General features: G+C 45.7%; 46 protein-coding genes (1 of these 46 running past the window's edge). 27 read left to right on the top strand and 19 right to left on the bottom strand.

Translation table 11 applies throughout. The annotated features are described in order from the left end of the window. Positions 1-627, bottom strand: partial view of a serine--tRNA ligase gene (gene serS, locus ABEW32_RS02275; protein WP_430184318.1) — the start only. Its footprint begins 663 nt before the window's first position; only the first 627 of its 1,290 coding nucleotides appear in the window; its start codon is at positions 625-627; its stop codon lies beyond the left edge, outside the window. Positions 628-1,225: 598 nt separating this feature from the next. Between serS and ABEW32_RS02270 the strand changes: the two genes are divergently transcribed. The 4 genes from ABEW32_RS02270 to ABEW32_RS02255 all read left to right on the top strand — a co-directional run bounded on the left by ABEW32_RS02270 (position 1,226) and on the right by ABEW32_RS02255 (position 8,660). After that, positions 1,226-3,778 carry a DUF2339 domain-containing protein gene (locus ABEW32_RS02270; RefSeq protein WP_430184316.1) on the top strand — a complete coding sequence of 851 codons (2,553 nt, stop codon included), beginning with the start codon at positions 1,226-1,228 and terminating at the stop codon, positions 3,776-3,778. A gap of 162 nt (positions 3,779-3,940) precedes the next feature. Further along, positions 3,941-5,290, top strand: coding sequence for a sodium-dependent transporter (locus tag ABEW32_RS02265; protein WP_430184314.1), 1,350 nt, complete (start codon positions 3,941-3,943; stop codon positions 5,288-5,290). Positions 5,291-5,561: 271 nt separating this feature from the next. After that, entirely contained in the window at positions 5,562-7,511 is a 1,950-nt protein-coding gene (locus ABEW32_RS02260; RefSeq protein WP_430184312.1) for an acyltransferase family protein, read from the top strand. Between the two features lie 201 nt (positions 7,512-7,712). Then, a complete protein-coding gene (locus ABEW32_RS02255; protein ID WP_430184310.1) occupies positions 7,713-8,660 on the top strand; it encodes a polysaccharide deacetylase family protein in 948 nt (315 codons plus the stop codon). Between the two features lie 73 nt (positions 8,661-8,733). Here the strand turns inward: ABEW32_RS02255 and ABEW32_RS02250 are convergent, their stop codons facing one another. From ABEW32_RS02250 to ABEW32_RS02240, 3 genes are all read right to left on the bottom strand, one after another. After that, the gene (locus ABEW32_RS02250; RefSeq protein ID WP_430184308.1) at positions 8,734-9,861 is read right to left on the bottom strand and encodes a glycoside hydrolase family 88/105 protein; all 1,128 of its coding nucleotides are present in this window, start codon (positions 9,859-9,861) and stop codon (positions 8,734-8,736) included. A gap of 49 nt (positions 9,862-9,910) precedes the next feature. Next, positions 9,911-11,443 (bottom strand): MFS transporter, encoded by a 1,533-nt coding sequence (locus ABEW32_RS02245; protein ID WP_430184306.1) that lies wholly within the window; start codon positions 11,441-11,443, stop codon positions 9,911-9,913. A 110-nt stretch (positions 11,444-11,553) separates the two neighbouring features. Further along, positions 11,554-12,903, bottom strand: coding sequence for a right-handed parallel beta-helix repeat-containing protein (locus tag ABEW32_RS02240; RefSeq protein ID WP_430184304.1), 1,350 nt, complete (start codon positions 12,901-12,903; stop codon positions 11,554-11,556). Positions 12,904-13,235: 332 nt separating this feature from the next. Between ABEW32_RS02240 and lepB the strand changes: the two genes are divergently transcribed. Beyond that, entirely contained in the window at positions 13,236-13,856 is a 621-nt protein-coding gene (lepB, locus tag ABEW32_RS02235; RefSeq protein ID WP_430184302.1) for a signal peptidase I, read from the top strand. Between the two features lie 57 nt (positions 13,857-13,913). Here lepB and ABEW32_RS02230 read toward each other — a convergent pair whose 3' ends face one another. The 3 genes from ABEW32_RS02230 to ABEW32_RS02220 all read right to left on the bottom strand — a co-directional run bounded on the left by ABEW32_RS02230 (position 13,914) and on the right by ABEW32_RS02220 (position 17,180). Then, positions 13,914-15,116: a GTP-binding protein gene (locus tag ABEW32_RS02230; protein ID WP_430184300.1), complete on the bottom strand. Its 1,203-nt coding sequence runs from the start codon at positions 15,114-15,116 to the stop codon at positions 13,914-13,916. 337 nt (positions 15,117-15,453) lie between these two features. After that, a complete protein-coding gene (locus ABEW32_RS02225) occupies positions 15,454-16,284 on the bottom strand; it encodes a carbohydrate ABC transporter permease (protein WP_013373701.1) in 831 nt (276 codons plus the stop codon). Then, positions 16,284-17,180 (bottom strand): carbohydrate ABC transporter permease, encoded by an 897-nt coding sequence (locus ABEW32_RS02220; protein ID WP_149034743.1) that lies wholly within the window; start codon positions 17,178-17,180, stop codon positions 16,284-16,286. Before ABEW32_RS02220 ends, ABEW32_RS02225 begins: the two co-directional genes overlap by 1 nt. A gap of 122 nt (positions 17,181-17,302) precedes the next feature. Here ABEW32_RS02220 and ABEW32_RS02215 point away from each other — a divergent pair, with 122 nt between their 5' ends. From ABEW32_RS02215 to ABEW32_RS02180, 8 genes are all read left to right on the top strand, one after another. Continuing rightward, positions 17,303-19,162, top strand: coding sequence for a cache domain-containing sensor histidine kinase (locus tag ABEW32_RS02215; RefSeq protein WP_430184298.1), 1,860 nt, complete (start codon positions 17,303-17,305; stop codon positions 19,160-19,162). Beyond that, the gene (locus ABEW32_RS02210; RefSeq protein ID WP_430184296.1) at positions 19,155-20,801 is read left to right on the top strand and encodes a response regulator transcription factor; all 1,647 of its coding nucleotides are present in this window, start codon (positions 19,155-19,157) and stop codon (positions 20,799-20,801) included. The genes ABEW32_RS02215 and ABEW32_RS02210 overlap by 8 nt, the downstream gene beginning before the upstream one ends. Before the next feature lie 106 nt (positions 20,802-20,907). After that, positions 20,908-22,215 carry an extracellular solute-binding protein gene (locus ABEW32_RS02205; RefSeq protein ID WP_430184294.1) on the top strand — a complete coding sequence of 436 codons (1,308 nt, stop codon included), beginning with the start codon at positions 20,908-20,910 and terminating at the stop codon, positions 22,213-22,215. A 321-nt stretch (positions 22,216-22,536) separates the two neighbouring features. Continuing rightward, entirely contained in the window at positions 22,537-23,565 is a 1,029-nt protein-coding gene (locus ABEW32_RS02200) for an NADH:flavin oxidoreductase/NADH oxidase (protein ID WP_430184292.1), read from the top strand. Positions 23,566-23,755: 190 nt separating this feature from the next. Beyond that, positions 23,756-24,682, top strand: coding sequence for an ABC transporter ATP-binding protein (locus ABEW32_RS02195; RefSeq protein ID WP_430184290.1), 927 nt, complete (start codon positions 23,756-23,758; stop codon positions 24,680-24,682). Continuing rightward, the gene (locus ABEW32_RS02190) at positions 24,675-25,385 is read left to right on the top strand and encodes an ABC transporter permease (RefSeq protein ID WP_430184288.1); all 711 of its coding nucleotides are present in this window, start codon (positions 24,675-24,677) and stop codon (positions 25,383-25,385) included. Before ABEW32_RS02195 ends, ABEW32_RS02190 begins: the two co-directional genes overlap by 8 nt. Positions 25,386-25,415: 30 nt before the next feature. Beyond that, complete coding sequence (locus ABEW32_RS02185) at positions 25,416-26,153, top strand: ABC transporter permease (RefSeq protein ID WP_430184286.1); 738 nt, start codon at positions 25,416-25,418, stop codon at positions 26,151-26,153. A gap of 162 nt (positions 26,154-26,315) precedes the next feature. Continuing rightward, the gene (locus ABEW32_RS02180) at positions 26,316-26,429 is read left to right on the top strand and encodes a putative holin-like toxin (RefSeq protein ID WP_016822651.1); all 114 of its coding nucleotides are present in this window, start codon (positions 26,316-26,318) and stop codon (positions 26,427-26,429) included. A 179-nt stretch (positions 26,430-26,608) separates the two neighbouring features. Here the strand turns inward: ABEW32_RS02180 and ABEW32_RS02175 are convergent, their stop codons facing one another. The 3 genes from ABEW32_RS02175 to ABEW32_RS02165 all read right to left on the bottom strand — a co-directional run bounded on the left by ABEW32_RS02175 (position 26,609) and on the right by ABEW32_RS02165 (position 34,975). Beyond that, on the bottom strand, positions 26,609-30,199 hold the full coding sequence (locus ABEW32_RS02175; RefSeq protein ID WP_430184284.1) for a family 14 glycosylhydrolase: 3,591 nt from the start codon (positions 30,197-30,199) through the stop codon (positions 26,609-26,611). 278 nt (positions 30,200-30,477) lie between these two features. Continuing rightward, positions 30,478-32,736: an alpha-glucuronidase family glycosyl hydrolase gene (locus ABEW32_RS02170; RefSeq protein WP_430184282.1), complete on the bottom strand. Its 2,259-nt coding sequence runs from the start codon at positions 32,734-32,736 to the stop codon at positions 30,478-30,480. 40 nt (positions 32,737-32,776) lie between these two features. Beyond that, positions 32,777-34,975 carry a glycoside hydrolase family 52 protein gene (locus ABEW32_RS02165; protein ID WP_430184280.1) on the bottom strand — a complete coding sequence of 733 codons (2,199 nt, stop codon included), beginning with the start codon at positions 34,973-34,975 and terminating at the stop codon, positions 32,777-32,779. Between the two features lie 166 nt (positions 34,976-35,141). Here ABEW32_RS02165 and ABEW32_RS02160 point away from each other — a divergent pair, with 166 nt between their 5' ends. From ABEW32_RS02160 to ABEW32_RS02130, 7 genes are all read left to right on the top strand, one after another. Then, positions 35,142-36,086, top strand: coding sequence for an AraC family transcriptional regulator (locus tag ABEW32_RS02160; protein WP_430184278.1), 945 nt, complete (start codon positions 35,142-35,144; stop codon positions 36,084-36,086). A gap of 59 nt (positions 36,087-36,145) precedes the next feature. Beyond that, a complete protein-coding gene (locus ABEW32_RS02155) occupies positions 36,146-36,853 on the top strand; it encodes an SDR family oxidoreductase (RefSeq protein WP_430184276.1) in 708 nt (235 codons plus the stop codon). Positions 36,854-37,004: 151 nt separating this feature from the next. After that, positions 37,005-37,418: an Lrp/AsnC family transcriptional regulator gene (locus ABEW32_RS02150; RefSeq protein ID WP_430184668.1), complete on the top strand. Its 414-nt coding sequence runs from the start codon at positions 37,005-37,007 to the stop codon at positions 37,416-37,418. Between the two features lie 1,007 nt (positions 37,419-38,425). Beyond that, positions 38,426-39,256, top strand: a complete 831-nt coding sequence (locus ABEW32_RS02145) for a hypothetical protein (RefSeq protein WP_430184274.1) — start codon at positions 38,426-38,428, stop codon at positions 39,254-39,256. A gap of 99 nt (positions 39,257-39,355) precedes the next feature. Beyond that, entirely contained in the window at positions 39,356-39,862 is a 507-nt protein-coding gene (locus tag ABEW32_RS02140) for a hypothetical protein (protein ID WP_430184272.1), read from the top strand. 564 nt (positions 39,863-40,426) lie between these two features. After that, a complete protein-coding gene (locus ABEW32_RS02135) occupies positions 40,427-40,984 on the top strand; it encodes a copper amine oxidase N-terminal domain-containing protein (RefSeq protein ID WP_430184270.1) in 558 nt (185 codons plus the stop codon). Continuing rightward, positions 40,981-41,484 carry a hypothetical protein gene (locus tag ABEW32_RS02130; protein WP_430184268.1) on the top strand — a complete coding sequence of 168 codons (504 nt, stop codon included), beginning with the start codon at positions 40,981-40,983 and terminating at the stop codon, positions 41,482-41,484. Before ABEW32_RS02135 ends, ABEW32_RS02130 begins: the two co-directional genes overlap by 4 nt. A 330-nt stretch (positions 41,485-41,814) precedes the next feature. On the opposite strand, the gene ABEW32_RS02125 is transcribed toward ABEW32_RS02130, so the two are convergent. From ABEW32_RS02125 to ABEW32_RS02105, 5 genes are all read right to left on the bottom strand, one after another. Continuing rightward, entirely contained in the window at positions 41,815-42,717 is a 903-nt protein-coding gene (locus tag ABEW32_RS02125; RefSeq protein WP_430184266.1) for a helix-turn-helix domain-containing protein, read from the bottom strand. Between the two features lie 87 nt (positions 42,718-42,804). Next, positions 42,805-43,101, bottom strand: a complete 297-nt coding sequence (locus ABEW32_RS02120; protein WP_430184264.1) for a hypothetical protein — start codon at positions 43,099-43,101, stop codon at positions 42,805-42,807. A 281-nt stretch (positions 43,102-43,382) separates the two neighbouring features. Continuing rightward, entirely contained in the window at positions 43,383-43,730 is a 348-nt protein-coding gene (locus tag ABEW32_RS02115; protein WP_430184262.1) for a KGG domain-containing protein, read from the bottom strand. Between the two features lie 134 nt (positions 43,731-43,864). Beyond that, positions 43,865-44,626 (bottom strand): ABC transporter permease, encoded by a 762-nt coding sequence (locus ABEW32_RS02110; protein WP_430184260.1) that lies wholly within the window; start codon positions 44,624-44,626, stop codon positions 43,865-43,867. Next, positions 44,623-45,363, bottom strand: coding sequence for an ABC transporter ATP-binding protein (locus tag ABEW32_RS02105; protein ID WP_430184258.1), 741 nt, complete (start codon positions 45,361-45,363; stop codon positions 44,623-44,625). The genes ABEW32_RS02110 and ABEW32_RS02105 overlap by 4 nt, the downstream gene beginning before the upstream one ends. A 242-nt stretch (positions 45,364-45,605) precedes the next feature. Between ABEW32_RS02105 and ABEW32_RS02100 the strand changes: the two genes are divergently transcribed. The 4 genes from ABEW32_RS02100 (at position 45,606) to ABEW32_RS02085 (ending at position 49,730) form a co-directional block, all read left to right on the top strand. Next, positions 45,606-46,220, top strand: a complete 615-nt coding sequence (locus ABEW32_RS02100) for a TetR/AcrR family transcriptional regulator (RefSeq protein WP_430184256.1) — start codon at positions 45,606-45,608, stop codon at positions 46,218-46,220. An 89-nt stretch (positions 46,221-46,309) separates the two neighbouring features. Further along, positions 46,310-46,948 (top strand): SDR family oxidoreductase, encoded by a 639-nt coding sequence (locus tag ABEW32_RS02095; RefSeq protein WP_430184254.1) that lies wholly within the window; start codon positions 46,310-46,312, stop codon positions 46,946-46,948. 189 nt (positions 46,949-47,137) lie between these two features. After that, positions 47,138-47,851, top strand: a complete 714-nt coding sequence (locus ABEW32_RS02090; RefSeq protein WP_430184252.1) for an MBL fold metallo-hydrolase — start codon at positions 47,138-47,140, stop codon at positions 47,849-47,851. A 268-nt stretch (positions 47,852-48,119) separates the two neighbouring features. Next, positions 48,120-49,730: a glycosyltransferase 87 family protein gene (locus tag ABEW32_RS02085; RefSeq protein WP_430184666.1), complete on the top strand. Its 1,611-nt coding sequence runs from the start codon at positions 48,120-48,122 to the stop codon at positions 49,728-49,730. Between the two features lie 98 nt (positions 49,731-49,828). Here ABEW32_RS02085 and ABEW32_RS02080 read toward each other — a convergent pair whose 3' ends face one another. Genes ABEW32_RS02080 through ABEW32_RS02065 form a run of 4 tightly spaced genes read right to left on the bottom strand, consistent with a single transcriptional unit; the run spans position 49,829 to position 53,232 of the window. After that, the gene (locus tag ABEW32_RS02080; RefSeq protein ID WP_430184664.1) at positions 49,829-50,533 is read right to left on the bottom strand and encodes a Crp/Fnr family transcriptional regulator; all 705 of its coding nucleotides are present in this window, start codon (positions 50,531-50,533) and stop codon (positions 49,829-49,831) included. 60 nt (positions 50,534-50,593) lie between these two features. Beyond that, positions 50,594-50,764 (bottom strand): rubredoxin, encoded by a 171-nt coding sequence (gene rd / locus ABEW32_RS02075; RefSeq protein ID WP_430184250.1) that lies wholly within the window; start codon positions 50,762-50,764, stop codon positions 50,594-50,596. A 2-nt stretch (positions 50,765-50,766) separates the two neighbouring features. Beyond that, entirely contained in the window at positions 50,767-51,960 is a 1,194-nt protein-coding gene (locus ABEW32_RS02070; RefSeq protein ID WP_430184248.1) for an NAD(P)/FAD-dependent oxidoreductase, read from the bottom strand. A gap of 36 nt (positions 51,961-51,996) precedes the next feature. Next, a complete protein-coding gene (locus ABEW32_RS02065) occupies positions 51,997-53,232 on the bottom strand; it encodes an FprA family A-type flavoprotein (RefSeq protein WP_430184246.1) in 1,236 nt (411 codons plus the stop codon). A gap of 213 nt (positions 53,233-53,445) precedes the next feature. Between ABEW32_RS02065 and ABEW32_RS02060 the strand changes: the two genes are divergently transcribed. The 3 genes from ABEW32_RS02060 (at position 53,446) to ABEW32_RS02050 (ending at position 57,552) form a co-directional block, all read left to right on the top strand. Next, positions 53,446-53,787 carry a cupin domain-containing protein gene (locus ABEW32_RS02060; protein ID WP_430184244.1) on the top strand — a complete coding sequence of 114 codons (342 nt, stop codon included), beginning with the start codon at positions 53,446-53,448 and terminating at the stop codon, positions 53,785-53,787. 358 nt (positions 53,788-54,145) lie between these two features. After that, on the top strand, positions 54,146-55,777 hold the full coding sequence (locus ABEW32_RS02055) for a response regulator transcription factor (RefSeq protein WP_430184242.1): 1,632 nt from the start codon (positions 54,146-54,148) through the stop codon (positions 55,775-55,777). Next, entirely contained in the window at positions 55,774-57,552 is a 1,779-nt protein-coding gene (locus ABEW32_RS02050; protein WP_430184240.1) for a sensor histidine kinase, read from the top strand. The genes ABEW32_RS02055 and ABEW32_RS02050 overlap by 4 nt, the downstream gene beginning before the upstream one ends. Positions 57,553-57,671 lie beyond the last annotated feature (119 nt).

Raw genomic sequence — 57,671 nt, 5'->3', positions numbered from 1 at the left:
GCCAGTGCTGCGCATTGCCTCCGAGCGTACCATTAATGGAACATCTAACAGCTGAAAGCCTCGTTCGCTTAGCACATCAACAGCAAGCTGCTGCACAGCTCGGTGCAACGCGACCCCTGCTCCCGTCAGATAATAATTACGGGTACCAGCTGTTTTGACACCGCGAGGCACGTCGATCAGGTTGTGAAGCTGGCCGAGCGTCATATGATCCTTGGGTTCAAACCCAAAGTCGGGTATCGTTCCGACCCGTTCCAGTTCTATATTATCTTGATCCGATTGGCCTTGCGGCGTATCTGGCGATACGATATTAGGCATTAGAAGCAAGAGCTGTTGAAACTGTTGCTCTACTTCCTGTTGCGGGGCTTCCAGAAGATCTAGCCGTCCGTTAATTTCCTTGACCTGCTGCTTAGCCTTATCCGCTTGTTCATTTTTTCCGGCCTGAATTAGCGCCCCAATATCCTGACTACACTGATTGCGTGTCTGACGAAGCTGCTCCACTTCCTGAAGCAGCTGCTTTCTCCGATCATCCAGGGTCAACAGCTCCGCGACCGATACCTGTATTCTTTTATTGTCTGCTGCTCTCTGAACCTGCTCCTGATGCTCTCTAATCCACTTGATATCTAGCATGACACCGCACTCCTTTTTCGGATAAAAATACAAAAAGCGCCCTTATCCACATGGGACGAGGAGCGCTTTGATCTCGCGGTGCCACCCAAATTGACCGGACAGCATAACAAATGTCATGACTCTCCAATCCACTTTGCTCCGCTTTAACGGGCGGGTCCGGTCTACTTAGGAACATATCGCTATATCGTACATTAACGTATAATCCTTGGCGTAAACGCCTCCGAGTTGGATGCTCTTCACAGGCACAATGTCGTTTGCTTTTTTGTTAGTATACGGATTTTTGGCAAGTTAATCAAGGGCATGAGTCAGTACACTGGATTACTTCCTTTTTTCAACATGATCTTTCCAATAAAAATAAATACACAATACAATTAAGATAAGTGGAAACAAGTAAAAAGTGGGTTTCATATTTGCGAAGGGAAAAGGTAGGCTTTATTTCTTATGTATATCCATTCTACTTCATCTGCAATGATGAAACTGGAAGAATATTTAAGTAATAGCTTCAATTCAGCGTTCAAAATGGGCTATAGTCTCTATAATGCTATTTTAATTTCATGTAAAATGTAATGATTACCAAACGACAGCGATGGAGGGGAACATGGAGGATTTTAAAGATCGTTTACATACGATTCGCCAAGAACAGAACAAGCTGCTCAAGGAGTATCAAACATTAATCGCAGATTACGAAGCTTCAGATATCATTCTGGAGAATGAGGTTCTGCGAAAAAAGTTCGAGGATTATCAGGCTCGCTGCGTTCATTTGGAAGAGCGGGTACGACATATTGAGCAGGAAAATGGAAAGCTGCGTACTGCGCTGACGGAGCAAATGCTGAGCGAAAAGGCGAATATGATTCGCATTTCGCGGGAAAAGCTGGAGACCTATTTTGCTTCCAGAACCGCAGAAGGGGAAAACCGGCTCACCTCCATTGAATATGGAGCTAAAAGCCGGGTGGACCAGCTTATTCAGCAAACCACTCATGAGCTTAAAGAGGATCAGGACGAGATTGTCACTAGACTGAGAATGTTCTCGGAGGAAATTCGTGACCGGATCATGGAGCAACGCAGGCGGTTTCAGGAAGCAGAGCGCAAGTTGCTTCATCAGGCGGCCAACGAGCTCCATCAGCTCGAAGAAGAAGAGATCAGCGAAGAAACGATGCAAAAGCGCATGAAGCAGAATCAGTTTGAAATGATGCTCGGCTTGAACTGGATCAACAAGCTGGGGATTTTGCTCATTATCTTGGGTGTAGGAGCTGCTTTTAAATACTCATACTCAAACTGGTTTACCGGAAATATGAAGGGCGTAGCCTTCTTTTTGCTAGGAGCACTGATGCTGGGCGGCGGCGAGTGGTTGTATCGCAAGCAGAAGCAGACCTTTGCGCTCGGTATTTTGGGTGGCGGTATTTCTGTATTGTACGGGTCCATTTTTTATAGCTACTTTTTGCTAGAAATCATAGGAATGTATACAGGCATAGGCTTGTCCGTTCTAGTTACGATGACGGCTGTGCTATTGTCATTAAGATATGAATCTCGAACGATATGTTCCTTTGGTTTAGTAGGGGGCTATCTCCCGTTATTCTCCTATATGGCAGCAAACGGTCTGGAAGGAAATGCTGTGTATATTGCGATGGGTTATCTATTCCTGCTGAACCTGCTGATTCTGCTTGTATCCTTCCGCAAACGGTGGGTCATCGTGCAATATATTAGCTTTCTGCTCAATACCCCATTAATGGTTGTACTCGCATGGTTATCAGAAAGCGCCGTAGCCAGCATGCTGTATGCAATCATTACATTTGCGATGTATCTCGGGATGACACTGTGGATGCCGTTCCGATTCAAAACAAAACTATCATGGCTGGATTTCTCCTTGTTGGCTTTGAATACAGTGGTGAGCTGTTCCGTTCTGTATTCTCTGTTCGGCGATGCAGGCCTGGATGATTACAAAGGATTACTGGCACTTGTGTTTTGCTTGGTGTATGGGGGCTTGGGCCAATGGGTTCGTCGATATATTTCAGAGGAGAAACAAACTAAAATATTATTTTATGCGACCTCATTGACCTTTGCCATTCTCATGATTCCGTTCCAGTTTGGAGTCAAGTGGTTGTCCATGGGTTGGTTAATCGAGGCAGTGCTCCTTACATTATGTGGACATCGTTATCGCTTGAAAGAATTAGAGCGTGCAGGCTGGGGCATTCTAGGACTGTGTCTGGGCGCATTCTTTTTCATTGATTTCCCTATATATCTGTTGTCAGGCTTTGAGACAGATTATTTTGGGCTCAAATATACGCTCATTACACTGGGAATGTTGATCGTTACTGTCTTCTATGCGATCGAATTTAGCCGTCCGGATGCTTTCAAAAACAATCGTTTATACGAAATGCATATCATGCAAGGATTTAAATATGTAGCTTTGGTGAACGTATACTTCTATCTTTTGTATGAAGCTGGACATTGGTATAACATCCTCGTATCCGATGAGTTTGCACATTACACCTTGTACAGGGTATTGCTGTTTACCTGCGTATCCCTGGTGTTGGCTTACTTCCTGCCTAAGGTGAAGCTGCTGTACGATCGGGTGATTAAATATTATAGCTTGGCGCTCTATGTCATAGGCTATGTGCTGGCACTGGTGGTTACTGTAACGATTCCTACTTTACATGAGGACTATGCGCAAAATACGGCTGCTGATTATGTGGCGTTGGTTGTACTGGCAGCCTTTAATGTACTGGTATTCTTCAGCAGCAAGGATTTCCTCAATGCACTGATGACCCGACACTATAAAAGTAATGAGCTGTATCCGGTCATTATGGGTGTATATTTGCTGGGCGTCATTACCGCTTTTCTCGGAGTTCAGTTCCATCTGGGAGACGCAGGTCTTGCGTTCAGTCTAGTGTATCTGCTGCTGGCTATTTTGTATATTGTATACGGCTTCCTCAAACGAGTGGTCTACATCCGCCGATTTGGATTAGGATTAACCCTGCTATCGACAGGTAAGCTGCTTTTGTATGATCTACATCTGTTAACGTCGGGAAGTACGATTGTGGCCTATTTTTCCTTTGGGGTTGTATTGCTGGCCATTTCGTATATTTATCAAAAAGTATCCAATCGTATGGGAGAGACCATTATAAAGAAGGATACTGAAGAAAAAATGTAGTTTTTTGTTGTATTGTGTAGATACCGAACATTATGAAAATAAATCCGGAAATAGTGAAAAATTATGCATGACCTCGCATCCTACTTACGCTATAATGAGAAAAAATTATTTATGTACGCATGCTCAAGTTTATGCGTAAGTAGAGAGAATGAGGGGGATACAATGAATTTGAGCAAGGGGCAGAATAACCTGTCTGATAAGAATGAACGCTTCTCGTCGGCTGGATTCATTTTGGCAGCGATCGGGAGTGCGGCAGGATTAGGCAATATTTGGAAATTCCCGTATATTACCGGACAATATGGCGGAGCTGCATTTTTCTTGTTGTTTATTGTCTGCTTGTTGCTTGTTGGTTTACCTGTGCTTTTAGCAGAGCTTGCGCTTGGTCGTGCAGGTCGAGGAAGTGCTGCTTCTGCAATGGTAAAAGTAGGCGGACATCCAATTTGGGGCAAGATGAGCATTATGTTTGTTATCGTCCCGTTTGTTATTTTGTCGTTCTATGCCATTGTAGGAGGATGGACCCTGCATTATGCTGTAGAAGCATTTAGCGGAAATCTGTTTTCGAATAATGATTTTGCTGGCCAGTTTGCTTCATTTTCTTCCGGCTATGCACCGTTGGTGTGGTTGTTAATTGTTTTTGCATTTACAGCAGTCGTGGTTACCCTTGGGGTATCGAACGGAATTGAAAAGTTCAATAAAATTTTGATTCCTGCTAAAGTCATTCTGTTGCTCGTGCTGATGATTAACGCTCTCATGCTGCCAGGTTCTGGTGCGGGTGTATCCTTCTTTTTGAATCCTGACTTTTCTAAGTTAAGTATAGAGTCCGCATTGGTTGCTTTGGGACATGCCTTCTTTTCCCTCTCACTGGGGATGGGGATCATGGTCACATATGGTGCTTATGTGGATCGTCGACAATCGCTGGGTGGAGCTATGCTGGCAGTGGGTGGCGGGGATTTAATCTATGCGTTTATTGCAGGTATGATCATTTTCCCTACAACCTTCTCCTTCGGTATTAACCCTGCCCAAGGACCGTCCTTGGTCTTTATTGCTTTACCAGCTGCATTCTCTGCCATGCCTTTCGGAGCTTTCTTCGGCGGTTTGTTCTTCGTATTGCTGGCGGTTGCAGCATTAGGCTCTATGGTATCCCTGCTGGAGGTACCCGTAGCTTATGTTATGGAGCGGTTCCGTTGGGGCCGGGTTCGCTCGGTTGTCATCGTATCGATCCTGTGTCTGTTGCTGGGTGTTCCTTCTGCATTATCGATGGGGTTGGTTCCAGAGCTAAAGGTGGGCGACAAATCCTTCTTTGACTTTGTTGATTTCACAGCATCCAACATCTTCTTGCCGCTCGGTGGCTTACTGATAGTTATATTCACAGGGTACTACTGGAAAACTGCTGGCGAACATGCCAATCTCAAACCTCTCTGGTTCCGTGTATGGTTGTTCGGCCTTCGGTATGTTGCACCGATCCTGATGTTGCTGGTCTTTCTGCATACTTCAGGGATTATCAAATTTTAATAGATACAAATTGAAAAGGTATTTTCTTCCTAAGGGAAGAGATGCCTTTTTTTGTATATCTATCAGTGGTTACCTAACTGTGGAAAGGAATGATATAATAAAAACATTGTCATTAATTTTAACTTCAATGAAATCATTACGATTATGAAGTTTTATATAATGAGTGAAAAGGCTACAGGGCATCGCACAGACGATGTGCAGGAGAGGGAAAGGGCAGAAGAGCATTGAAACAGACAGAGGGTTCGAATTTGCAAGAAGGACGGCGGCTGAAATGAAGTCTAATCGGTTGTCGTCACAACGTCGTTATATGCCAGGTTTGGATGGATTAAGAGCTCTGGCGGTCATCGCAGTCATTGTGTATCATCTGAATCCGGATTGGTTGCCGGGTGGTTTGTTGGGTGTAGGCGTATTTTTTACTTTATCAGGGTATCTGATTACAGATATTTTGGTTAGTCAGTGGGATACATATCATAGTTTTAAAATGAAAGATTTCTGGGTGCGTCGTGCCAGAAGGTTGCTGCCTGCCATGCTAACGGTTGTGGCTGTCATTGTCCTCTGCTCGTTGCTCTTCGATCCGTCACGGCTTACGGCCTTGCGCGGAGATGTGCCTGCCGCATTGGTGTATATGAGCAATTGGTGGTTTATTTTCCATCAGGTTTCGTATTTTGAAAGCTTTGGCCCTCCTTCTCCGCTTGGGCATCTGTGGTCGCTGGCGGTGGAGGAGCAGTTTTATATTCTATGGCCTTTACTGCTGGCGCTTGGGTTAAAGTATATGCCCAAGCGTATTGTACTGGCCGGATGGGTGGCTTGTCTGGCGTTAGTCTCGGCGCTCCTGATGGCCGTGATTTACGTACCGGGAAGCGATCCGAGCCGGGTATACTATGGCACGGATACACGTGGCTTCGCTCTGCTGATTGGTGCGGCGCTGGCTTTGGTATGGCCAAGCGGCAAGCTGAAAGAGCATACCTCTGCAAAGGCACGCTTGCTTCTCGATGGTATCGGTGCAATCAGCTTGTTGCTGCTTTGCCACTGGGCGTGGGCCTCGAATGAATATGATCCTTCTCTGTATCGCGGAGGCTTGCTGGGGATCGCTTTGGTCACCGCGATTGTAATCGCAGCGTTGGCGCACCCGGTGAGCCATCTCGGTCGACTGCTTGGATGCAAGCCGCTGCGCTGGATCGGGGCCCGTTCCTACGGACTGTATCTATGGCATGTTCCGGTTATCACGCTAACGACACCTCAGGTGGATACCGATGGTGTGCATGTGATGCGTATCTTTTTGCAATTGATAGCTACCGTACTGCTGGCATCTCTCTCATTTAAATATATTGAAGAACCGATTCGGCACGGAGGATTCCGGCATTGGATTGCAGGAATTCGTGCAGCGGTTCGCCGACACACACGGTGGAGATGGGTGTCTGCAACGGCAACGGCAATGCTTTGTTTAGGTATTGGTGTGGGTACCGTTCACCTGTACGCAGCATCTCCTGACGCGACGTTACAGGCAGCAGCATCCACTGATGAGAAGCCAATTGCCAAGGCCAAGGCGATGCCGCCGCTTCATGGCACGGTGTCCGTAGCCTCCAAGGAGCCTACAGCCACCATACCGCAAGGAGCCAAGGACAGTAAGGCTCCATCCCAAGCCCAGACGCCTAAAAGCACGGCAGCCAAGGCTGGTACTACGGGGGGCGTTACGACGCAGTCAGAATCTTCGACCACATCCGAACAGGCTAAGCCAATGACTGGCGATGGCTCGAGCTTGACCGCCATTGGAGACTCTGTCATGCTCGATGTACAGTCGTACATTCAGGAATCCTTTCCTGGGGCTGTTGTGGATGGACGGATCGGCCGCCAGATGGCAGAAGCGCCTGCCGTACTGGAGCAACTGAGACAGAACGGACAGCTGGGCAAGACAGTTATTATTGAACTGGGTACGAACGGCGCTTTTACCAAGGACCAACTATCCGATCTGCTCGCCAGCCTGAAGGATGCAAAGCGTATTATACTTGTGAATACCCGTGTACCTCGTCCCTGGGAGAGCATTGTGAACAAGCATCTGGCCGAGGCTGCTTCCCAAGATCCACGAATTACAATGATTGACTGGTATGCAGCAAGCTCCGGTAAAAACTCATATTTTGAGCATGATGGAGTACATTTAAAACCTAAAGGCGCTAAAGCCTATGCGTCTTTGTTGGCTCAGGCCCTAACGAAGCAATCTTAATGAACAGAACTGCAATGATATTCATAAAATATGCAAATGCAAGATAAGAAACCACCGGGAGTAGGTTGTCCGTCCCCTGGTTGAAGTGCACCCTTAAACTTTCATTGGCTGAACCGCAGAGTTTTCCAGTGTTCGTTGTAAGGTGCGCTTTCACCCTGCTCCGGTGGTTTTTCTTATTTTAGGGTGGAGGTACATAATCTAATGGAAAAGGGTTATTCACATAGTAGAACAAGTGAGCACCGCTTGAAGAGGAACAGAAGAAGGCTGATACTGATTGCTATAGTATTATTTGTGGCAGGCTGCATCACTTTTATTGCAATAAAGGTTTCAGATAGCAAGCCACACGCGTCGACCCAGGAGCTTGCTAAGAAGGCAGATTCTGGATCATCAAATGTTAAAGCCAGCGCAGGGGCAAAGGATAAAGCGGTCACTCCAAAAAATGACCCCGATGTAGAAGACGGTGCCTTTGTTGAGAAATATTTAAAGCAGCAAATGCTAGGGCAAATGCCCGATGGAGCTGATGGTAAAAAAGTGGCCTACTTATCCTTTGATGACGGCCCATCCGTGACGGTCACACCTCAAATATTAGACATTCTGAAAAAGCAGAAGGTCAAGGCAACCTTTTTTATTGTAGGAAAAGAAGCCGATGAAAATGAGCATACCAGGAACCTCATCAAAAGAATTGTCAAAGAAGGACACGCGATAGGAAACCATACGTACTCACATAACTATAAGTATTTATATCCGAACAGACGAGTAAATACGGATCATGTTATGCAGGAGATCGAGAGGAACAACCAGGTTCTAAAAAGGATTCTGGGGCCAGAATTCTCCACCAGAATGATCCGATTCCCCGGGGGCCACATGACATGGAACAGAAGAGATCCACAGGGAATGGCGGCTTTGGATAAAGTTTTGCTCCAAAAGGATTACCATCAGGTGGACTGGAATGTATTAACAAAGGATGCAGAGGGAAGATCCAAGAAAGCTCCCGCACTAATTAATCAGTTTATGAGGTCAGTCAAAGGCCGAGAAAAAGCGATTATACTCATGCATGACACTTATGGTAAAGAGGAAACAGCCAAAGCATTGCCGCAAATTATAGAATATCTGAAGAAACAGGGATATGAGTTTAAGGTTATGAAGTAGAATATATATGAGAAAAGGACGGGGCGCATCGCCACCGTCCTTTGTGCTATCTAGGAAATATAGTCCGCACCAATTAGATGCGCTCCGCTTCACCCATCGCCTGAATGAAAGCACCAATACCTTTGGGATCGTTAGTTATAATCGGCTCGCTGATATAGTAAGCGAAGGTACCATCACGGCGATCCTTACCACCCAGACCGCTTACTTGTACTGTTTTGTTCAGATTCACAAGTCCTTCTTCGGTAATCGTGATAAATTCATCAATAATGCCTTTACGGATGATTTCCGCCTCTTGGCGATAATGCTCAGGCAGATAGCCTTTGCGTACACCTTTGGCAATAGCATATAGAATCATGCAGGATGCAGATGCTTCCAGATAGTTGCCTTTTACATGGCCCAGGTTGAGCACCTGATAAAAGACGCCGCTTTCTTTATCGCGCACTTTCAGCAAGGCTTCCAGTGTTTCTCTTAGCATATCGATCAACACGGGACGGTCTGCATGATCTTCTGGGATGTAGTCCAGCACGTCGACGAGTGCCATGACAAACCAGCCCATTGAGCGGCCCCAGAAATTTTTGGAACAGCCTGTTTCCAGATTGCACCAATGCTGTTCCCGCTTCTCATCCCAAGCGTGGTAGAGCAGGCCCGTTTCAGGATCACGCGTATGCTTGTAGCATAGCTTGAATTGCAGGGTCACATCGTCAAACTCTGACGGGTCTCCGAATTCACGGATAAACTCAGCATAGAACGGGGCACCCATGTACAAGCCGTCAAGCCAAATTTGATACGGATAAATTTGTTTATGCCAGAATGCGCCCTCGCTTGTACGCGGATGTTTTTCCAGCTGACTGCGTAATTGGAAGGCTGCCTTTTTATAGCGTTCATCTCCTGTGGCACGATACAGAGTGAAGAGCAGCTTGCCGTTATTTACGTGGTCAATATTGTACTCATCTACTTTATAGCGCTGAATCACGCCATTTTCATCAACAAAGTGATCCATATGCTTTTTTATATATTCCATATACTTGGGATCGCCTGTCAGTTCGCCAACCCATTCCAGACCTCTGTAAATCACGCCATGGTCATATTCCCACTTTTCATAAAATTCTGGACTCCGTTCAAGCACGGAATCGCTCATACGTACAGCCCAGGATTCTGTTTTTGTAGGATTGGTTGTTGGTTGCGAAGTTGAATTTGCCATGATACAGTCACCTCTTCAGTAAAGTTTAATCTGTAATTGTTATTGCTGCTTACATAGACGGAGTGTGTGTTTTAGGATCAGCGGGTCTGTTCTTGAAGCCCACATTATTGTTGCCCCAGCACCGCTCGTAACTGAAGCCTGTCAGCTGTTCGAACACTTTGCGTGCTTCTGGCTTGGCTGATTTCATCGAGCCACCGTTTTTGAGGCGATCAATCTCTGCGATTAGCTTCTGGTGGCTGTCAATATCCAGCTTCATAACAACCGAAGCAATCATACCGATAATTGCGAGAACGATCGTACCCACCACGAGTACATAAAAGATAGCGTGCTGAGCAGAAACTGGCTGACTTTCAGCCCCGGATACAAAGCCAAAGTGCTGTAATACCCAGCCGAGAATGAAGACAACAACGGCCCGCACCATTTTTCCAGCAAAAGTCATCATACCTGCATAAATACCTTCGCGGCGGCGGCCAGTTAACGCCTCATCCACATCGGCAAGGAATGTGTACTGATTCCAAGGGATGTAGTAGACGCCACCCGTACCAAGCCCCATGAACAGTGTGATGACATATAGCCATATCATTGTGTTAGAGGCTCCTGTGAGATAGAGCAGGCCGTAACCAGCTACGCTAAAGCAAACGACGACGAGTGCGGCGATGAAAGGCATACGAAATCCTTTACGCACGCAGAATTGGATGAAGAAATAGGTAGAAATCAATTGAATGACAGAGTTAAAACTGTTCAGATTGGATACCATTTCAGAGCTTTGGAACAAGGAGAAAACAATAAAATACGTAAAAGCTGAAGTAAACAGCCACTCAGCGGAAAAGCCGCCCAGATACATCCCAAGATGGTGACGGAACGTCTTGACCCGAAAAGTGGAGGAAATATCGATAAACAACTTTTTCATGGAATCTATAAAGGAAAGCGGAGCTTCACCTTCCAGTTCCTTTTGCAGCTCCTCACTTGGACGCTCCCATGAGTTTTTGTACAAGAATGCCATGGCAATCAGCAGAATTGCTGCAAAAACGAGACCGGTGTACAAGAAAGGCAGCGGAGAGTCTTTACCGTAAGCAGCAATAAAGCGACCAGGGATAAAAGCGGCGGCAAAATTGGCGATTTTACCGAACATGGCCTTCCATCCAGTCAATCTGGAGCGTGCGCCGAAGTCTCGGGTCATCTCGGACGCTAATGCTTCATACGGCACCATGACAGAGGTATACACCAGTTCAAACAGCACGTACGTACTCAGGTAATACCAGAAGCCCAGCCCATCTATCCAAAGCATCGGATACACGAGCATCAGCGGAATCCCCAACATGATGAAAAAACGGCGTCTGCCGAATTTACGGCCTAAGCGGGTTCGGTGAAAGTTGTCGCTGATAAAGCCCATGATCGGATTGCTGACCGCATCTATGATGCTGGCAACAGAGAAGATGGCTGCGGCCTGAACAGGAGACAGTCCGCAAAAGGTTGTATAGAAGTACATTAACCATGCACCGCTAATAGCGAGCGCGCCACTTCCCAGCATGTTACCGCTTCCATAGGCAAGTGTATGTTTCAGTGTGATTTTTCGTTCCATGATCTGTTCACCTCATATTTTGTCTGGTTATGAGGACAATCACCGGTCGCTATATTATGCAGAATGGTCTAGGTTGGTAGATGGGCCAGGCGTCCTGATTAGGTGGGCTTTTACCGTGCCCCTATATTTCCGCTCGGAGTACCCGAGCCAATCAGATCGCTTCCTTTGGCCAGCTTAAGGAAATTGCCCAGCTGGATGGAACCGTCTGCACCTCGAGTGATGGAAGGCACGAGACTAACAAAGTCGTCTGCACTGGCTGCGAGACCTTTGGCATTCGTCGTTTTTTTGTTTTTCCACCAAACGTTTGAGTTATCTTGATCTGTACCGCTTGTTTTATCGCTTGCTGTTCCTTCAAAAGAAAGATTGTTAATGAACACGTGTTCACCCTTATCAAAGGCGAAATTGCTTTGCCCATTGTCCCATGAAGTATTGTTGGTCAAAGTGATGGTGCCAGGGTTGCTATTGTAAGTGAATCCGTGCTTTTTATTCTGGAAGGCAATACTGTTTTTCACTATATGGTTGACCTTAATTTTGTCTCCACCCAGTTTAAAGCCGTTGCCGTCACTGTCCGCAGTAGACGTTCCGTCGGAGGTCTGTCCGTTGTGATGAGCTACGCTGTTCAGAATGGTTACGGCACCGATAGGGCCTGTTTCCGTTTTGCTGTACAGATCCCAGCCATCGTCTACGTTGTATGCTGCCAAGCAGTTATCAAACACATTGCCTGGTCCTACAGTCAATTTGGCTGCGAAGCCATCGGCATCCTCACCATTATCGGGATCGGCGTTATCGTGAGAATAGGAGTTCAAGATCAAGTTGTTCGATGGCCACTCACTGGTGGAAGCGTTAGGAGAATAACGACCGAGCTGGAGTCCGGTATCCCGATTGTGATGGGTTTCCACATTTTCAATCCGGTTGTTGCTGCCGCCAATATAGATACCGTTATCCCCGGCACCTTTGACTTCAAGACCTTTGACCAGCCAGAAGTCTCCATTAAGCTGAAGTCCCCGATTGGCTGATCCAAAGGCCTGAGCAGAGAAATCAAGTACGGGCTTTTCACTACCGTAAGCAACCAACCCTTTGAGCGAGCCGTTATTGCCGCTATTTCCACGCTGAATTGTTATCGTTGAGGAGTAGGCATAATTACCACCGCGCAGGTAAATGGTTTTACCAGGAGCAATTTGTGTCAGTGCTGCTTCGAGTGTGGTAGGACTGGATATCGTGCCTGGATTGGACACGTTACCATTTGGTGCTACATACAAGTCGCCTGCCGCTAACGTGGTGGAAACAGCTGCTGAATCGATTGTACTAATTGCCTCATCAGTGAGTGTGGAAGCGGGGAGGTTGTTGGATGGAACATCCGCGTAAGCGGTTCCAATAAGGCAAGAAGAAGCAAGAACAAAAGAAACACCGAGTCTTAGAGCGTTAAAGCCGTTTTTTGGACGATCATTCCGTTTAAACATGTAAATTCCTCCTTATCTGAGCTCATATTTTAAAAGAAGATAGCACATATAAAAGCGGTTCATGCTGTCTTTCCATTAAAAAGCAGGACACCTCCTGGGGGGACAGATTGATCTATCATAAGTCCAAAACGCTCTAAGAAGTATATGCACAGTGTAATATATGTTAACGTTTGCATCAACAGTTTTTTATTGTTTTTTTGATATTGTGAAAAAAAGTTCACACTTTTGTTTCAACTAAAAACACCGTTTTGCCAGGCTGGGAAAATTTGATTATACTTAAACATTATACATATAATAGAAATGAAATCTGTGAGAAAAGGTGGGTTTAGCGCATGGAGACCGGGAATCATTTGGCGAGTTCAACTTCCAAGCCATTGCAGGAAAAGCGACCGCGAGTGAACAATGAGATGATCGATTGGCTTAAGGCAATTATGGTTGCCATTGTGCTCGTGTTCATTATACGTTGGCTGTTGTTTGCGCCATTTATTGTTGAGGGAGCATCTATGGAACCGAATTTCAAAACAGATGAACGAGTGGTCGTGAATAAGGTGATTTATGATTTTCGTGATCCCAAGCCAAGCGAGGTTGTTGTATTCCATGTGAGAAAGGAACAAAAGGACTTTATTAAGCGTGTTATTGGAGTGGCTGGAGATACCATTCAGTATCAAGGTGATCATCTTTATGTGAATGGTAAGAAAGTAGAGGAGCCCTACATTCAAGGAGCTATCCAAGATGCTCATGCCAAGGAAGAATTATATAATAATGTGGACTTTCCAAACGGAACTATAACTGATTCCAAGGTTCCTGAGGGGTATATCTTTGTGATGGGTGACCACCGCAACAATAGTCGGGATAGTCGTGCTATTGGTTTTGTTTCTATTAAGGATATAGTTGGACGTGCGGATGTGATCTTTTGGCCGATGGATAGCGCGCAATGGGTTAAGCATAAATAAAAGCAGAGCGCCTAAATTGGGAGGTGGTTGCTCTCTTTAGGCGCTTTTTCGAACTTATTATATGTTTTTGGTAAATGGATCAGGCAGCCTGCGCCAGTCTTGTTCCATCTCTTCAGGAGTTAGCAGTGTCTCATCCAAGGTGCGCTCGATTTCTTCCCGTTTCATATCAATACCAATAAATACGAGTTTGGTAACTCGATCCCCATGTTTTTCATCCCAATCGGGTGTTTTTTCAAAGTCATCCCCGAGATAGTATTGTCGTTCTTCTTCAGTCAGAGCTGACACCCATAGTCCAGCGCGTGCGAATTGTTTGGAGCTACCCGCCTGACTGAATGTAAAGGCAGTACGGTTTTGCGTGGCGAGCCACACCAATCCCTTGGATCGTACAACCTCAGGAGGCCATTGAGCCAGCCATTTCAATAAACGTTCGGGATGAAATGGGATTTTGCGCTTGTACACAAACGAAGCAATGCCATATTCCTCTGTCTCCGGTACATGCTCATCCTTGTTCATTTCCTGTATCCAGCCCGCAGCCTGACTAGCTGTTTCAAAATCAAAGCGATGCGTGTTTAAAATCTCCTTTGGGTCCACTCTACCGTATTCGGAACGGATGATTTTGGCGTTCGGTTGAATGCTGCGCAGCACCTTTTCCAATCGTTCGAGTTCCTCTAAGGATACCAGATCGCATTTATTAATGATTAGCACGTCACAAAATTCCACCTGCTCTATGAGCAGATCAACGATGCCACGTGCATCCTCCACCGCCACTTCCTGCCCACGATCCTTAAGGGAGTCTCTAGAGTAGAAGTCTTTCCAAAATTCTGGTGCGTTCACGACAGTGACCATTGTGTCCAATCGGGTCAGCTTGGTCAAATCAATTCCATTTTGCTCATCTACATAACTGAAGGTTTGGGCCACCGGAATGGGTTCACCTATACCTGTAGACTCAATAAGGATATAGTCAAATTTATTTTCGAGCGCCAGTCGCTCTACCTCTTCTAATAAATCTTCGCGCAAGGTGCAGCAGATGCAGCCGTTGGACATTTCCACCAGCTTCTCATCCACACGAGATAATCCTCCACCGTCACGAACGAGATCCGCATCCACATTAATCTCACTCATATCATTGACGATGACAGCTACTCGTAAGCCTTCCCGATTGTTCAGTACGTGGTTCAGCAGAGTGGTTTTGCCGGAACCGAGGTACCCACTTAGAACCGTGACCGGTATCTTCTTGTTTTTTTCCATAGTGTTTGCCAACGTAATTACTCATCCCTTTCAAAGTTTTATAAAATGTCGAATGTACAGTCGTGGTAGTAATGCATGCTAGGAAAGCAGTGTTTTTCGTTCATTCTTTAATCGTAATAATTACGAATAACAAAACAAGTTAATCATTTATGTGAGGAAATGTCAAGGAAGGTGGGACTACCTATAAGGCTAATGAGGTAACTTTTGAAGAGATGCTGAAGGCACTTGGCAAGTTTCAGGCTTAATATCCTACTGTACGCAAGTACAGACATGGACATCACGAAGACAAGAGGACTTGCGTAAGCTTTACGCAAGTCCTCTTTGGGTCATCTGTAAGGGTGTAGTTGTCTCAGCCTTTGACGGCCCCGGCTACGACGCCCTTAACAATGTATTTTTGCAGAAAGATAAATACGATAATGGAGGGCAGCACAGCCATTACCATGGCGGTCATGGCATATTGCCAGTCTGATGTATATTGCCCAACGAAGGTATAGGCGGCCAGTGTAAGCGTTTTGGTGCTGGGTGAGCCGTTAACCATGAGAAGCGGAAGCAGGAAATCGTTCCATATCCACATTACGTCGATAATAACAATGGTGGCGGTGACCGATTTTAGCAAGGGAAAGATGACGGAAAAGAATAACCGAAAGCCTGAGGCTCCGTCAATCTTGGCGCTTTCGTCAATTTCAACCGGAATGCCTTTCACGAATCCGTGGTAAATAAATACTGCCAGTGGGGCTCCGAACCCCCAGTACAGCAGGCCAAGCCCCCAAGTGCTGTCTGCCAAATTCAAGTCTTTTGCCAGTCGCAAAACGGTCAGCATAATAGACTGGAACGGAATCAGCATCGGCATGATGCACAGCATGTAAATGGCAGAGCTCCACTTGCTTTTCGTCCGTGCCAGCTTATAGGCAGCGATGGAGGATATCAGCACAATCCCTGCCAGTCCGAGCACAGTAATAATCGTGTTATTCAGAAATAAGCGAGGATAGTCAATGAACTTCCATACGTATACGTAGTTATCCAGCGAAAGCTGCTTGGGCAGCGCAATGACGTCGGTCATGACTTCGGCGAAGCTTTTGAACGAATTGTTAATGGCGAGAAACAGCGGGTACAAAAATAGCAGTGATAATACAATCATGCCCGCTTCCAGCAAAATACGTCCCGTACGACTGCGTTGCATCAGGCCTCAACCTCCCTGCGTTTGAAAATAGACAATTGAATAATCGTAATGACCAGCACGGCAACGAATAAAATCAAGGCTTTGGCTGTTCCGTAGCCATACAGATTGTTCTGGAACGTATCTCGGTAAATATCATACGCAATGCTGTATGTCGTACCTCCTGGCCCACCGCCAGTCAACGATAAAATGACGTCGAACACCTTGATCGAGTTAGTCAGCGCCATAAAGACCGAGATCGTAATCGAGGGCGCAAGCATCGGTAAAATAATACTGAAAAATCTCCGAATCGGCCCTGCTCCATCGACGATGGCAGCCTCTTTTAGATCCTCAGGTACAGATTGCAGGCCTGCAATATAAATGACCATGTAAAAGCCAATGGATTGCCAGATGGATACCGCCAGAATGGAAATAAATGCGAGCCCTTCCTCGCCTAGCCAACTGAGCTGGAAGATGCCCCAGCCTGTACTGTGTCCCAGTGACTCAAAGCCTTGCATAAAGATAAATTTCCATATAAATCCAACAATGACGAGGCTGAGGATATAAGGAATAAAGAAAGCCGCGCGTAGCCAGGCCGAGCTTTTGAGCTTCATATCGAGGACGAGCGCCAGCAAAATGGCTAGCACGTTCACCAGTACAATGTACAAAATGGCGTATTTCACCGTAAACCAGGCTGCATGTGCAAAGTTGGCGTCTCCGAGCAGGATTTGCTTGAAGTTATCTAGACCCACGAATTTCGGATGTTTGGATATGCCGTTCCACTTGGTTAGGGAATAACGTATCGTCATCAAAAACGGAATATAAAATGCAATTGTAATGCACAAGATTACAGGCAGTGTGAATAAACCAAATTCCAGCTTACTGCCCTTGTCGCCCCTTGTTCCCCTTTTTTTCAGCATAACGCACCTCTTTTTCTCAGCATTTTCCGGTCTTTCGCTCCAAGCTGTTTAAGATATAATGAAAGTATAGGATAGCCCCTAGGGCCGGACCAATGGATTTAAGAAAACAGTTGAGGGTAAAAATGTGTACGCTTTCAAAAGGGGCGGTTATCATGATGTCAGGGTATATAGGAACAATTCTTCGTTCCATGTGGAGGCGAATTACGCAAAAATTAGTGAACAAGCTCATTCTGCTTTTTACTTCGGTAATTATTCTGGTGGTGGGCTCACTCACGATTATTTCCTATCAGATGATTGAAAAGGAGTCGGTCAATCATAGCATCGCCAGCACGACGAATAATCTGCTGCTGGTCAATCAGAATTTGGAGGATTACTTGGAGGGGATGCAGCAGTTGGCCCTTCCACAGCTTCGCTATAACGATATCATGAACGCGATTGCTAATGAGAATCGGGACTACGCTGCACGAATGGTCATTGAAAATTACTTGCGCAACATGTTTTATTCCCGCAATGATCTGGAAGCGATCTATCTGTATGTGGCGGATCGCCATCAATACTACGTGGTAACTAGGGAGACGTACAATATCACGGTACGCAAAGGAATAAACACGGATATCCCCAAGCTTCCCTGGTATAAAGAGGCGATGGCCAGCACCGCTAATGAAGCTTTTCAATCCTTTGTCGGGTCCCGCTCTGATATGGGCTATGTGGCGCCCCAAGCCAGCTTTATGGCTTATCATCGAGTGCTGAGATCGATCGCATCCCGTCACCCGCAGGCGGTGTTGTCCTTCTATTACAATACAAGCGCTATTGATGAAATCATGCAGAATATCCCACTGGGCGAGGGGGACCAACTGATGCTGCTCAGCCCTGAACGGGTTCCCTTTTATGTGAATAGCCTTCCGTTGTATGAACGAATGCGTAATTCTGGAGTATTGGCTCAGATTGGAGAGGAAAGAAACGGGCGAGTAACGTGGTCAGATCGCAGTGGCAACCAGGAGTATTTGGTCGTTTATGATGCTGGTGAAAAGAACGGGTGGCAGCTCATCAAGCCTATTCCGTACCGCCAAATTTATGAGGCAGCTACAACCACACGGAATTGGAGCTATGTGATCGGGGCTTTATTTTTAGGGGTGTCTATTATTTTAGTCACGCTGACCTCGAACGCCATTACCCGGCCTTTAGATAAGCTATCTACCCACATGAAACGGTTTAGTACCGGAGATTTTGGGGCAAGGGCTCCTGTGAAGGGGAATGATGAGATTGCATATTTGTCGCTGCATTTTAACGAAATGGTCCAAAGAACCGAAGAACTTATTAATGAGCGCTACCGCATGAAGCTGGTCGAAAAGAATGCTATACTCAAGGCGCTGGAGGCTGAAATTAATCCCCATTTTCTGTATAATGCCTTACAAGCCATATCCACGCAGGCACTAAAGCGCAAGATGTTCGACATGGCGGATATGGTGGATGCTTTGGCCCAAACTTTGCGGTATTCCATTAACGGCAAGGATATCGTAGCTGCCCGCGAGGAACTCAAGCATATTGAACGGTATATAGGTCTGCAAAAGGCTAGATTCGGGACGAGACTTCGGGTCGAAGTGATATGGGAGGACACGTTGATGGAGCTGCCGATTCCGAGGCTTTCCGTGCAGACGCTGGTAGAAAACTCCATTAAGCATGCGCTGGAAAAAGTATCGAGCGACATTCTGATCGTCATTTCGGCCGAGTCGGGTGCTACAGACGCTACAATTGCAGTCAGGGACAACGGACCTGGATTTTCAGAGGGCAAGCTGAAAATGGTACTGGATTCGTTCCATGAAAAATGGGAAGACCGGGAGAGCGAGCATATTGGCCTAAAAAATCTGAACACACGGTTGAAGCTTTTGTATGGAGATCAGGCAGGATTATTCATACTTACGGATGAAACGGGAACAGAATTGAGAATGCAAATTCCCCGGGGAGGAAGTATCCATGTATAACGTATTGATTATTGATGATGAAGAACCGTTACGCGAAGCCATTCGCATTGTTGGAGACTGGGATCGTCTGGGCATTGAGCATATTTATGAGGCGACGAATGGAAGGTTGGGGATGGAACTGCTCGGTCAGCACCCTATCGATGTGGTGATGGTCGATATGAAAATGCCGGAGATGAACGGTATCGAATTTCTCCGTGTGATCGAAAAGGCGTATCCCCATCTGCTGACCATTGTTATTAGTGGCTACAACGATTTTGAATTTACGCGACAAGCGATTCAATCGCGGGTGGTGGACTATCTGCTCAAACCTATCAACCGCCAGGATCTGAATCAGGCTCTGTGCAAGGCGGTGGACATTCTGGAAAGCCGGAAGCAAAGCCAAGACGAATTCATCAACCAGAGCATTACGCTGAATATGTCACTACCGAAGCTGAAAGAGAAGCTGTATGTATCCATTTTGGATGGCAGTTTCAAAAGGCAGGCCAATACCGCGTTGCTCCCACTAATTGGAGCGGATCGGCTGGAGAACCGCTTTGGCGTGATCGTGCTGCGGCTACTGAACAGGGATGAGATTCGCAGGACTCGTTTTCATGGCGATGTCGATCTGATGGATTTTGCGGTAACTAATGTATTAGCGCAGACATCAGATGAACGGTTGCGTTGTTTTAGCTTCCCTCATCCGCGACGGGAACGAGAGGTCGTTTCGATCTGCACTCTGGCCCCAGGACCAGAAGAGCATATGTCCCTTCTACTGGCACAGGTAGCACAGAAGGCGGTTGCGAACCTGCACGGGCTGTTCAGTATGGTGGTAGCAGCCGGAGTGGGCAAGCTCTGTACAGACGTAGTAGAACTGGCTTCTGCTTATAGGGATGCCAAGGTCCTCATTCACAGCACGGATGTGTTGAAGTTGGAGGGGGAATCTATACTCCATACGGTGCCCCGGCAAATGGGTGCGTCAGAGGAAGTGCCATGGACGGATCGGCTGTTGTCGATCCAAAAGGATGCTCAGACCGGTCAGGCAAACCGGGCAAAGGTACTGCTGGGCGATCTGTTGAAACAATTGGCAGCGAGCTCTGTTTTTCGTTTGCAGGATGCGGATCGATTGCTGCGGGAGTTCCACTTTTTACTGAGAGAAGCCGCGATTGAGCTGGGTACGCCTGTGTCAGCGCCTAATCAGGAGGGAACTTTGGGGGAACTGGGGCGCGTGGCTGAGGGTAATCTGTCTGCTGATTTTACGAGCTTTGCCGACTATAGCCAGAGATTACACCGAATGCTGGAGCTTTACATTGCCGGGGTCCAACATGCGCAAGCGGGGAACCAGCCCTTTGATATTACAGAGATCAAGAAGTACATCGACCGCTACTATTTTGAAGATATTAAAATCTCGTTTTTTGCCGAAACCTATTTTTTGAGTCGGGAATATTTGATGAAGTTGTTCAAACAACAATTTGGTTACGGTATTCACGAATATGTACAGAAGGTGAGAATGGACAAGGCAAAGGAACTGCTGGGTGACTCCAGTCTGAAAATTCAGGAGATTTCCGATATGCTCGGTTACAAGGACAAAAACTATTTTAGCAAGGCTTTTCGCAATTATTATCAGGTATCACCGTCGGAATATCGCGTGAGCCTGCAATAAACTACTTTTTTACCCTTAACGCTTCACTAATCTGCCTTTTTAAATGCGACTATATTTTTTAGAATGAGCGCATGGACGTTGATCACAAACAAATGGGGGAGTATCCATGTTAAAGAAGATGATGGCGTTATCCGGCAGTTTGCTTTTGACGGTCGGTTTGTTGAGCGGATGTGGAAGTAGCGGCGGTGGCACAGATGCGGCTAAAGAAAATGCTGGTGGCAAAGAAGATTTGAAAACGGTTACAATAAATATGTTTACAGCCTCACCAGAGTATACCGATGCTTTTAACGCGTATATCGAGGAGTATAAGAAGGTCAAACCTAACGTGAAGATCAATCTGGAGATCATGCAGGCAGACTACAATACAATTCTTAAGTCCAAAATAGCCTCAGGCAGTACACCAGACGTGTTCCAGACCACGGCCGGAGGCGACATCGATACCTATGCTGATTATAGCGCCGATCTGACCAATGAACCGCTGGCAGCAGCCATGACAGATGCTGTTCGGACAAATATGAGTTCCAGTGACGGCAAAGTGCTGGGATTACCGGTCAAGGGGAACCTGTTTGCGTTGATTTACAATAAAGATTTGCTCACTAAGGCTGGGATAACTTCCCCGCCGAAGACGATTGCGGAGATGCAGGATGCCGTTACCAAGCTAGAGGCGAAAGGTATTACTCCATTTGCTAATGCATATAAAGAGTGGTGGGTATGGAAGCATATCTTCCAACACTATGTGGATGCTGCTGCGCAGGATGCCGGGGTAGAGCCGAAACAGCTTGTTAATGATTTTATTGCAGGTAAAGCAAAAATCAAGGACTACCCAGTGCTGTACAACAACTTTTTTAGCTTCATCGATCTGACGGTGAAGCATGGAACAGATAAGCCGCTGGAACGGGACAGCAATGCAGAAGTGAGTGATTTTGCCGCTGGTAAAGCTGCGTTTATGACGGGTAAAGGTGCATGGGACGAGGAAGCAATCAAGAAAATTAACCCTGATCTCAAGATTGGCATCATGGGATATCCAGTGAGTGACAAAGCGGACCAATCGGTCATCATTACCGGTGCGGATCAGGCGCTGCGTATCAACAAGGATTCCGAAGTATCCAAGGAAACCATTGAATTCTTCAACTGGCTGTACACTTCAGAATACGGTAAGAACTGGTTCTCCCAAGTAGCGAAGGTGATTCCTCCAATTAAGGATGCGCCGCTTCCTGATCTGGAAATGCCTAAGGAAATGGATAGCATTTTGAAAACATCCAAGTCTGGTGATCTGTCTGTTAACTACTCACTGGATACATTCCATCAAAAGTTTGGTGAGCTGATGCAGGCTTATATCAGTGGTAACATGAACAAGGACCAGGCAGTATCAGAGATTGAGAAGGCATGGACGCAGTTAGGTTCAGCGCAATAAGATTGGTTTTCGCAGAGGCGCCCGTAAGGGCGTCTTTTTGCGTTCTGGCTAGGAGTTGAGAAAAATGCAGACAAAAAAATATTTAATAATATTTAAATATTTACTTGCAAAAAGTTATTGAGTTGTGGATAATAGATTGTGTGCAATACATCTACAACATTACGATATACATAATGACTGCACCGTGCAAATACGAAGGGATACCCCGGTTGGGGGAATCTCTTTATTTCGTTTGGACTGTGCCGATTATGCTTATAATAGACCGTGTAATTTGCAATGCATTTTCATTGATATGGTAGAGATAAAAAGGAGATGAGCGTTTTGAAGACTTCGTTATTTACACCGTATACACTCAAAGATTTGAAATTAAAAAATCGTGTGGTCATGGCCCCAATGTGCCAATACTCGGTGACAGCCAAGGACGGAATTCCGAATGATTGGCATCATGTCCACTACCTAAGCCGGGCTATTGGAGGCACGGGTCTGATTATTATAGAAATGACGGATGTGGAACCGGATGGACGGATTACGGATAATGATCTGGGTCTTTGGTCAGATGAACATATTCCGGCGTATAAGAAGCTAGTCGACGGTATTCATGTGCACGGGGCCAAGGTTGGCATACAGATTGCTCATGCAGGCCGTAAAGCTGAGGATGCAGCAGAGCCGGTGGCTCCTTCGGCCATTGCATACCCGGATGCAAATTATAAACAGCCGCGCGCACTGACCACAGAGGAAGTTCGTGGTATGGTACAAAAATTCGGAGACGCTGCCCGCCGGGCGGTTCAAGCAGGCGTGGATACAATCGAGCTTCACGGTGCGCACGGTTACCTGATTCATCAATTCCACTCGCCAGTTACGAACAAACGGGATGACGAGTATGGTAAGGATTTATCCCGTTTCGGCGTAGAGGTCATTCAGGCTGTGCGCAAGGAAATGCCTGCGGGTATGCCGTTAATCTTCCGCATCAGCGCGGTGGAATACGTAGATGGTGGATACGATGTGGATCATGCCATTGAGCTGGGCCGCGCATATCAGGCGGCAGGCGTGGATGTGATCCATGTTAGCTCGGGCGGAGAAGGCCCGGCTGGAGCCAGAAAGCCAGGCAACTATCCGGGCTACCAAGTGCCGTTTGCTCGCCAAATCCGCGAGGCGCTGAACATCCCAGTTATCGCCGTTGGCTTCCTGGATGACCCGGCCTTGGCGCAGTCCGTAATCGGCAATGAGGATGCCGATCTGGTCGCTGTGGGACGCGGATTGCTACGCGATCCTTATTGGGCGATTCATGCAGCAGTGGCGCTGCACGGCGAAAAGCCTTCCGTACCTGAACAATATCAACGTGGCTACTGAGGCCTAAGTATTCCCACGTTGTTTATATATAAACAGGCACCTGCAACGAAGTGTACGCTTCGTTGCAGGTGCCTGTTTTGTTTTTATGGGGATAATGATTGAAAATGAATAATAGTGATTATTTTTACATTTTGTGGATAGTAAAATCAGTATAATAGTTGTATTTGGTGTGTATAGGAGGATGAAAGAAATGCAGTATGTTATTGAAACAAAAAAGCTTTGCAAACAGTTTGGGATGTCGATAGCTGTAGACGATATTTCCTTACATGTAGAACGGGGCAGCATCTACGGTTTTCTAGGTGAAAATGGAGCTGGCAAAACAACGACCATCCGCATGCTGATGAGGCTGATTGAGCCTACAAGTGGGGAGGTTTTTTTATTTGGCGAGCGGTTAGAGAAAAGCTATCCTTCTATCTTCTCAAAAATAGGTACGATTATCGAAACGCCTGGTTTATACGAAAATCTAAGTGCACGAGACAATCTGAGAATCTGCTGTACGTACATGGGGGTGAAGGACGATGGAAGGATAGAACGAACCCTAACTACGGTGGGGTTAGAGCATACTGGAAAAAAGAAGTTCAAAGATTTTTCCCTTGGAATGAAACAGCGATTAGGGATTGCCAGGGCCCTTGTTCATGATCCTGAGTTGCTTATATTAGATGAGCCAACGAACGGGTTAGACCCGTCAGGAATTAAGGAAATTCGTCAGCTATTAAAGAAGTTGTGCGAGGAACAAGGGAAAACAATTCTTATTTCTAGCCATATTCTAAGCGAAATTCAACAATTAGCTACACACATCGGGATTATACATAATGGAAAACTGTTAGCGGAGGATCGTTTGAGTCGGTTAGAGGAAGGTTTTGAGCAATATACAGATGTAAAGGTAGACGATGCAAAAGCAGTACAAGCGTTTCTGTATGAGAACATGAAGCAACTTAAATCTGATTTGATATCCCCACAACAACTAAGAATTCATAGTCCGATCGAAAATACAGCTATGTTAAATAGACAGTTAATAGATCATCAAATTTCAGTCTATGAGATACACACCACAAAGCAGACGCTAGAGGAGTACTTTTTGACTCTCATTTCAGGAGAGGGTGGGCGGCATGATTAGAGCAGAACTCATTAAGCTTAAAGGCTCTAAAGCCTTCTTGTTGAGCTATATTATATTGCTGGCTGTTGTGCTGTTAGAATTCGCTCTAAGCGCTATTTTTTATAGATATTCAATTGATAGGCTCGGTTGGGTCTACTATTTTACAAATATTGATTTATTAGTTAATATTGCAGCCGGATTTATTAGCTATTACATATTAACCGGTCATATTTTTGCGAGAGAGTACCAGGAAAACACGCATCTGTTTATGTTTACTACGCCTGTCACCAGAGTTAAATTTTATTTTAGTAAATTGATCATTATTTATGGGTTTATTATTGTGTCGCTATTTATCGTTCTGTTTCTGTCTGCAGTATTAGGCATGTTCATTACAAATCGCCCTTTAACGATGGCTATCTGGGTATATCAAATCCAGGTATTTGCCAAAATGTGCGTGATGCATGCGATGCTCATCCCAGTCGCCTCTTTTTTTGCTATACGCTGGAAAAGCATTATGGTGGTTGTACTCGTAGTTTGTACTGTTATATTTTTGAATTTTATGTACAAAAGTGAATGGTATCCGTGGATTGTACCCTATCTTTTGTCGCCCAATGAAGGAAGTGCGATCATATACGTCAATACTCTCATAGCGTGGTTGAGTTTATCCATAACTTTTCTTCTTGGATTGTTTTTATCCTTATGGGCATATCAAAGAAGAAATTAGAGGGAGAGACCTTTTCAAAGGAGGTTTACTATGCTTGCCCTGTTCAAAGCGGAGTGCTTGAAACTGAAAAGTAATAAAATTCTTTGGTTAAGCATTATTATTTTAGCATTAACCATTGCTCTGGAATTCTATAGTTATACGGGAAGTACCAAATATTCCATTGACCGTGATGGTTGGAATGACTACTTTATGAGTGTTGTTATTCTTATTAACTTTTTGACTGGGTATATGAGCTACTATATTTTGACTTGCTATATCTTTGCGAGGGAGTATCAAGAGAAGACCCATATTGCCCTATTTACAAACCCTGTTTGCCGAACTCGGATTTACTTCAGCAAACTGCTCGTTATCTATATGTACATCGCGGTCAGCCTGCTGTTGGCATTTGGACTGTCTGCGCTATTGGGTACGTTTATTACGGCCAGACCGCTAACCTTTGAAATCGTTATGTACCAGCTTGGGATCTTCACTAAAATGATTATTATGCATGCAATGCTTATCCCCATCATCACGTTCTTCGCCATTCGCTGGAAAAAATTTGTGCCCGCCATTCTGGGAATGTGTACAGTTATGTGTTTAAACTTTGTATTGGTTAATACACCGGGGAATACCTTTTATCCATGGACAGTGCCGTTATTATTTTCTCCGCATGGCACACTGGGTAGAACGTACACGAATGTTTCTGGAGGGATCATCAGTATGTGCTTCATTTTTGCGTTGGGGCTTTTTCTAGCGTTGAGAAGTTATGTTCGTATAGAGACAAAGTAGAGTGTGTAAGCAGCAAAGGACGATGAGTACCCACATAAGATCGGTTAGATAGATATGTAAAATATTGTCGCCTAATGACGGATTTACGTGCTATAATTCCAGTAACAACAGAATGGCTTAGGTGGGCGGTCGGCTAAGTCTCCCGGAAGGGAGGTGATGCCTGTGGAGGTTAAGGATGCTCTGACATTAATGATGATGTTCGGCACGCTTTTAATAGCGTTGATCGGATTAATCGTTACGATTGTTATTGCGCTGAACCAAAACAAAAAGAAATAGACCGCCCTGGAGAGGGAAACACGGTCTATTTCTAATAGCTAGCCCTTTTCAGCCGACCGCTCTTCAAAGCGGCTGTTGCCAAGAGTAGGGATGTTACCAGCATCCTTGCTCTTTTTTAGCATATCCTTCTATAACTTATTTTAGCACATCTGAATAATCAATGTAACTGAATGTGACTGTTACTTGGTGAAAATTTTAACTTCCTTTGGAGCGAGGGTTACAGTGACCGAGCCGTTGTTAATCTGAACGGAGTCGTTGCTTAGCTGGTTGGTCAGGCGGGTTCCGTTGGACAGATTATCGAAGTTGCCAATCGTGCGGGTTTGACTATTCCAGGAGTTGTTGATAAATACAATGGCCTCGTCGCCATTTTTAGAGCGTTGAAAACTGTAAAAGGAGTCGTCCACCCATTTTTCCCTTTGGCTACCGTTTTGCAGAGCAGGGTGGTTGTTACGCACATAGTTCAGCTTAGCGATGTACTGATACAGGTCATGGTTGGCGTTGAAATTCATATTCTCACGATTGGCGGGATCATCTCCGCCACTATAGCCTTGCTCTGTGCCTTGGTAGATAATTGGAATCCCGCGCGACGTCAGAGTAAAGCCCAAAGCGGCTTTGAGCTGTGGCCATTTGTCATAGTTAGCACCCGGCTTGCCGGAGGCGTCATTCAGGAAACGTTTTACATCATGATTGTCGATAAATACACCGTTGGTTTGGGCATCGCGGTAGTAACGATCATCGGAGTAGCGGTCCTTGATTTTTCTCATGGATTGATCGTGTCCGAACACGTCCTTGATTGTATAATACATCGGAAAATCTAGTGCTGCATCGAGATACCGGGTGTAATCGCCTACATAAGCGGGGTCGCCATGGAAAATTTCACCCATAGTGAAAGTATTGGCGGCTTGGTCAAAATCCTTTAGAAAACCCTTCGGTACATGCTTGGCGGTATCCACCCGCAGTCCATCGATGCCTGTCTCGTTCAGTAGCCATTTGATCCAGTTTTTAAGCTCGTTTGCAGTAGCGGGGTTTTCATGATTTAAGTCATCCAGTCCAGCCACATCACCATTTTCGATTTTCCATTGGTTGTTGGAGTTGTAGTCCCCCCCTGTGATGTCACCATTGTGATGGTACCAGTCTGCTTTGTCAAAAGGAGCTTTGGCAAAGCCGTTCCCTGGTTGGAAATCACCTGTGTGATTCACAACTACGTCCAGCATCACAGCGATATTTTTGTCATGTGCCTTGCGAACCAACTCTTGGAGCTTGTCCATTGTTCCGAGATGCCCGTCAACCGCATAAAAATCATACGTATGGTAGCCGTGGTAAGCGTATTCACTCTTTTGCATCGTTACTGGGGTAATCCAGATCGCGGTAAACCCCATATTTTTAATGTAATCGAGTTTGTTAATAATACCTTGAAAATCGCCACCATGCCACTTGCGCTGATCGCTGTTGTTGGAATTGAAGCCACCGTAGTTATCATTGGATGGATCACCGTTGCTGAAACGATCTGTCATGATAAAATAAATGCTCTGTTTGCTCCAGTCTGTGTTGAGAGAAGTGGGATTGGAAAGGGTACCCAAATCCATAGGGGTGAAGGCGCCTGAAGGCGCCTCCGTTTGAGCAGTTACTTCAACTCCGTTAGAGTTGGGTGCGTAGGTAGAAGTGCTTACGTTTAAGGATACACCTGAAAGTTTTTCGGTTTGGATAGGTCCTGTAACTTCGTTGAGGTCGGCTGCGTAGGTGGAAGTCACTACGCTGAGGACGCTCCCTGAAGGAGCCCCTGCGCGGACAGTTCCTGCAGCTCCGTTAGAGCCAGGTGTGTAGGTAGAAGTTCCAGTACTGAAAAGGTAGTTTTTAGTATTATTGCTATCCCAGTTGTTATTGCCATCATTAAAAGCGGCTTCTAACTGGGAGGCAGAACCGATATCGACGGTAATTTTAGCATAGCCGCTAATCTCGGCGTCCTGCATTTTCACGCCAGGCACAGCAGTCCAGTTACCACCAGCCGGACGGTAGTGAATGTAAGGTGAATTGAAGCCCTTTTTGTAGTATACCGTTACCTTGGTAGTCGTTCCGCCGCCATCCCCGGGATTCGCGCCGGATGGAGCGCCTGAAGTGATCGTTCCTGCATTGCCGCTGTTGCCAGGCGTGTACGTAGAAGTACCCGTGCCGAAGAAGTAGTTTTTGGTGTTGTTGCTGTCCCAGTTGTTATTGCCGTCATTAAAGGCGGCTTCCAATTGGGAGGCAGAACCGATATCGACGGTAATTTTAGCATAGCCGCTAATCTCGGCATCCTGCATTTTCACACCAGGCGCAGCAGTCCAGCTTCCGCCAGCCGGGCGGTAGTGAATGTAAGGCGAGTTGAAGCCCTTTTTATAGTATATGGTTACTTTGTTGCCTGTCCCGCCATTATTGTCAGGCTTGGCTTTGCTGGTGATATATTGTTTGAATCCACTCAACTCACCGGTTGGTGAGCCGTCATTGTTGACGAGATTGTTGATGCGCAACAACGTAAACCCGTGATACCCGAACTTCGTGATTTTCTCCTCGATTTTTTGGAAGCCGCTGCCGCCTGTCGGGAGTGCATTTTCACCATTCAGGCGAACACCCTTGGCATTAGCGATGGAGGAGACGGTATCAACCAGGGTGGACGGCAACGAATAATTCGGTGCTGTGCCACTGTCACTCATCTCCAAGCAAGTAAATGTCAAGTCTAGATCGGCATCCTTGAATTTCTGAATGAGACGGTTGTAATCATAATATCCACCCGCTTGTTCTGTGCTGTGCGGCATGGCAGGATTGTTCATTTGCCAGTGCAGACCGGAAATTTTGGCCCCAATCCGAACACCAAACACAGAATCAAAGTTTTTGTGGGCAGCTGCTCCGATGACACCTAGATGCTTCTCAAGCACACTTTGGTACCACGACAGAAAATCTTTTCCATACGCGGAATTATACCCACCATTCGTGTAAAATCCATCCCCGTCAGTCGGTGGATTGATTTGGCTAAGGCTGGTAAGCTTGGTGCCCCAAGCAGCATTAATCTTGTCCAATGATCCGTACTTGTCATTCATAGCTGTACGGAAAGCATTTTTGGCTGTTTCAGTATAAGCTTGAAACTTGCCTCGTCCCGGGTAACTCCATCCCGCTGCCGGATAGTAGGACGGATAACGCAATTCTCCGGAAGGGCCGCCGCTTAAATAAATTTTGGGAATGATACTTTTATACCCGGCAAAGTTTTGAGCGAATGAGGCATACAGCTCGTCATATTGCTTGCCGGTTCCGCTCCACAATGGGGAAAGGGCCTCGTTATTAGCGTAACCGCTTTCATCCTTGAACTGCATTTCATCTGCACTGCCCTTGCTCGACAGCCAGCTTGGCAGTGGGATGTTACAATCATCTCCCACATTTCCTCCACACTTATGCGTAGAGATAATGGGAACCCACTTCAGTCCTGCTTCTTTTACGGCATCTGCATAGGTTTTGTAGTAGCTCCAATCGAACTGGTTATCTCCTGCGCTCTCCACATAGCCCCACCAGACATCGGTAGTGATGGCATACACGCCATTGCTTTTCAACGTTTGCAGTTGCTTTTTGAAGGAACCCCAGTCGTTAATTTTCGCCAGTGGTCCCATCACGGAAGCCTGAAAATCATCTGCAACCGCGGCGCTCGCCGTATTGGAGGGTGAGCCAATGAAAGCGGTCAGAGACAGCACAAGGCTTAGTAGAAGCATACACCCTTTTTTCCATAGACTTTGATACAAGGTCAAACCGATCATCCTCCCCAAAGCATAGTCTAATTCGACAACATTTTGTAAACGTCTACAAAAATAGTATAGAGCAAGCGGTTGCATAAAAAGAAGAATTTATTGCACACTCAAGGTGGACAAATATGACATTTTGCGTTAGCAACCGTGTGTTTAAATTAACCAAGCAAAAAAAAGACACAGGTCTGAGTAAGACGTGTGTCTTTTATGGATGGTAAATTTCCGTAATGGGAGAAGGCGAATTCCCAGTGTGTATGCAAGAATCGCATGAGACTACCAGCTTAATAGATAGGACGATTTTTTTCGTCGGGACTACCACTTTTGCGATAAAAATACGTATTGATTCGATCCCGCCATTCCTTGGCGTGCTCTGTCTGATGCTCTAGCCGCTCCAGCACCTGTTCATACATCCTTTCATTTATTTGCTCACGCAGATTAACCCATGTATCTCGGAGATGGGCCGCACGTTCTGCACCTTCAAAATGAGTATCATAAATATGCTGTATGACCGTTTGGCCGGAGTGGAGCGTGTGCGTATAAGGGACATGGTGAAAGAATAAGAGCAGCTCATCCGGGCAGGTGCCTATAGATTCGTATATATCGGCAACAGGAGGAAAATATTGTCCTGCATAGCCCGTTCCGGTTGCAGTCGTGCGATCCACCCCGATTCCCCAGCAATCGGCAAAATGGTAGGTGCCCCACATCGAATATTCATATCCGTCTACATCCGGCCCATAGTGATGATTGGGACTGACCATCCAGCCGACCCCCAGAGGGGCGGTGTAGGATTCGTAGATATTCCATGAATCGAGCAGCATCTGCTTAATAGTAGTAATCAACTCAGCATCGCCGTTATCCTTATTCTGATTGCCAAATGTCAGCCGAACCCATTCATCCGCGATTTCATCTGCCGATAGATTCGGGTCCCATGCCAACCGACCATAGCCGTAAAGGTTGGACTGGGCAAGCAAATGCCCGGTCCAATTGGTGTCTGCACCGATATTGGAAACAGCGGCTATTCCAAAGTTGATGCGCTTGGGGGCATAATTCATTGGTTCTCCCTGGAAACTACCGCTGCCTGCATGGACCATGGCCTTCCCGCGACGAGAATTAGAACGGCTGTTGTTATGCAAAGCGCCACTCACGATACGCTTGATGGTGAAGCCTTTTCCCTGCGAGTAGGTATCAAAATCGAGCACTTCCTTCCATTGCGGAACCAGGTAGCATAGATGCTTTTGTTGTCCGGTATACTCCTGTGCAATTTGGAATTCCAGCAGTACCTGAGTGGCTTCCAGCGCGCCGAACAGGGGGGAGACAGGCTCCCGTACTTGAAAATCCATCGGGCCATTTTTGATCTGTAAAATGACATTTTCCCGGAACAGCCCATCCAGCGGTTTAAAATGGTCAAAGGCCGCACGAGCCCGATCCGTCTTGCGGTCACGCCAGTCCTGTTTGCAGTCGTAGACAAAGCAGCGCCAAATCACACGTCCGCCATAGGGCTGTAGCGCATCCGCCAGCATATTGGCACCATCAGCGTGATGGCGCCCATAGCTGAAGGGTCCGGGCCGATTTTCAGAATCGGCCTTGACCACAAAACCACCCAGATCGGGAACGGCTGCGTAAACCTCCTGTGCTTTGGTCCGCCACCATTCAGCTACACCGGGGTCCAGAGGATCGGCTGTGGTTAATCCGCCGAGCTGAATAGGACTGGCATAGTTAATGCTCAAGTAGATTTGGATACCATAGGAGCGAAATACGGTAGCTACTTTGGCCACATCAGGTAAAAACCGATCTGTGATCAGCTCAGTTTCTACCTGATGGACATTCACATTATTAATAGATAACGCCTGAATGCCTACAGAAGCGAGTAGACGGGCATAGTCTCGAAGGCGCTTCATATTTGTAGTAAAGGCATTGTTGTTGTAGAAAATAGATGCCCCGGCATATCCACGTTCAACACTCCCATCCATGTTATCCCAGTGATTGATCATGCGAATGGGATTAACCGGATTAGACAGCAGGTCTAGAGTGGGAGCATGCAATGATTCTCTGGCAGTAGGCTTCAACTTGCCGTCTAGTCCTCCTTGCAGGTAGCGCAGCAAATGAAAGACTCCGTACAATACTCCTTTGGAGGTCTGACCCGCGACAGTAACGCACTGTCCTTTGATATCATCATGATCTTGCCCAGTTGAATCTGCCAGCTTCGGCACTCCTACCCCGCGGATTCGGTAGCCTTCTGCGTCCACTTCTGCCTGTTCCTCTGCACTAAACCGTTTTGCGACATATGGCTGGTCTTGGAACGTACCCAGCGCAACAAACGGTACATTGACAGGAACGGTACTTATCTTCGGTTGCTGTCCGAACATGGCAGCCAATCCTTGCCGAAGCTCACTCGCAGCCGTCTGAAGCACTTCATCATCTGTTTCATGAACTACGATGACTCTGCACCAAGCAGGCATCTCTTCTACAAAGCGATCGCGATGGTAGTGCAACCAAGCGTCATAGCCGCTCTCGTTTGGCATATTCATCCGCTTGCTCATATTATTTGAGCCTCCTTTGGACGAGTGAGGTTCATTCATTTCAGGCATGCTGCTTCTCATCTTGACTCATATGCTGAGGGAGGGTCAGGCGATTCCCTTTGCCTTCATACAGCCACAAAATAGCGGTAACCCCGCGTGGGTAATATTTGCTGCCGTGGGCAATGCCGGAGAGCATCTGGTCGCTCCAACACCAATAGGATTCTTCAGGATGGAGGAGCCATGAGACATGGGCAGCGTCAGCCGCCTGCCCCGCTTCCTGCCAAGGCAGCTCCAGCAGCTCACGAGCAATAAACTGTGACAGATAGATTTTGCTCAACCAGGAGTTGTTACTGGTCGAGGATAGCTTCCAGCCTCCATCTTCAAATAGACATACTCCTGGTACCAGTACGGTTTGCAAATGGCTTCGAAGTGCCTGAATATATCCACCGAACCGCCCATCACTCTTAAGCGCATCCTCACATCCTGTAAAATAGGGGAAGATCAGCCCCTCAATGGCAGGAATAATTTGCGAGTCGTTGCCTTCCTTAATGACTGCGGGAATATAGCCCTTGTCTGTCATATGAGCGGTGATCGATGCTGCGCATTTGTCTGCCTGCGAGCCAGCTTCCTGCGAGAGGGAGTTAAGCCCCTTTGAGGCAAATATCTTTTCCAGCGCAACATATACCGCCCAGCATTTGCTGCCTAAATAAATGTTATTGCGGGATTGACCCAGGGATACATCCAGACTATCGTAAGTGGTAATTTCTGCGCCTCCCTGGGTTCTTGAGCTGTCCAGGCCCATTAAGCCGTTTCGTTGCGCTGGGTCTGGATGATCCCGCCGTAGCATGCTTTCGAAGCAGTCGCACAAGACAGGCAGCATACGTGTTGTAAATGACTGATCCTGTGTCTGTTCGATATATACCGTGGCGCAGCAAAGCCAGTTCACCAGCTCCTCGTGGCTCATGTAAGAGAAGCAGTCGTCAATTCCTGCCAGCTCATAACAGGAATACCCTTGCCGGGAGAACACATTGGCCACGCCCATATCATGCGTAAATGTGATCCCACCGGGATAGGTCTGTTCCTCTCCCGGAAAGCGTACTTCATCCCGATAGCTGTACCGTTGGACAAACCACTCCAACTCGTTGCGCACCGTCCATGGATTCAAAATCAATTCATAATAAAGCTGATCTGCCGTCAGATCGAGTGTATTCATCATTCGGTACTCGCCTTCGTTCACAATCCAGATCGGTTCGCCATCCTCTTGCTCACTGAGCAATTGGGTGCTGCCGTAATAGCTGTGAATGGCCTGAGCGAGCATGAATTCCTGATCCAGACTCAAGCTCGCCGATTCGATCCAGCGATTGGCCTGAACACAGGCTGCGGTCAGGTCGGTAAAATGCTTCAGAGCATAGCTTCCCACGTCTTCGATATCCTTGAACAGTCGGGTGTAGTAATACGATGCTTCAATGCCTGTTGTCACAATGCCGCCACGATAAAAGCATATAGCGAAGGCATACGTGCGCTTCTCTCCTGCGGGAACGTCCATCAGGAGCGCACCCGTTGTGCCCAGGCCAAAGGATAAGTTATCGGCCATGGTCTCCCCAAGCAGCTTCTCCATTGCAAACCCGCTGGCAGGTACCGCTTCGCTGCTGTTGGTCACAATAGCTGTGCTTCGTCCTTGGCCGATGCCTGTGAGTCTTTCCTTCAATCGGGTAGAATCCATAGCGTCCCTGCGTGGATCTTCTCCTATAATGCGTATGCCACTATACGGATCACTGCCCTGGTAGCCGAAAAAGGCTCTCCGTGCAGCAGCACCCTGTGTATTATCAATCGTCAGCTCAGCAAAGACTGCCGGAACCAACGCTGCCCGTAGCTCATCTATGCTCGCAATTTCCGGCTCGGGCACCGGGCGAACGGGAGAGTACAGCCGGAACGTCAAATCGCCTGCCTGCCATGTATCTGTTCCTGCTTTTAGCTCACGGGTGATGTCCTGATCGGCAAAGGGAACGAGCAGAGGCTCCATTTTTTTATCCTTTTTCTCCACATCGTAGCGAGTGCTTTCATCCTGTATGGATGTGAAAAAGGGAAGCGCCTCAAATGATCCGCTATCCCTAGATTGAAGTCCAATGTATACATTTTCATCAGCAGGCTTACCCAGTTCCAGGCCGAGTCCGCCACCATTGCCCTTAAACCCAAGTGTAAAACTGGAGAATGAACCGATAGGTGCATGCTGCGTGTTATAAAATATATTTTTCGACATATATTGAAACCCCTTTCATGATAAATTGTAACTTTGACTAACTCCAATTAGAGCCTAGCATGGCAGGTGCTGAGGAACCATTGTCAAATCGCTCAACTATTTATCCAAATCGCGCTGAAAACGATATACTGGAGTATATCGATGTAAGTAAGCCAGGAGGGAGAACATGTCGTCACCACGTTTACCGAAGCGTCCCCATGATCCAGACCTTACGGACGCCGGGGAGGAATTCTTTTTTCCCGATGTGCGGACTACGGTCAATCTGTTTGCCATTCATACGCGAAGGGTCGGAAGAGAGTGGAGTTATCCGCCACATGAACATCCGCAATATGAAATTAATATCGTGCTTGCGGGAGAGCAGATCATGATTGTGGATGGTCGCAGCTATATTCAGCGACAGGGGGATCTGATGCTTTTGCGCCCAGGAATTGTCCACTCCAGCCGTAGCAACGGAGAGGGGTTTACGTATTTTTGCATGCATTTCGACATTGATGACAAATTGTTTCTTTCGTTACTGAGTCGTTTGGAGCAAGTTCTTTTTCGAGCAGATGGCACGGTAGCGAGACAGATGGGACCAGCGCTAGACAAGCTACTTGACCTATCTGCGTTTGAAGACATGGGTAAAAACAGTGATTCAGTGGCCAAGCGTATGCGAATTCAATCTGCTGTATTTGAACTGTTCGCAACGTTGTGGGAGGCGGTATCCAGTGAAGCCGCTCATCTGCCTGGGCGTGGATATGTGCAGGCAGAGCTTGCCCATCAGATTGCCAGTCGACTTCAGGCTAGAGTTAATCAGCCTTATAGGCAAGCCGGCTCGGCGGATAAACAGGATGGGATCGAGGGGATTTCATCTGAGCTGGGTATTAGCGTTTCTCATTGTAATCGTGTATTCCGTAGTGTTTTTGGCGTATCTCCTCGGGTGTATTTATCCGAGCTTGTCTTGCATGAGGCCAAGCTGCTGCTGGCTGATCCGCAATGGTCGGTGCAGCAAATTGCCGATTTGCTCGGCTATGGGGATATTGCACATTTCAGCAGGCAATTCAAACGCTGGTCCAGTCAGTCGCCGACATCCTACCGCAAGAGTATAGCCCCTGAAAGTTTACCCGAATAAAAATATGTATGCTTATAAAATAGTTATGATACAATCCTTATAAAGGAGATGATAATAATATGAATTTACATAATCAACGTGTTGTCGTGATTGGCGGCAGTGCAGGGATAGGGCTGGCAACAGCCATAGAAGCAGCAAAACAAGGAGCGAGTATCGTAATCGCCGGTCGTTCTGCAGAAAAGCTGGAGTACGCGAAAAAGGTCATTCCTACTGAAGCGGTAGAGACCTTTCAATTGAATAATCAAAAGGAAGAGGAAGTACAGGCGTTTTTTGAAAAGGTCGGCGCCTTTGATCATTTGTTTACTCCGGGTGCGAGCTATACACGTGGTCCGATCACCATAGATACTGAAAAGGCGAAGACTCCGTTTGAGGGGAAATTTTGGCCGCAGTATTTTGCTGCCAAGCATGCGGTACCGCATATCTCCAAGGATGGCTCAATCGTTCTCATGTCCGGAGCCTTCAGTCAACGGCCGATGGGGTTTGGCGCTACATATGGAGCGGCTAACGGTGCGATTGAAAGTTTGGGCAAGGCGTTGGCGGTGGAGTTGGCTCCAGTACGTGTCAACGTGGTGTCTCCCGGCACGATCTGGCGGGACGGCCCCGAGGGGGAACAGCGGGCGCAGGCTTTTGAGGAATACAAGGAAGTAACCTTGCTACGGCGAGTGGGGTATAATGAGGAAATCGCACATACTGTGTTATACCTGATGACCAACAAGTTCACCACCGGAAGCGTGCTATTCCCGGATGGCGGTTATACGCTGATCTAATTTGTCTGGAAGCCCACGTGTACACGTCCACCAGGCCAATACACGCTTACAATGTGTTGGACTGGTTTTCTTTTTTACTCTATAAATGAATTAAGATCTTGTGTTTAAGGAGATGTAGTGAATGGATCGAGTGGATTATAAAATACTATAGATACTGCAAAATCAGGTCCACATTTCCATGACTGAGCTGGGCAAGGAGGTTGGACTTTCTCAGCTAGCTGTAACAGAACGAGTGCGGCGCATGGAGGATAAAGGCATGATTATAGGATATCGGGCCATGGTTTCACCTGAGAAAATGGGAAAGTCTATCATGGCTCATGTGCTCATGCAGGCGAATCACTGCAATTTATTTATTGAGTTTTGCCAATCCGCTCCCGAAGTTATTGAATGTCATAAAATGAGCGGCGAATATAATTTTCTGCTAAAAGTGATGACGGAATCGATGAGCCGTTTGGAGGAATTTAGAGATGAATGCGGCAAACATGGCCGCTCTACCACGTTGATTGTTCTTTCTTCGCCTATACCCTACAAAGATATAAGCCCTAATCTGCCTGATTCTATTTAGAACATCACCGTGGCTTGGCTGAACTGCCGTATTACAAGAACTTTTTAAGTTGAGATGCGCGTCTTTGAGTTGCAGAAGCTATTTTGGTATAGTAATAACGTCTTGCGCCGAGTGCATCTGAATGAACAATTCTAGATTTCGGTAACTTTTCAGGTCGGCTGATTCGTTCTTTTGTATGGGAGTCTTTTTGATGGTAGGGAGCTGCGATCACTATCCCCATTTGGTTTGTACATAACAGTAGAGATCTGAGATACGTTAGCTATTCAACCGTACCGTATTGCTACAAATTACCTCTGTATACTTCTCCATACCGCTTGTTTCAAATACACCCCAAATTCAATAAACTAAGTCTCAACTGTTCTATTCTTGGCCAGCTTAAATGCAGGTTTTCTTTTGCTTCACGTTACCGATTTTTTAATGTTTCAACTAAGTTTATTTATTCCATTAGATTGGGAGCACTATGGAATTTTTTAAATTCAATATTGTTTTAAAATGAAAGCCCTGATTGGATCCGTTTATATTCTGCATTTTCTACTTTGATAAATGCTTAATATTGTTCTTCTTTTACTTTCGATACTCGGACAGCTAACAAAACGAAGTGAGATGACTATGATATTGTAAGACATAAAACAAAATAACCAAACTTTACTAATATATTGAAAAATGATACATTAAATATATCTTCTTTGTTTTTTTACATAAGTATCTATAAAAAAGGCATATTGAGGGAGGGTTGGAATGGAAAAAGACTAGTTTTCTTATCAACAGTTTCATTGTGTAAAAGGAAAGATGGGATGAAAAACAGTTTCATGCTTTTCTTGGTACTAACCGAATATCCGCTGACGGTTGCATTCAGTAAAGGGGTATGTATTATAGTAACTGCCCTTCCATTGGAACTATGGAAACGTTGAAATGCGATTATGCTATTGATGACAGTTCACGGTTTGCTCTTCCAATGGAGCCGTGTCCTACATGCAATTATTCTAGATAATATGGAGGAAGTTAAGATGAAGAATATGATGATCAAACCTTTTATTGTAGGTTGTGCTTTCTTATTATTTGCAACAACGGGAATTGCACAAGTAGGTGCTCAGGAATATGCTAATCAAGACATTGATAACAGTACTGTATCAAACCAATTATCTAATGCCCAGGTTCAAAAAAAATTGACGGAAAATATAGATTCAGTTGAAAAATACATGGAGAGTCAGGGCACGAGTGTATTGAAAGAATTGGAGAAAGAGAAAGCAAGACTGGAATCGCTTTTAGACAAAGAAACGAGTCCTGAGGGTAAGGTTCAGTTAACAGATTTAATTCAAAGTTATGCTAAAAATATTGCAGAGTACGAAAATTATCTTTCTCAGGGGAAAATAAGTGAAGGGGAGTTTTCAAAATCTGGTGTTCAAGATCCGGTACTATCTCCAGCAGTGAGCACAGTGATTGCTTATTTCAATGTCCGGCAATATTATTTAGCGGCCGAATTGTTAACATATGCGAAAGACGGATCCACTGGAGGTCAATACACTCCTTATTTCGCTGGTCAAACATATGGAACATCAGAATACGCAAGATTGAGAAATAAAGTACAAGTATCGGGACCTTCTGGCTCGGGCAGTGCGACTTTCTCCAAAGGATCGACGACTAAAGATAATGATTTATATTATGCTCTTCATAAATATAATTATAGCTGGAAAAATGGAAGTATTACAATCACAGATAGATATGATTATGATGTTAATCCTGAGTATAATGGTATAGCTGGGACTGCTGTAAATACAATGTATTTGGCGCAGACATTGGGTGTTATTGTGCCCTATACTGTAGTAATGAGGTTCTAGATCGTTCAGTTAATTAATAGAATGATCAAAAAGGTTGATATAAATGCACCATTCTATAAGCGAATGGTGCATGAATTATTTAGCTAGGGGACGTTAAATGTGAGAAATAAAAAGCTGATCATATTTTCATTGATTTCCGTGCTGATTTTGGTCGGATTGTTTTATGTTTTTTTTTCAAAAAAGAATAAAGAAGTAGAGTGGCTTTACGATAAGTTAGGAATTCAATTACCCGAAGAGACCAGTATCTGGTTTAGTGATGAATCCTATGGAGCACTTGGGGATGGATATCGTTTGTATATTTATCAAACTAACTCTGAAGAGATGAAGGAATTAATCAGAAGAGAAAAATTGAATTCTTGGTCTAAACTACCGTTACCTACAGAGTTAAGTGGTCCATTAATGGAAAAAATCAAAGGCATCACAAGTGAAAAAATAGCTGAGCTTTTACCTTTGAAAGTAACCAAGGGTTACTACACGATTAGAAATAGTCGAACGAATGGTTTAATTATGGGTAGTGATGTTTATGATTTTAGTTATAATAATGTGATAATTAGTGTTATCAACTTAGAGGATAATAAAATATATTTTTTATCTTTTGATATGTAATTTGAAACTAAAACTAACAGGGAATCTTCAGGGAAATACCGTTGGCAATCCTGCTTGTTCCTTCATCTCTTTCGCATCTCAGACTGTTAGGGTTAAAGTTCAAAGCATTCTCGCTGCCAAGCATGCCGTACTGTATATCTCTAAGGATATCCAACCATAAATTATGTGCTCATGTAGGCGAATCACTGCAATTTATTTGCTGAGTTTTGCCAATCCTCTCTCGAAGTTATTGAATGTCATAAAAACAGTGGCGAGTAATGATTTTCTACTAAAAGAGATGACGGAATTGATGAGACGTTTGGAGGAATTCAGAGATAATTCGCTAAACATGGCCGCTCTGCCGCGCTAATTGTTCTTCCTCACCTATATCCTTACAAAGTCATAGCCCCAATCTGTCTGATTCTATTTAGGATATCATCGTTATTTGTGGATTCGTCTTTGTTGTGTGTGTATTTTTTAAGTCTTGATGTGAGGCAGCTAAGGGCTAATTTCACAAAAGCATTCCTCTTACAAAATTTAAAAGAGTTTCATAAATTCGTTTCTACTTGAAAAAGGAGATATTACATGTTGAAGAAAGCAGTTCATACTATACTCTTTGCGGTGATTTTCTTTGTAACCGTAGATCAAGCACACGCTGCACTTCCTAAATATCTGTACAATCTTGTCCTTACAGTAAACAATGTTGAAGTCACATCTGATGCAAATCCTTATATTGAACGAGCAACCAATACAACGTATGTTCCTATTAGATTTGTATCCGAGAGTTTGGGCGAAAGTGTAAGCTGGAATAGAGAAAAGCAGGAGGTTACAATCTTTTCTGATCATGGTGAAATTGTACGTCTGACTATCGGAAGTAAAGTAGCTTATGTAAATGATATAGAAAAAATAATGCCTAGTGTGCCTGTTATGCCAGAATCGCCTAATCGCGTGATGGTGCCTCTCAGATGGGTTTCAGAGGTTATGGGGGCAACTGTAGATAGTACCCTAAGAAATGAGACTATACATATAAACATTACCAAGCCATATCTAAGCAAAAAATTGACTTATGCTGAAAGACGACAACACTGTACAGGACTGGAAGTAGATGATGGAATCTTTAGCGAGGGAGGTTTTCTTCATTGAAGAGTGCACTACGTAAGAAGTTAGCTTGCTTGGTTGTCCTTGGAGGAATTTTGACCATAGCTGCTGCTGGTTTTGGAAGAGATAAGGAACTTTATAAACTTCCCGATAAGCCCAAAGAGACTGCTGTCTCTACATTTTCAGAATATATGAACGCTTCTATGAATCGCGACTACGATAAGATGCTTTCACTGTCTGATGACTATCGTTTTAAAACAGAGCAGGCACGACTTAATTTTCTAAAAGCCCAAGGGGCACCGATTGATTATCGTATCATGTCCGTGGATGATTCTGATCCTTCTAGAATTGTTGTTTCTTCGATAACGAAGTATGAGGATATGGAGTTACCTCCTATTAAGCATATTCTTGTTTTTGAAGAAGGAAAGTACAAGCTACAAATGAGGAATGTTGTGGTCAATATGATCCCTTCTTCACCTGACTATAAAACAGTTGAGTACGAGCCTGAGAAGGTAGATGATGCGTTAGAAGATCATTTTAATTGATTTTAATTTTTTGATTTTCTAATCAAACGATCAATAGTGTATCCAATGAGATACCAGAAACCTATCGTAGTAAAGTATACAACGGCTATAGGGATATGTGCTTTTCGCACAAATTGAAAGAATTCATACATCCAAACCAACGGGCTAATCATAGCCAATAGTATATTATAGTCGTCGTACCCTGTAAGATTTACAGCAATAACTACACAAGAGACTAGGACCAGCCAAAAACGAAAGGATTTCATAGCCTATGCCTCCATTCCTTTAAAAAAGAAGCCGCGAGACGATTATCAGCATCCTGAGATCGTGGCGGCTTCTAGGGATTTTTTACTACACTTCTTTTACAGGACGTAACACTGCGTAGCCGTATCCCTCAGGGAAATGTCTTTGATAATCCTGCTTCGTTTCCTCATCCCATTCATACCCCATACTGCGTGGATCAAAGCTCCAAGCTTTTTCCTCCACTACGCTCATAACATCTCCATTGTTTTTTAAATAGTTAAAGGGTGGATGGAAAAACACCAGATAATCTGATTCGGGGATGTTCCGGCACTCCATACCTACTGGAATCTCTCCAGTGTAGTCAGCAGCAACTGGTATTCCATACAGATAGCCCTTCTGACCATGCTGATAGAACCAGCCTGCGGTCTGACCCAATTGTCCGGGAAGCTTAAGGTGAGACATGCTTTCCAGGGTCCCACAAATTTCATCACAATTATGACCATTTCTCCAAAAACCACCGTAGTTTCGAGAAGAGATATCCCAGATCCCAATAAATTTGTGTGCTGGTATATGCTCGATTTTGACTTCAGCTTCTTGTAAATGTTCTTTAACCATCTTATCCCGCTCCTTCAAATGGTAATGATAAGGAGAGAACACCTCAACGCGAATGGCTAAGGGAATAGGACGGGGCTCCTTCCGGTATACAGCCGGAGTTACCTCGAACGCTTTTACAAATGCTCGTGTAAAAGCTTCCTGTGAAGAAAACCCATACTTTATGGCAACATCGAGGATGCGGACATTGCTATCCCGGAGTTCAAGGGCTGCCCGGCTAATCCTGCGCATCCACACATAATCCCTCAACGTCATTCCTGTCAGAGAGTGAAATTGCTTTGTACAGTAATAAGGGGAATAGCCTAACTGGTCGGACATTCTCAACAACGATGGTGCTGAAGTAAGATTATTATCAATCCAATCAATCATAAGCTGGACCATTTCGTTCCATTCGTACACGAGGGCTCTCTCCTTTCGACTCCATCTTAACAGCCGGAATGCAGGAGTATTTGATTTGAGTTGCATGTATACTTTTGTCTCGTTCTGTTACTCCTCTACATAACAGATATATGGGTGTTGAAAGAACCTTTGATCAGATACGAAATAATAGTGTTTTCCTATAGCCAGCGGAGGGATGACAGACTTTGAGGAAAAATATAATTCTTTATATTTACCACCGTTAGAAGCATCTCTCTGTATAACTAAGTAATCGTCTGTAATTTTAACTAATTTAGCAGTTTCAGCATGGTGACTTCCTGAGTGAAAATAAAGCCAACTAAAAATCAGTGAGAAAAATATAACGCTTAAAATAGATGCAGCCGTTCTATTCTTTGTAATCAACATTCGTGCACCTCCATAATCCATGTAATAAAATGACATGAGAAAAGAATCTGACAAATCAACCCTTTCATTTGTAAGAAAATATGTATAGCTGGTTATTTATCCTGTATATGTATATTGTAAGATGTATGGTCGGATGATGGAAGTAGCTTTCACACAAAAAGCCTACCTACCGGAACACCGGCAGGTAGGCTTTTATAACATAAACGTTCATTATACTTCAGAACCGTATGCAGTCTGTGCCTTACATTGCAATCGCACCGACAACATATCCTGATCTATCGTTAGTTATTTTTACGCTGACGAGCGCGAGCTTCGCCGCCTTTGCGGCCTGCTTCTTCCCTGCTCATTTTCCCGTCGCTATCACTTTGGTCTGAATTGCCACGGGCTTCACCGCCCTTGCTACCGATTTCCTGGTAGAACTCCTTGCCATGGTTTTTGGAAGTGGCTTCGCCACCTTTTTCACCAATTTCCTGATAGAAGTCCTTGCCATGACTTTTGGAAGTGGCCTCGCCACCTTTTTCGCCGATCTCTTGGTAAAATTCTTTGTCGTGATTTTTAGCAGTAGCTTCTCCACCTAAACGTCCTGCCTCTTCGCGACTCATTTTGCCATTTTGGTTGTTGTTAGCCATGTTCAATCACTCCTCATCGAATTTTAGTAAAGCGTCTACGTGTATCTATTAACCCTCATGTCAGGAATTAAACATGTCTATTTTATTCGATAAGTGGAAAATGACTGGTAAATAATTGGTTATAACCGTCTCCATCAGACTTCCCAGGACTCTGTGCGCAGTTGCTGCTGGCGGGTAAATAATGTCGGATAAATAAGCAGGCTAAGCAGCACACTGGTCAAAATAGCCGAGGTCATGGTAGTGAATACGATGAGCAATTGCAAGCGTACAGCCACAATCGGATTGGCGCCTGCGATGATTTGTCCGGTCATCATGCCGGGAAGCTGAACAAGCCCCAATGTTTTTTGTCCCTCAATGGTTGGAATCATGCTGGAACGTATGCAATTTTTCAGTATAGGGAAGATGGCTTGTCGTGGTGTTCCTCCCAGTGCGAGAATGAGCATGATTTCAGGCTTGCGCAGCAGAACTTCTGATTTGAGCCGTGATACCAGCAGGCTGGACAAAATCATGGAGCTGCCTATGATCATGCCGCTAATCGGAATCATATATCGGGCTGTCGCCGGAATGATATGCAGGCTAATCAGGAATGCCTGTGTAACGATTTCCACACATAGCAACGTCAGGAATGTCTTCCACATGAGCCGGGGGATAAAACGTCCTTTGCGTGCAACATTTTGAGAGGCTACAGTGATCATGAGCAGAATGAATAATACGATAAATCCGTAGCTTTGCATCCCAAAAATCAAATGTAACACGTATCCAATCGCCAGGAGCTGGACGGAGGCTCTGATCGTAGCAATAATAATGTCTCGGTCCAGACCGAGCTTGAAGGACTTGGACATGACGATGGCGATGAATACAAAACCAAGAGAAAGAATCAGGGCAACAATCGTCATAGCCATTCTCCTGCTACAAACTTGCGAGTTTCACTATGTTGTGGAGCATTAAAAAACGTCTCCGTATCCGCCTGTTCTACCAGTCTTCCGTTGATCATCAGCCATGTTTCGTGGCCTACCCTGCGGGCTTGTTCCATATGGTGCGTAATCCAGATCATCGTTGTTCCCTCTTCTTTGTTCATTTGAAGCAGCAGTTCCTCAACCTCTTTGACTGAGGCGGGGTCCAGTGCAGAAGTAATCTCATCCAGTAGTAAAATATCCGGGCGGTTCGCGAGCGTCCGCGCCAAGGCCAGGCGCTGTCTTTGTCCACCGGACAGCTCCTGCGCCTTCTGTTCCAGCAGGTCACGGGTAAGTCCTACGCGCTCTAACAGGCCAACCGGGTTTTCCAGTGCCGTACCATGTAGCCTCTCTACGGCCTGGAGATTGTAGAGGACCGTCCCCTGAAGCATGGGAGCATCTTGAAAAACCAATGCTACCTTTCGTCTCAGTTCAGGGATCTCCCACTCGTTAATAGGCGTGCCGAGGACGCTGATTTCTCCTTCATCCGATGTTAGCAAAAGATTGCACAGTGAAAGCAATGTGCTTTTACCAGACCCTGACGGGCCGACCAGTGTCGTGATTTTTCCGCGGGGGACCTTTGCCGTAATTCCGTTGAGGACAGCACGTTGTTGTCCCGATCCGGTGAAATATTTGGTGACATGATTAAACTCAATAGCTGGAAGTGGCTTGGGTTCCATAGATATAGTTAGCTCCTTTGCAGGGAATCGGAAAAGATATCAGATCCGCTCTATAATCTCTTTGTATTATATCAGTAATATCCTATAGGCTCTTCTCTTAAAAAAATCCGGGGGTTGGAGCTGTTGCAAACGGTACTTTCTTTGTATAAACTAACATGATTAGTTAAGATAAAATAAGAATGCAGTCTGTGTATGTATACGAAAACCACCTTACATAGAATTCAACGAAAGGGGACAGGATGATGTCACCTAGACATGGAGTAAAGCTACAAGATATCCTGAAGGCTGCCGAGGATATTGCCAATGAACGAGGGATGGGAGATGTCACGCTCACTACGTTGGCGCAAAAGCTGCATATTCGCCCTCCATCTTTGTACAACCACGTGGACGGATTGAACGGATTACGTCAAGTGCTGGCTTTACATAGCCTCGAAAAGTTGGAGGAGGCTTTGAAGAGTGCAGCGGTAGGCAGAGCAGGCGAAGAAGCGCTGACAGCTATGGGGAGAGCGTATATGCAGTATGCGCGCGAGCGGCCTGGCTTGTATGAGGCGATGCTGTATGCAACCGACCGAAATGATACCGAGCTGAGACATGCAGCGGATCGCGTAGCGGAGCTCGTCATTACCGTGCTATCCAGTGGCTACGGCTTCAACGAGGCAGATTGCATTCATGCAGCGAGAGGGTTCCGTAGTCTTCTGCATGGCTTTGCCTCGCTTGAACAAAAGGGCGGTTTTGGTTTACCAGTGGATGTGGACCGTAGTATTGAAGTGATGATGGACACCTTTTGTGCAGGTCTTCGCGTGCTTCAGCACAAGCGAAAGGTAGAGCATTCAGACAAAGACTTGGGTTCATCCTGATTTTACTCATATGATTGCATCCTAGACTCAACGGGTAAAATATATCAGTATACTGTAGACAAGAGGCCATATATACAGGAGGGATATGAGTGAACGTACTGGTGATTGGTGCCAATGGAAAAGTAGGCAGACATCTCGTTCGCCTACTGGGGCAACATGAAGCGCATCGCATAAAGGCGTTGATCCGCCAACCGGATCAGGCCGAAGCGCTTGAACGTTTGGGGGCAGAAACGGTAGTAGTTGACCTTGAAGGGACGGTGGGTGAGATTGCCGCAGCTATAAAAGGCAGCGATGCTGTCGTGTTCACGGCAGGCTCCGGCGGCAAAACAGGAGCGGATAAAACACTGCTCATCGACCTTGATGGAGCAGTCAAGGCGATGGAAGCCGCTGAACAAGCGGGTATCCGGCGCTTCATTATGGTCAGCGCTTTACATGCGGAGAACCGGGAGCAATGGCCCGAATCGATTAAGCCATATTACGTGGCAAAGCATTATGCAGACCGCTTGCTGGAAGCGAGCAATCTGGACTACACGATTCTTCGCCCCGGTGGGCTGACAGATGACGCTGGTACTGGCAGGGTTGCTACTGGTGAAGATCTCACCAGCCATACCATCTCACGTGAAGATGTAGCGGCAACGGTGGTGGCAGTGCTGGAAGAAAAGCAGACGTATCAGCGGGCGATTGATTTGGTGTCCGGCAGTACGCCTATTGCTGAGGCCATCCGGTAGAACTGATGAATTGAACGGCATATGCATAATATAGATAAAGGCAGACCCAGAGGTAAATTCCGGGTCTGCCTTTTGCTTTTTGTATAACGTTCCCACGAGTATATACGAGAGAAATTTGCCTAAAACTAATCATATTACTTATAATACTAACATAATTAGTTTATAATCAAAACGAGGAGATGAGATAAAATGCGTATCGTTCAGGTGCAGCACCTGTATCAATTGACGTTTATGCCCCGGCTGTTCCCAGTGAACTGTTATTTGGTGGAGGAAAAGGAGGGGCTTACTCTGATTGATGCCGGATTGCCATACAGTGCTCAGGGTATTAAACAGGCTGCGGCGCAGATTGGACAGCCGATTATACGAATTGTACTTACCCACGCGCATGGGGATCATGTAGGTGCGTTGGATAAGCTAAAGGCAAAATATCCTGAGGCGCAAGTATTCATCTCAAGGCGGGATGCTCGGCTACTGAAGGGGGATGTATCGTTGGAGGCAGGCGAACCGAATACTCCTATTCGAGGCAGCGTGCCGAAGAATATCCTTACCCAACCTGACATTTTATTGGAGGATGGAGATAACGTGGGCTCGCTGCTGGCAATCAGCGCACCGGGACATACGCCAGGCTCGATGGGATTTTTGGATACCCGTACCCGTGCGTTAATTGCAGGTGATGCCTTCCAGACTCGGGGCGGTGTTGCGGTGGCAGGAAGGCTCAAGCCGCTGTTTCCTTTTCCGGCACTAGCTACCTGGGACAAGGAAATTTCGCTGGCAAGCGCCAAAAAACTGGCGTCTTATAATCCGTCTTTATTAGCAGCCGGTCATGGCAACCTGCTGAAGCATCCACAATCTCAGCTGGAAAGAGCGATTATGGAGATGGAGCAGCAATGTTCAGTGCGTTGATTACGTATTCAGCCAACATTCAGCCAGAACTCACAAAGTCCTAAGCTAAGGCAGATACAATATGAGGAAAATAGAAACAGAGAGAGGTGCATCGGATTTGAACGTTTGGAAAACGAACGGTCTGAAATATATACTTCTATTTAGTCTCATATTGTGTGCTGCCGTTAGTATCGTGTCGTTATGGAGTTACTCAGGTAGTTCCGCGTCTCAGTCTGCGGCAGTTAGGCAAGGTTCATCCGGCGGGTTTGGAGGAGGACCAGGCGGAGGTATGGGGGGGCCGGGGCAACGTTCCTCTGACGGTCAGACGACCAACTCCTCTACTGAGAATCCATCGATATCAGGTGACAAAGGCACAACGGCCGGGAATGATGCGTCTGCATCGGGCGGCAGTGGTGTTGCTAGAGACGGACAGCATAGAGGTCCCGGTGGTATGTCCGGTAAAGGATCTGGAATGGGCATGGGAGGTCCTGGCGGTGGTATGGGGGGTGGAAGAAATGGAAATTCTTCATCTGCCTATGCTACTCCGATGGCGATTTTCGCCGCTTTATTCTTCGGCGCATTCGTGTTTATTGCTTACCGTTTTCGGGCTCAAGAATGGAAGCTTGGGGAACGTAACCGGGGGCTGATGCTGTGGACTGTGTTGGGTGCGGGGTTCTTTTTAAGAATGGCGATCGCCCCATGGATCTCGGGTCACATGGACTTAATGCTATTCCGAAACTGGGCTACGACAGCAGCGAATAGCTTGTCAGGCTTTTACACGAATGGTTCCAGTGACTATCCACCGTTCTATATTTATATTTTATATGTGATCGGCAAAATAGGCTCTACGGATGCATTTAGTCCTTATATGTCCGTACTGCTGCGGCTTCCGAATATATTAGCGGATATCGTGACAGCGTACATGCTGTACCGGTTGGCAAGCAAACGGGTCGGCTATGGAGTGAGCCTCGGACTAGCTATATTCTACGTGTTTAATCCGGCTGTATTTATCAATTCGACCTTCTGGGGACAGGTAGATTCATTCTTTACCATGCTGATTGTAGGCATGATTGTGCTGCTGGTGGAGAACCGGATCGGCTGGTCCGCTGTATTGTTTACGATAGCGGTATTGATGAAGCCACAGGGCATTATTTATGGGCCGGTTCTGTTCTTCGAGCTGCTGAGACAGCGCAAAATACAGCCTTGGCTGTTATCCATTGGCGGCGCCGTTGTGACAACTATTTTGGTCATATTGCCATTTTCATGGGGGCAGGAGCCATTATGGCTGCTTGATTTATACAAGGGGACAGTTGGCGAATATCCGTATGCTTCGGTGAACGCGTATAACTTCTTCGCACTCATTGGTGGCAATTATACGCAAGATACTACAACGCTGTTCGTGTTCAGTTACCATACATGGGGTATGATCTGCATTGTGCTGGTGACTCTGTTTACATGGTGGATGTATATCCGCAGTCGGAAGCCACAATTTGCAGCAGCAGCTGCACTGGTACTCATTGCAGGTGTATTTACCTTCGCTTCCAGCATGCATGAACGGTACTTATTCCCTGCGGCGGCGTTAGCTGTACTGGCGTATCTGTATTTGCGAGATCGCAGATTTTTGTGGCTTGCGGGTGGATTCAGTCTTACGATTTTCCTGAACACCTTTGATATTTTCTATAGCTCCAATTCTCAGGATCATTACGGTATTATTTTGTGTGTGACATCATTGCTAAATGTATTGTTGTTTGTATATTTGGTCAAGGTAGTGTGGGATTGCTCCAGACCGGCTACAAATCAGGCTGCGCTTCCCAAGGACATGGTTCTCCCGGAGCTTCCATCGGAGCAATTAACATGGGGAGCGTCATCCCAAGGTGTGAACACAACGATGGAGAAATAGCCGATTGCAAAATGTAATGAACAAAAGAAACCGCTCTTTGGCAAATGGGAAGTGGCCAAGTCGCCACAAGCCATAAGCTCAAAGAAGCGGTTTTTTATTTAATCCATATATTCGTTCAGTTTCTGTACATCGCAGATGGTAATCTCTCGTGTACCCTTGGTATGAATAATCCCCAACTGTTCAAATTTGCCGAATTTGCGACTGATGGTTTCACGTGTGACACCCACATAATTAGCCATTTCCTCGCGTGAGAGGGGGAGATTTATTTTAATATAGGAGCCATCCGGCTTGCCGTATTTATGTCCGAGTTCGAGAATCATGTAGGCAATACGGATTTCCGGGTCTTTGGTAGCCAGGCTTTGAGCCAGGTTTTCAGTATGTGCCAAGCGTTTGGTAATCGTTTTAAGCAGCCTCAAAGAGATATCGGGATTGTTGCGGATCAACTCCTCCATATCATCCTTGGTGAGCATGCAAATATCCGTATCCTTTAGGGCATATGCACTAAAATTACTCAGCTCATCGTTATTAAATATATTCAACTCGCCAAAAAAGTCGCCAGTGGTCAGAATGTGCAGAATTTGTTCTTTGCCCTGAGGTGTCGTCTTCAGCAGCTTGACATGCCCGCTTTTAATAATGTACAGCGTATCCGATGCCTGTTCCTCGACAATCAAGGCCTCGCCTTTCTGATATTTTCGGTGCCGGATCATAGAGCTAACCTTGCACAAATCTTCGCAGGACAAAGAGGAAAAGATAGGCACTTTGCGGGCACAGGGCTCCTGTTCGCACTGGCAGGGGCAGGACATCTCATTCACATTCATTCACTCCATTCCTAACCGGAAACTAAAAAATACTCCGTGCTCTTGTTATTCTGTATCATCAATAGGGGCGAAATGGCTTTGATCCTCACCGCAGACGGGACAAACCCAGTCTTCCGGAAGGTCCTCGAACGCTGTACCTGGCATCACGTCTTCATCAGGGTCACCTACGGCAGGATCATAAACGTATCCACAGGGCTGACATACATATTTTTTCATCTTTAGTTCTCCTTGTCATCCAAAATTTTTGTAAGCTCTGGTGCATCTGGACTGAGTCCTTGGGTAATGGCTGCTTTATATGGAAGTGAGGCGAGGGCATCTCCGAAGCCAATCACGCCACAGATAGAGCCATTTTGTATGAACATACGTGTATAAGAACCTTGATTTCCACAGGTCAGGCTAGTGTCGCATTCCTGTTCGTCTACCAGACCAATGGAAAACAAGGGGCATTCATAGCTGTTGGACAGGGTGGCAGGGATGGGACGTTGGTAAGCTGCAGAGGCGCCCGCCATAGTAGTGCCTGCTATTTTCCCTTGCTCCATAGCACTTTCCCATAATCCATCTACTCTATTGTGGAACTCGGCTACATCACCTGCTGCGTATATATTAGGGAAGCTGGTCTCCATCTGCGCATTCACCTGAATGCCTTGTCCAATTTCAAGGCCGATTTGGCGGGCAAGCTCCGTATTAGGTACAATTCCGATAGAGTACACGACATGCTCGCAGGGAATAGCAGTGCCGTTCTGTAGCTCTAGGCCCTCTACATGCTCTGTGCCTGTAATACGCTTTACGCCTTGTCCAAGGTATACCTGGGTGCCCTGTTCGATAACTCGGCGGGTCAAAATGGCGGATGCCTTTTCATCTAGCTGGCGGGGCATGAGCCGGTGCGAGGCTTCCAGAATGGTGACGGCATATCCGGCTTGCTGGAAGGACCAGGCGGTTTCTACACCCTGAATACCGCCCCCGATGATACATATCCGGTCTCCCTCTCGCAATTCCGCTTTAAGTCTGTCTGCATCTTGCCGGAACCGAACATTGTGAACGTTCCTTAGTGAAGCCCCGTCCAGCACCAGCTTACGGTTATGGGCTCCTGTACACAGCAGCAGCTTGTCATAAGCAACAATTTGACCGTTAACTGTTTCAATGGTGGAGTCCGCTACATGGATCGCAGTGATTTTTATCCCGGAATAAAGATGAATCCGTTGATTGGCAAACCATTTTTCCTTTTTGATCAGGATTTTGTCGCTGTGCAAGTCAGTAAATAGCGCCTTGGAAAGCTTGACTCTGTTATACGGAAGGGAGGATTCTTCCCCGTAAATTGAAATTTCGGCTAGCTCATCATGATCTCTAATTGCTTTTGCCGCGTTGATAGCGGCCACGCCGCCTCCGATTATAACGTAATGTTGGTTATCCATTCGGCATCTCTCCTATTTCTTCTAAGCTTTCTTTGCTCAAATAACACTGAGCAGCAGATCTGAGACAAATTCAGCGGCATTTTTTATTTTTTTCACTTTTTCATCTTCTGTAGGAGAGAAGCGAATGCGTACCGGGAATTCCACATGCGTCATACCCGTTGACTTGATTACATCTGAAGTGCTTTGGACTTTCATATTGGTACCGTTCAAGTAATCTTGTACGACTTCAATGGCTTCACCGCTCCAGCCATAGGAACCAAAGGCAGCAGCCAGCTTACCTTCCAGATTCATCTTTTGCATTTGTTGCAGCAGATCTTCCAATTTGCCTGTCATGTCGGCATATTTGGTAGAGCTACCGACAAAAACAGCGTCCGCTGTGGCAATACTATTTAATATCTCGGTTTCATCTGCCTTATCTACATCCCATAGCTCCACCTTGATTTGATTATCCAAAAAGCAGTCTTTCAGGATGTTTGCCATTTTTTTAGTATTATTTTTTAAGGTGGCATAAACAATCGCTACTTTTCTATCATCCTTGGTTTCAGTGCTCATGGAAGCGTACAAATCAATAAATTTGTCAATGTCATGTCGGATCGCGAAGCCGTGGGAAGGGGCAATCATGTTAATATCCAAATCAGATACAGCTTCAATTAATGTACGCACATATCTGCGGTGTGGATGAATAATAGCCTGGTAGTATCCGATAAAGTCCTCGGTAATATCAAAACCGGCCTCATCGGCAAATAGATGCTCTATAGCTACGTGTGTGCTGAAAATATCGCAAGGGAACAAGATTTTATCTTCCACGCAATACGTAATCATGGTTTCCTCTGTATGAAGGTAAGGCGTTTCCCTGAATAGCAGTGTCTTGCCTCCAATATCCAGTTGATCTCCGTCCTTGATGACGAGGAAGTTCCGATGCTGGAGCTTGTACATCTGCTGAATTTCTGGAACGGCAATCTCAGTGCAGACAATGGTGGCGTTTGCTGCCTTGGAAGCAAGTGCCGCTAACCCGCCGGAGTGATCCGGTTCCGTGTGATTGACGATTATATATTGAATATCCAACGGGTCGATCAATTCCGCTACAGCTTCGGCAAATTCTCTACCGAATGCCATATCTACGGTATCTATAATGGTTGGTTTTCCAGTCTTCAGTAAATATGCATTATAGGTTGTACCCTTAGATAGGGTAAGCCGATGAAAGGGTACCTCACGATTATCGATTTTTCCTACCCAATAAATATCCTTTGCCAGCTTAAATCCTGGTTTCATAGGAACAGCCTCCTGTTGTTTTGGTTTGTCTAACAATTCGATTCTAGTTGGATGTGATAATCAAAAAGATGATTGAAATCAAATTTTTGAATATTTCAAAGTATTTATGACTTAAATTTATGTTTGTGATCGCAATCACAAGACGAGCGTAATAATCAAATACAATAAGACTATATAGGCCCAATCCAATTACAAACAGGAGAGTGAATCTACATGAAAAAATCAAACCTCATTCAATTTCAAGAATATAAAAAAGCTGCATTTACAAAACGAATTGTGCATAAGGAAGCCGACAATGTCATTTTTATTCTCAACTTCACCCCTCATGCTGAACTGCCAACACATAATCATCCAGGGGCGAATGTATATTTGCTCGTTCTTGAAGGCAACGGTACAGTTACTGTGAATGGTGAACAAACGGAAGTTGTCCAAGGGGATATGATCCATATTACTGGAGATGAGCATTTTTCCTATCGAGGTGGTGCGGAGGCGAATTCCAGCCTGCATGTGGTATTAACCAAAACACCAAGTGAAAACTATGCGCAAAATATATAAAGTATAGTAATGACAAGAAGAGAAAACACAATCCAGACATAAAAAAGCCGCTTGGTTTAAATGACCAAGCGGCTTTTTTATTGGAGAGTACATCCCAAAGAGGCAATGGTATTCACGCTTTTCAACAACCTTATGATGAAATCTCGTCTGTACAAATTTCTCTCGAAGTGCCACAATACGTTGCAAAGGCCATTTTTCTCCAGCTGATATATCATGCAAGGCCCACGCCCCGTTCGTCATAGGATTAATTATAATGGCAATTTTCAATTTACGATGCTTTCGCATTACAAATTGCTGGAGTCATGTGGAATATTCAATCCGAATAAATTGGCGTTTCATCGAAAGGAGGAAGCAGGTTATGAAGCTGCATCGAGCCGTTGTTGTGGATGATGAAATATTTACCCGCAAAGGGCTGATTCAACTTGTGGATTGGGAGACCTGTGGCTTTGAAATCGTAGGAGAAGCTGATAACGGTGAGGACGCACTGGAGCTAATCAGCCATATTCATCCCGACTTGATCATTACCGATATTCGTATGCCTGTGCTGGACGGATTAGAACTGATTCGAACTGTACTCGAATGGAGTAGCCAACATCCTGCTTTTATTATCATGAGCGGTTACAGTGATTTTGCTTATGCACAGCAGGCACTCCGCTATGGAGTACATGATTTTATACTCAAGCCAGTTGATGATGAGGACTTTTCGGCTACACTGCGCAAGCTGAGTGAAAGATTGCACCATGAACAACAGAACGCGCAGCGATATCAGAACCACCTTACAGGCGGACTGCTAGAGACGCTGATGATGAACCCGGTGGATGATACAGTGGTGACACAATGGGAGCAGCAGCTGCGACTTGAAGAAGCCACTTATATGTACTATGTGCTTGTCGAACTGAACGACCAGCATCCTTGGCGCTCCGGTGACGATAGTGTTATGCTATCGCTTTTCCAATTCAGGGAGCTTATAGAGCAAGCGCTTCATCGTTTAATGGACGGCAAGTACCCTCTCTATGTCCATGAGCATCGTAACCGGGTTGGTCTGATCGTACCAGACTTTTTTTTAGAGTGTTTTGAAACCAAGGTAGAAGTTTTTATGAAAGCGCTACAACGAGAGATAGAGGGGATGGATTCACTAAGAGAGCGGTCGGGAAGTCGGGTGTTCGTGTATGCGGGAAGTGCTGTGGAGCAGTTGCGGGATATCCAGCAATCCTATGCCAGTGCGAAGGAAGCGGTGCTCCATAAATACATTCATGAACATAGCGGTATTGTCGTCAATCTGCAGGAGGAAATGCCATCCCTCCACAATAGGGCCATTTGTCAGGACGTACTGGATCATTTGACAGAGCAGGTAGAGGAATTCCGACTGGAAGAGCTGCATGCGACCATAAATTGTTTATTTAGTAGCTTTCGGGAAGAACATTATGCTCCTGAGGCTATGAAAATGAGTCTGCATCAATGCGTTCTTAGTATCGTGCGGGTCATTCAAAACATGCAGGGAAATGAGCTTTCGCTTCAATCACTGGAACCGATGATAAATTGGCAGGATATGAATCTGTCGCTCGGTGAACTGCGGCGCTTGTTTACATCCTTTGCCGAAGAAAGTGGAAAATATATTAGGACGCTGCGCAAGGAATGTCAGCAGGGAGGAATCCAACAGATCCGTGCTTACATTGAGCAGCATGCTGCCGAGAACATAAGCCTGAAAAGCATTGCAGCTCTCTTTTACATGAATCCGGTATACCTCGGTCAGTTGTTCAGAAAAACATACGGTGTGTACTTTAATGAATTCCTGCTGAAATTACGCATTCAGGAGGCAAAACGTCTGCTGCGGCAGACGGACCTGCGTGTTTACGAGATTGCGGAGCGCGTAGGCTTTGGCAGTTCAGACTATTTTGTGACTCAATTTGAAAAGATGGCGCACGTCACGCCAAGTGAATACCGCAATAGCTTGAGTGCTGGGCACGAGCCTGAGAGGTCCGGGAAATGAAGAAACTGAGAACAGTCCTGGACCATATACGGCTGCGAGACAAAATGCTGTTGCTTTATTTCCTCTGTGTTTTTACACCTATAGTGCTGACTAACCTGATCTTTTACCATGTAACCTCGCAAAATGTGAAGGAACAGCGTATTCAGGATATTACGCGCGCACTGGAACAAATTAAAATCGAATTTTATCGTGAGTTTGAAGATGCGATGGAAATCTCGTCTATCTTTTATACGGATTATCGACTTAATGAGGTGTTGGAAGAAACATATCCCCACCCTGCTGATTATATTGCTGTTTATGACTCTTATTTACGTCGTATCTTAAACAATACTTACAGCCCTGTGTACCAATCCGTAGGTGGAATTACGATCTATATAGATAATCCAACGTTAATGGATTCCGGGGGAATTAGCCTTATAGATGAGAGGGTCAAGAGCTTCCCCTGGTACAGCAAGATCCCGCCTGGACGCCAGTCCAAGCCTATATTTGTCCGTACCGAGGACAGTGCCGACGAGCAGACGCACCCTTTCAGTCTGATTCGACGAATGAACTATTTTTATTCCCCAAGCGGTCGTGAAAAAATATTGAAGATAGAGCTGCGAATGTCGTCTATTCGGGAAATTTTCAATAATCTTAATTTGCAAGGAAGCCTCTTTTTGCTTAACGAACGGGGGGAAATCGAATATACAAATGACCCCAAGGTTGATATAAACCGTAAGAGCGTGGCCTATAGCACGCTCAAGCAGCCTGAGAACACGATGGAGTTCAAGACTAATTATGTGCTTACGAATAATCTGAATGGCTGGAGCATTGTGGCTGCGGTGCCAAGAGATGAAGTGCTGTATGAAATGCAGGAGCCTCGCGATTTTGTGCTTTTGTTAACCTGCGTGAATATGCTGCTGCCCACCTTGATCATTATCTGGATTACACGTTCGCTGAATGTGCGGCTTCATCGTATTCTGAAATATGTGAAAAAGGTGAAAAACCAGCATTTTGAACTCATTCCGGGTACGGAGTCTCGTGATGAAATCGGACAGCTCACAGAAGAATTTAATCGGATGACGCTGAGAATTAAACGACTGATTAACGATGTCTATATGGCCGATATTCAGCGGAAAAATCTGGAGATTCAGCGCAGACATGCCCAGTTGAATGCACTTCACAGCCAGATCAACCCCCATTTTCTATTCAATGCACTGGAGACGATTCGCATGCGGAGCCTGATGAAAAATGAGGATGAGACAGCCCGCATTATTCATAATATGGCAAGAATTTTCCGAAATTCGCTGGTGTGGAACAAGGATCGGGTTACTTTGCGGGAAGAACTGGAGTTGATTCGTTGTTTTCTGGAAATTCAACAATACCGCTTTGGCGAGCGAATACAGTACGATGTACAGGCGCGCTCTGAAGACTTGGACAAGCTGATTCCCAAAATGGTCGTACTGACGCTGGTTGAAAATGCAAGCATCCACGGCATTGAGCCGCTAAAGCATGGGGGACGCATTGAAATCCTTTTTGAGTGTGAGGAAGGACGTTTGCTGCTAACGGTTCGGGATAATGGGGTTGGCATGTCTGCGGAACAGGTGCAGCGCTTATATGGTTACATGCAAAGGAGGGAAGAGATGGGTGAGCGTATAGGTCTGCAAAATGTCATCTATCGTCTAAAACTTTACTACGGGGACCGCTTTGAGCTCGCCATTCGCAGTGCACCCGGCGAAGGTACGGAGATCCATATAATGATTCCTGCGGATCTAGGGTCATCGTTTCCTAAATAACATCCCCAGATTAGCAGATGAACAGAGATACCGACATTTTATAAAATAAAAGTGCTTACATTTAGATGTACCTGGGAAAATCGTTGCTCAAGGGACATCCGCACGATATTCACACACCA

Source organism: Paenibacillus jamilae, from assembly GCF_050482105.1.
In the GTDB taxonomy this organism is placed as follows: Bacteria; Bacillota; Bacilli; order Paenibacillales; family Paenibacillaceae; genus Paenibacillus; species Paenibacillus jamilae_B.
The sequence above is the reverse complement of the archived record's forward strand: the minus strand, read 5'-3'. Positions and strand labels throughout refer to the sequence as shown.

Bases quoted from the DNA above. Each gene is read 5' to 3' on its own strand.
- ABEW32_RS02155 (WP_430184276.1), top strand. From the start codon at position 36,146: ATGAATTTACATAATCAACGTGTTGTCGTGATTGGCGGCAGTGCAGGG.
- ABEW32_RS02135 (WP_430184270.1), top strand. From the start codon at position 40,427: ATGTTGAAGAAAGCAGTTCATACTATACTCTTTGCGGTGATTTTCTTT.
- ABEW32_RS02110 (WP_430184260.1), bottom strand. From the start codon at position 44,626: ATGACGATTGTTGCCCTGATTCTTTCTCTTGGTTTTGTATTCATCGCC.
- ABEW32_RS02260 (WP_430184312.1), top strand. From the start codon at position 5,562: ATGAAGTCTAATCGGTTGTCGTCACAACGTCGTTATATGCCAGGTTTG.
- ABEW32_RS02205 (WP_430184294.1), top strand. From the start codon at position 20,908: ATGTTAAAGAAGATGATGGCGTTATCCGGCAGTTTGCTTTTGACGGTC.
- rd (WP_430184250.1), bottom strand. From the start codon at position 50,764: ATGAAAAAATATGTATGTCAGCCCTGTGGATACGTTTATGATCCTGCC.
- ABEW32_RS02065 (WP_430184246.1), bottom strand. From the start codon at position 53,232: ATGAAACCAGGATTTAAGCTGGCAAAGGATATTTATTGGGTAGGAAAA.
- ABEW32_RS02120 (WP_430184264.1), bottom strand. From the start codon at position 43,101: ATGTTGATTACAAAGAATAGAACGGCTGCATCTATTTTAAGCGTTATA.
- lepB (WP_430184302.1), top strand. From the start codon at position 13,236: ATGGAGACCGGGAATCATTTGGCGAGTTCAACTTCCAAGCCATTGCAG.
- ABEW32_RS02105 (WP_430184258.1), bottom strand. From the start codon at position 45,363: ATGGAACCCAAGCCACTTCCAGCTATTGAGTTTAATCATGTCACCAAA.
- ABEW32_RS02080 (WP_430184664.1), bottom strand. From the start codon at position 50,533: ATGTCCTGCCCCTGCCAGTGCGAACAGGAGCCCTGTGCCCGCAAAGTG.
- ABEW32_RS02160 (WP_430184278.1), top strand. From the start codon at position 35,142: ATGTCGTCACCACGTTTACCGAAGCGTCCCCATGATCCAGACCTTACG.
- ABEW32_RS02185 (WP_430184286.1), top strand. From the start codon at position 25,416: ATGCTTGCCCTGTTCAAAGCGGAGTGCTTGAAACTGAAAAGTAATAAA.
- ABEW32_RS02210 (WP_430184296.1), top strand. From the start codon at position 19,155: ATGTATAACGTATTGATTATTGATGATGAAGAACCGTTACGCGAAGCC.
- ABEW32_RS02245 (WP_430184306.1), bottom strand. From the start codon at position 11,443: ATGGAACGAAAAATCACACTGAAACATACACTTGCCTATGGAAGCGGT.
- ABEW32_RS02145 (WP_430184274.1), top strand. From the start codon at position 38,426: ATGAAGAATATGATGATCAAACCTTTTATTGTAGGTTGTGCTTTCTTA.
- ABEW32_RS02220 (WP_149034743.1), bottom strand. From the start codon at position 17,180: ATGCTGAAAAAAAGGGGAACAAGGGGCGACAAGGGCAGTAAGCTGGAA.
- ABEW32_RS02215 (WP_430184298.1), top strand. From the start codon at position 17,303: ATGTGTACGCTTTCAAAAGGGGCGGTTATCATGATGTCAGGGTATATA.
- ABEW32_RS02165 (WP_430184280.1), bottom strand. From the start codon at position 34,975: ATGTCGAAAAATATATTTTATAACACGCAGCATGCACCTATCGGTTCA.
- ABEW32_RS02060 (WP_430184244.1), top strand. From the start codon at position 53,446: ATGAAAAAATCAAACCTCATTCAATTTCAAGAATATAAAAAAGCTGCA.
- ABEW32_RS02050 (WP_430184240.1), top strand. From the start codon at position 55,774: ATGAAGAAACTGAGAACAGTCCTGGACCATATACGGCTGCGAGACAAA.
- ABEW32_RS02115 (WP_430184262.1), bottom strand. From the start codon at position 43,730: ATGGCTAACAACAACCAAAATGGCAAAATGAGTCGCGAAGAGGCAGGA.
- ABEW32_RS02270 (WP_430184316.1), top strand. From the start codon at position 1,226: ATGGAGGATTTTAAAGATCGTTTACATACGATTCGCCAAGAACAGAAC.
- ABEW32_RS02100 (WP_430184256.1), top strand. From the start codon at position 45,606: ATGTCACCTAGACATGGAGTAAAGCTACAAGATATCCTGAAGGCTGCC.
- ABEW32_RS02225 (WP_013373701.1), bottom strand. From the start codon at position 16,284: ATGCAACGCAGTCGTACGGGACGTATTTTGCTGGAAGCGGGCATGATT.
- ABEW32_RS02195 (WP_430184290.1), top strand. From the start codon at position 23,756: ATGCAGTATGTTATTGAAACAAAAAAGCTTTGCAAACAGTTTGGGATG.
- ABEW32_RS02070 (WP_430184248.1), bottom strand. From the start codon at position 51,960: ATGGATAACCAACATTACGTTATAATCGGAGGCGGCGTGGCCGCTATC.
- ABEW32_RS02090 (WP_430184252.1), top strand. From the start codon at position 47,138: ATGCGTATCGTTCAGGTGCAGCACCTGTATCAATTGACGTTTATGCCC.
- ABEW32_RS02170 (WP_430184282.1), bottom strand. From the start codon at position 32,736: ATGAGCAAGCGGATGAATATGCCAAACGAGAGCGGCTATGACGCTTGG.
- ABEW32_RS02265 (WP_430184314.1), top strand. From the start codon at position 3,941: ATGAATTTGAGCAAGGGGCAGAATAACCTGTCTGATAAGAATGAACGC.
- ABEW32_RS02055 (WP_430184242.1), top strand. From the start codon at position 54,146: ATGAAGCTGCATCGAGCCGTTGTTGTGGATGATGAAATATTTACCCGC.
- ABEW32_RS02240 (WP_430184304.1), bottom strand. From the start codon at position 12,903: ATGTTTAAACGGAATGATCGTCCAAAAAACGGCTTTAACGCTCTAAGA.
- ABEW32_RS02255 (WP_430184310.1), top strand. From the start codon at position 7,713: ATGGAAAAGGGTTATTCACATAGTAGAACAAGTGAGCACCGCTTGAAG.
- ABEW32_RS02250 (WP_430184308.1), bottom strand. From the start codon at position 9,861: ATGGCAAATTCAACTTCGCAACCAACAACCAATCCTACAAAAACAGAA.
- ABEW32_RS02190 (WP_430184288.1), top strand. From the start codon at position 24,675: ATGATTAGAGCAGAACTCATTAAGCTTAAAGGCTCTAAAGCCTTCTTG.
- ABEW32_RS02085 (WP_430184666.1), top strand. From the start codon at position 48,120: ATGGGGGGGCCGGGGCAACGTTCCTCTGACGGTCAGACGACCAACTCC.